44 protein-coding genes are annotated in these 50,189 nt (G+C 59.5%); 22 read left to right on the forward strand and 22 right to left on the reverse strand.

Annotation, left to right across the window (positions count from 1 at the left end):
* The first annotated feature begins 294 nt into the window (after positions 1-294).
* Together hexR and KGB20_RS28785 are read left to right on the forward strand one after the other, a co-directional pair.
* The gene (gene hexR / locus KGB20_RS28780; protein WP_007954250.1) at positions 295-1,161 is read left to right on the forward strand and encodes a transcriptional regulator HexR; all 867 of its coding nucleotides are present in this window, start codon (positions 295-297) and stop codon (positions 1,159-1,161) included.
* Between the two features lie 219 nt (positions 1,162-1,380).
* Positions 1,381-1,590 carry a PA3496 family putative envelope integrity protein gene (locus KGB20_RS28785; RefSeq protein ID WP_085723603.1) on the forward strand — a complete coding sequence of 70 codons (210 nt, stop codon included), beginning with the start codon at positions 1,381-1,383 and terminating at the stop codon, positions 1,588-1,590.
* On the opposite strand, the gene KGB20_RS28790 is transcribed toward KGB20_RS28785, so the two are convergent.
* On the reverse strand, positions 1,532-2,494 hold the full coding sequence (locus KGB20_RS28790; RefSeq protein WP_154909768.1) for a LysR family transcriptional regulator: 963 nt from the start codon (positions 2,492-2,494) through the stop codon (positions 1,532-1,534). The two genes, KGB20_RS28785 and KGB20_RS28790, sit on opposite strands and share 59 nt — an antisense overlap.
* A 191-nt stretch (positions 2,495-2,685) precedes the next feature.
* On the opposite strand from KGB20_RS28790, the gene KGB20_RS28795 reads away from it, so the two are divergent.
* Both KGB20_RS28795 and oadA read left to right on the forward strand, forming a co-directional pair.
* Positions 2,686-4,101, forward strand: coding sequence for an acetyl-CoA carboxylase biotin carboxylase subunit (locus tag KGB20_RS28795; RefSeq protein WP_150812699.1), 1,416 nt, complete (start codon positions 2,686-2,688; stop codon positions 4,099-4,101).
* An 11-nt stretch (positions 4,102-4,112) separates the two neighbouring features.
* Positions 4,113-5,921 carry a sodium-extruding oxaloacetate decarboxylase subunit alpha gene (oadA, locus tag KGB20_RS28800; protein WP_150812700.1) on the forward strand — a complete coding sequence of 603 codons (1,809 nt, stop codon included), beginning with the start codon at positions 4,113-4,115 and terminating at the stop codon, positions 5,919-5,921.
* A gap of 209 nt (positions 5,922-6,130) precedes the next feature.
* Here the strand turns inward: oadA and KGB20_RS28805 are convergent, their stop codons facing one another.
* The 3 genes from KGB20_RS28805 to KGB20_RS28815 are packed head-to-tail and all read right to left on the reverse strand — an operon-like array spanning position 6,131 to position 7,899.
* Positions 6,131-6,802 carry a GNAT family N-acetyltransferase gene (locus tag KGB20_RS28805; RefSeq protein ID WP_154860865.1) on the reverse strand — a complete coding sequence of 224 codons (672 nt, stop codon included), beginning with the start codon at positions 6,800-6,802 and terminating at the stop codon, positions 6,131-6,133.
* A gap of 16 nt (positions 6,803-6,818) precedes the next feature.
* Complete coding sequence (locus KGB20_RS28810; RefSeq protein WP_154860866.1) at positions 6,819-7,265, reverse strand: GNAT family N-acetyltransferase; 447 nt, start codon at positions 7,263-7,265, stop codon at positions 6,819-6,821.
* Between the two features lie 10 nt (positions 7,266-7,275).
* Complete coding sequence (locus KGB20_RS28815) at positions 7,276-7,899, reverse strand: FMN-binding negative transcriptional regulator (protein WP_154909770.1); 624 nt, start codon at positions 7,897-7,899, stop codon at positions 7,276-7,278.
* Positions 7,900-7,991: 92 nt separating this feature from the next.
* Between KGB20_RS28815 and KGB20_RS28820 the strand changes: the two genes are divergently transcribed.
* Positions 7,992-9,545, forward strand: a complete 1,554-nt coding sequence (locus KGB20_RS28820; RefSeq protein WP_154860868.1) for a PLP-dependent aminotransferase family protein — start codon at positions 7,992-7,994, stop codon at positions 9,543-9,545.
* 35 nt (positions 9,546-9,580) lie between these two features.
* On the opposite strand, the gene KGB20_RS28825 is transcribed toward KGB20_RS28820, so the two are convergent.
* The 8 genes from KGB20_RS28825 to KGB20_RS28860 all read right to left on the reverse strand — a co-directional run bounded on the left by KGB20_RS28825 (position 9,581) and on the right by KGB20_RS28860 (position 23,194).
* The gene (locus tag KGB20_RS28825; protein WP_150812703.1) at positions 9,581-10,264 is read right to left on the reverse strand and encodes a hypothetical protein; all 684 of its coding nucleotides are present in this window, start codon (positions 10,262-10,264) and stop codon (positions 9,581-9,583) included.
* Positions 10,265-10,291: 27 nt separating this feature from the next.
* Positions 10,292-14,875 (reverse strand): dermonecrotic toxin domain-containing protein, encoded by a 4,584-nt coding sequence (locus KGB20_RS28830; protein WP_154947935.1) that lies wholly within the window; start codon positions 14,873-14,875, stop codon positions 10,292-10,294.
* 157 nt (positions 14,876-15,032) lie between these two features.
* A complete protein-coding gene (locus KGB20_RS28835) occupies positions 15,033-16,133 on the reverse strand; it encodes a polyamine ABC transporter substrate-binding protein (RefSeq protein WP_154860871.1) in 1,101 nt (366 codons plus the stop codon).
* 11 nt (positions 16,134-16,144) lie between these two features.
* Positions 16,145-17,176 carry a histone deacetylase family protein gene (locus tag KGB20_RS28840; RefSeq protein WP_150812706.1) on the reverse strand — a complete coding sequence of 344 codons (1,032 nt, stop codon included), beginning with the start codon at positions 17,174-17,176 and terminating at the stop codon, positions 16,145-16,147.
* A gap of 269 nt (positions 17,177-17,445) precedes the next feature.
* A complete protein-coding gene (locus KGB20_RS28845) occupies positions 17,446-18,438 on the reverse strand; it encodes an AraC family transcriptional regulator (RefSeq protein ID WP_090452197.1) in 993 nt (330 codons plus the stop codon).
* A 175-nt stretch (positions 18,439-18,613) separates the two neighbouring features.
* Complete coding sequence (locus KGB20_RS28850) at positions 18,614-19,618, reverse strand: asparaginase (protein ID WP_150812707.1); 1,005 nt, start codon at positions 19,616-19,618, stop codon at positions 18,614-18,616.
* 167 nt (positions 19,619-19,785) lie between these two features.
* Entirely contained in the window at positions 19,786-21,237 is a 1,452-nt protein-coding gene (locus KGB20_RS28855; RefSeq protein ID WP_090452195.1) for an alanine/glycine:cation symporter family protein, read from the reverse strand.
* A gap of 532 nt (positions 21,238-21,769) precedes the next feature.
* Positions 21,770-23,194: an aspartate ammonia-lyase gene (locus KGB20_RS28860; protein ID WP_046038891.1), complete on the reverse strand. Its 1,425-nt coding sequence runs from the start codon at positions 23,192-23,194 to the stop codon at positions 21,770-21,772.
* A 180-nt stretch (positions 23,195-23,374) separates the two neighbouring features.
* On the opposite strand from KGB20_RS28860, the gene KGB20_RS28865 reads away from it, so the two are divergent.
* Entirely contained in the window at positions 23,375-24,286 is a 912-nt protein-coding gene (locus tag KGB20_RS28865; RefSeq protein WP_090452193.1) for a LysR substrate-binding domain-containing protein, read from the forward strand.
* A gap of 63 nt (positions 24,287-24,349) precedes the next feature.
* Here the strand turns inward: KGB20_RS28865 and KGB20_RS28870 are convergent, their stop codons facing one another.
* Together KGB20_RS28870 and KGB20_RS28875 are read right to left on the reverse strand one after the other, a co-directional pair.
* Positions 24,350-24,913, reverse strand: a complete 564-nt coding sequence (locus tag KGB20_RS28870; RefSeq protein WP_154909772.1) for a hypothetical protein — start codon at positions 24,911-24,913, stop codon at positions 24,350-24,352.
* A gap of 66 nt (positions 24,914-24,979) precedes the next feature.
* A complete protein-coding gene (locus KGB20_RS28875) occupies positions 24,980-25,654 on the reverse strand; it encodes a hypothetical protein (protein WP_154860874.1) in 675 nt (224 codons plus the stop codon).
* 430 nt (positions 25,655-26,084) lie between these two features.
* Here KGB20_RS28875 and purE point away from each other — a divergent pair, with 430 nt between their 5' ends.
* The 4 genes from purE to KGB20_RS28895 all read left to right on the forward strand — a co-directional run bounded on the left by purE (position 26,085) and on the right by KGB20_RS28895 (position 28,647).
* Positions 26,085-26,576 (forward strand): 5-(carboxyamino)imidazole ribonucleotide mutase, encoded by a 492-nt coding sequence (gene purE / locus KGB20_RS28880; RefSeq protein WP_046038893.1) that lies wholly within the window; start codon positions 26,085-26,087, stop codon positions 26,574-26,576.
* 11 nt (positions 26,577-26,587) lie between these two features.
* A complete protein-coding gene (locus KGB20_RS28885; protein WP_150812712.1) occupies positions 26,588-27,670 on the forward strand; it encodes a 5-(carboxyamino)imidazole ribonucleotide synthase in 1,083 nt (360 codons plus the stop codon).
* 107 nt (positions 27,671-27,777) lie between these two features.
* Positions 27,778-28,023: a GlsB/YeaQ/YmgE family stress response membrane protein gene (locus KGB20_RS28890; protein ID WP_150812713.1), complete on the forward strand. Its 246-nt coding sequence runs from the start codon at positions 27,778-27,780 to the stop codon at positions 28,021-28,023.
* Positions 28,024-28,110: 87 nt separating this feature from the next.
* The gene (locus KGB20_RS28895; RefSeq protein ID WP_090452186.1) at positions 28,111-28,647 is read left to right on the forward strand and encodes a DUF3299 domain-containing protein; all 537 of its coding nucleotides are present in this window, start codon (positions 28,111-28,113) and stop codon (positions 28,645-28,647) included.
* A gap of 132 nt (positions 28,648-28,779) precedes the next feature.
* Here the strand turns inward: KGB20_RS28895 and KGB20_RS28900 are convergent, their stop codons facing one another.
* A complete protein-coding gene (locus KGB20_RS28900; protein WP_154909774.1) occupies positions 28,780-29,679 on the reverse strand; it encodes a D-hexose-6-phosphate mutarotase in 900 nt (299 codons plus the stop codon).
* A gap of 69 nt (positions 29,680-29,748) precedes the next feature.
* Complete coding sequence (locus KGB20_RS28905) at positions 29,749-30,153, reverse strand: acyl-CoA thioesterase (RefSeq protein WP_007942704.1); 405 nt, start codon at positions 30,151-30,153, stop codon at positions 29,749-29,751.
* Positions 30,154-30,515: 362 nt separating this feature from the next.
* On the opposite strand from KGB20_RS28905, the gene KGB20_RS28910 reads away from it, so the two are divergent.
* From KGB20_RS28910 to KGB20_RS28945, 8 genes are all read left to right on the forward strand, one after another.
* Positions 30,516-31,814, forward strand: a complete 1,299-nt coding sequence (locus KGB20_RS28910) for an MFS transporter (protein ID WP_154860876.1) — start codon at positions 30,516-30,518, stop codon at positions 31,812-31,814.
* 243 nt (positions 31,815-32,057) lie between these two features.
* A complete protein-coding gene (locus KGB20_RS28915) occupies positions 32,058-33,059 on the forward strand; it encodes a phosphate ABC transporter substrate-binding protein PstS (RefSeq protein ID WP_057712721.1) in 1,002 nt (333 codons plus the stop codon).
* Positions 33,060-33,481: 422 nt separating this feature from the next.
* Positions 33,482-35,515, forward strand: coding sequence for an ABC transporter permease subunit (locus tag KGB20_RS28920; RefSeq protein ID WP_191626083.1), 2,034 nt, complete (start codon positions 33,482-33,484; stop codon positions 35,513-35,515).
* A 15-nt stretch (positions 35,516-35,530) separates the two neighbouring features.
* Complete coding sequence (gene pstA, locus KGB20_RS28925; protein ID WP_150812717.1) at positions 35,531-37,201, forward strand: phosphate ABC transporter permease PstA; 1,671 nt, start codon at positions 35,531-35,533, stop codon at positions 37,199-37,201.
* A 179-nt stretch (positions 37,202-37,380) separates the two neighbouring features.
* Positions 37,381-38,214 carry a phosphate ABC transporter ATP-binding protein PstB gene (pstB, locus tag KGB20_RS28930; RefSeq protein WP_007971742.1) on the forward strand — a complete coding sequence of 278 codons (834 nt, stop codon included), beginning with the start codon at positions 37,381-37,383 and terminating at the stop codon, positions 38,212-38,214.
* Positions 38,215-38,335: 121 nt separating this feature from the next.
* Positions 38,336-39,097, forward strand: a complete 762-nt coding sequence (gene phoU / locus KGB20_RS28935; RefSeq protein ID WP_057712724.1) for a phosphate signaling complex protein PhoU — start codon at positions 38,336-38,338, stop codon at positions 39,095-39,097.
* 168 nt (positions 39,098-39,265) lie between these two features.
* Positions 39,266-40,168 (forward strand): response regulator, encoded by a 903-nt coding sequence (locus tag KGB20_RS28940; RefSeq protein ID WP_154909776.1) that lies wholly within the window; start codon positions 39,266-39,268, stop codon positions 40,166-40,168.
* Between the two features lie 222 nt (positions 40,169-40,390).
* Entirely contained in the window at positions 40,391-41,287 is an 897-nt protein-coding gene (locus KGB20_RS28945) for a peptidoglycan DD-metalloendopeptidase family protein (RefSeq protein WP_090452177.1), read from the forward strand.
* A 182-nt stretch (positions 41,288-41,469) separates the two neighbouring features.
* Here KGB20_RS28945 and KGB20_RS28950 read toward each other — a convergent pair whose 3' ends face one another.
* The 3 genes from KGB20_RS28950 to phoB all read right to left on the reverse strand — a co-directional run bounded on the left by KGB20_RS28950 (position 41,470) and on the right by phoB (position 44,991).
* Positions 41,470-42,810 (reverse strand): hemolysin family protein, encoded by a 1,341-nt coding sequence (locus KGB20_RS28950; protein WP_007975205.1) that lies wholly within the window; start codon positions 42,808-42,810, stop codon positions 41,470-41,472.
* 124 nt (positions 42,811-42,934) lie between these two features.
* The gene (gene phoR / locus KGB20_RS28955; protein ID WP_259674430.1) at positions 42,935-44,221 is read right to left on the reverse strand and encodes a phosphate regulon sensor histidine kinase PhoR; all 1,287 of its coding nucleotides are present in this window, start codon (positions 44,219-44,221) and stop codon (positions 42,935-42,937) included.
* 80 nt (positions 44,222-44,301) lie between these two features.
* Complete coding sequence (gene phoB, locus KGB20_RS28960) at positions 44,302-44,991, reverse strand: phosphate regulon transcriptional regulator PhoB (RefSeq protein ID WP_003229608.1); 690 nt, start codon at positions 44,989-44,991, stop codon at positions 44,302-44,304.
* A 153-nt stretch (positions 44,992-45,144) separates the two neighbouring features.
* Here phoB and KGB20_RS28965 point away from each other — a divergent pair, with 153 nt between their 5' ends.
* Positions 45,145-45,531 (forward strand): hypothetical protein, encoded by a 387-nt coding sequence (locus KGB20_RS28965; RefSeq protein ID WP_090452175.1) that lies wholly within the window; start codon positions 45,145-45,147, stop codon positions 45,529-45,531.
* A gap of 121 nt (positions 45,532-45,652) precedes the next feature.
* Here the strand turns inward: KGB20_RS28965 and ubiA are convergent, their stop codons facing one another.
* Positions 45,653-46,543: a 4-hydroxybenzoate octaprenyltransferase gene (gene ubiA, locus KGB20_RS28970; RefSeq protein WP_154909778.1), complete on the reverse strand. Its 891-nt coding sequence runs from the start codon at positions 46,541-46,543 to the stop codon at positions 45,653-45,655.
* Positions 46,543-47,106, reverse strand: coding sequence for a chorismate--pyruvate lyase family protein (locus KGB20_RS28975; RefSeq protein ID WP_057712730.1), 564 nt, complete (start codon positions 47,104-47,106; stop codon positions 46,543-46,545). Before KGB20_RS28975 ends, ubiA begins: the two co-directional genes overlap by 1 nt.
* A 199-nt stretch (positions 47,107-47,305) precedes the next feature.
* Here KGB20_RS28975 and KGB20_RS28980 point away from each other — a divergent pair, with 199 nt between their 5' ends.
* The 3 genes from KGB20_RS28980 to KGB20_RS28990 all read left to right on the forward strand — a co-directional run bounded on the left by KGB20_RS28980 (position 47,306) and on the right by KGB20_RS28990 (position 49,113).
* On the forward strand, positions 47,306-47,476 hold the full coding sequence (locus tag KGB20_RS28980; protein ID WP_007995385.1) for a rubredoxin: 171 nt from the start codon (positions 47,306-47,308) through the stop codon (positions 47,474-47,476).
* 18 nt (positions 47,477-47,494) lie between these two features.
* Positions 47,495-48,643 carry an NAD(P)/FAD-dependent oxidoreductase gene (locus tag KGB20_RS28985; RefSeq protein ID WP_154909780.1) on the forward strand — a complete coding sequence of 383 codons (1,149 nt, stop codon included), beginning with the start codon at positions 47,495-47,497 and terminating at the stop codon, positions 48,641-48,643.
* Between the two features lie 194 nt (positions 48,644-48,837).
* Entirely contained in the window at positions 48,838-49,113 is a 276-nt protein-coding gene (locus KGB20_RS28990; RefSeq protein WP_003195589.1) for an HU family DNA-binding protein, read from the forward strand.
* Positions 49,114-49,202: 89 nt separating this feature from the next.
* Here the strand turns inward: KGB20_RS28990 and KGB20_RS28995 are convergent, their stop codons facing one another.
* Positions 49,203-49,598, reverse strand: a complete 396-nt coding sequence (locus KGB20_RS28995; protein ID WP_102669410.1) for a DUF6124 family protein — start codon at positions 49,596-49,598, stop codon at positions 49,203-49,205.
* Positions 49,599-50,189: the final 591 nt, after the last annotated feature.

Raw genomic sequence — 50,189 nt, forward strand, 5'->3', positions numbered from 1 at the left:
AGGTCAGCTTTGTTTTTGGTGATACTTGTTCTGGGACTATGTAAGTTTGTATGTTTGATTTTATTTGTTATTTAGTCGTTATCTGAACTTCCAGTGGCTCGATCGGAGGTTATCGTTTTCTTGTGGGCCTGATCGATCACTGGTTTACATCTGTCGACGAGGGCTACATGAGGTGTCCGCACCTGAAATCGAGGGATTCGGTAACGCATTGAGCAGGCAAAAAGCCGATTCATGTAGTATAACTACAAGCGTGCTACATCCCCGGCACCTGCCAATAACAAAGAGTCCAGCCCTTTGAATCTGCTGCAACACATCGCCCAGTCTCGCCACCTGTTACGCAAGTCGGAGCTCAAGGTCGCCGACCACGTGCTGCTTGATCCTGCGGCCGTGATGCACAGTTCCATGGCCGACCTGGCCCACAGCGTGGGCATCAGCGAACCGACCATCGTGCGTTTTTGCCGTGCCATCGGTTGTTCCGGCTTTCAGGACCTGAAGCTGAAGCTGGCCCAGAGCCTGGCGGCAGGTGCAAGTTTTGGCCAGTTTGCGATCCATGAGGATGATTCGGTCGCTGACTACAGCCTGAAAATTTTCGACACCACCCTGCATACGCTGATGGAGGTTCGCGAGAAACTCGATCCGCTGGAATTGCAGCGGGCGGTGACGCTGATGTCCCAGGCCCAGCGTGTCGAGTTCTATGGCTTTGGTGCCTCGGGTGCGGTCGCGGCGGACGCCCAGCACAAGTTCTTCCGCTTGCTGCTCACCGCTGCGGCGTATTCCGATCCGCACATGCAGGCGATGTCGGCCGTGACGCTCAAGCCAACCGACGTGGCGATCTGCATTTCCCAGTCCGGGCGCTCCAAGGACCTGCTGATCACTGCCAACCTGGTGCGTGAAAGCGGTGCCTCGTTGATCACCTTGTGCCCGAGCCAGACGCCGTTGGCCGAACTGTCTACGGTCAATCTGGCGATCGATGTGCATGAAGACACTGAAATCTATACGCCGCTGACTTCGCGTATCGCCCACCTGGTGGTGATCGACGTGCTGGCGATGGGCGTGGCCATGGCGCGTGGCCCGAGCCTGGTCAACCACCTCAAGAGCGTCAAGCGCAGCCTGCGCAGCTTGCGGTTGTCGCCCAAGTCGGTGAAAGCGCTGGACGATTGAGCCAGGCCTGAGATTGCATGAAGGTCGTTCCGACCTTATCGCGAGCAAGCTCGCTCCCACATTTGATCATGCGCGCCGCAGAACCAGTGGGAGTGAGCTCGCTCGCGATGGCGGCCTCGAATGCACCGCAATTTTCATCAGTTTGTAACGCCCGAGCCGCCAAATCGTCATCCCCGGTGCCTATCCTGAAACTCCCGTACTCGCCTTGGGAGACTCGAAATGGCCATGCCCTACGAAGAACGCAACAGCGCTGTCAAAACCCGTCGTCAGCAAGAAGATCAGCGCCGCATGGAATTCCGTCGCGCCATCGAAGATCGCTGCGAACGCCGTCAGCTTCTGGCCGAGATTGGCGATTTTCCAGAGCTGGAACTTAACTTTTGGCAGACATCTCCCGTAGCTTCCCGTCGAAACGCTCAACCAGCGCGCTGATCTGAATCCGTTCGCTACGGATAAACGCCAGGAAGGCGTGAGCCACCGGTGACAGGCGCTTTGCCTTGGCCTGCACCAGGCACCAGCTACGGAATAGCGGCAGTTCTTCGACCGGCAATTCGATCAGCCCACCGGTTGCCAGTTCAAGGCTCAGGGCGTGGCGCGTCAATAGCGCAACGCCCAGGCCCGCCAGTACACATTCACGCTGAGCTTCGGCAGACGAGACTTCCTGAGTCTGGTTGAAGTGCACGCGCTTCTCTTTGAAATATTCTTCGCACGCCAGCCGCGTCCCTGAGCCTGGCTCACGCAGCAGCAGTGTGTAGGGCTCGAGATCCTGCAAGCGCAGCGGCCCCATATGGCACAGCGGGTGATCCGGTGGCGCCACGGCGACGATCGGGTTGTTCAGGAACGGCAGGAATTCCAGGCCCATGTCCTGAGGCACCATGGACATGATCACCAGGTCATCGCGGTTGTCCGACAGGCGCCGAATGACCTGACCGCGATTGACCACCGTCAGTTGCAGGTTCACTTCCGGGTGCTGGCGTTTGAACGCGGCAAACAGATGCGGCACGAAGTATTTGGCGCTGGATTCAATCGCCAGCTTCAGTTGCCCCTGCAACGAGCCCTGCATGTCCGACAGTTGCATGTCGAGGTTTTCCAGGCGCCCGAAAATATCCCGACTGGCCCGCTGTAACGCTTCAGCCGCTTCGGTCATGTAGAGTTTTTTGCCGACGTAATCGAACAACGGCTGGCCAATCAGCTCTTCAAGTTGACGAATCTGTAGGCTGACGGCAGGTTGTGTGAGCGACATTTCCTCGGCCGCGCGGCTGTAGGAGCGCAAATCACAGACCTCGTTGAAGATCTGCAATTGCCGCAAAGTCATACGCATCAATGACTTACGCATTATCTGGTCGCTCTCGTCGCTGGCTGGTGAATCAACTATAAGTCTTTACTTATGCACGACCCAATTTTTATTCATTTTTGTTAATCCCTTGTGGACGCTAGTGTGGACCTGCGACCAAATTGAAACATTTGGTCACGCGTCGACCTGGGTTTAGCAGGTCGTGGGTACCACCGGCTCAAGGGAAACTCCAAGTGATAACAAAGATCCTGATCGCCAACCGTGGTGAGATTGCCGTACGAATCGTACGTGCCTGCGCCGAAATGGGCATTCGCTCGGTCGCGATCTACTCCGATGCCGACCGTCATGCCTTGCACGTCAAGCGAGCGGACGAGGCCCACAGCATTGGTGCCGAGCCACTGGCCGGTTACCTGAACCCGCGCAAGCTGGTGAACCTGGCTGTGGAAACCGGTTGCGATGCGCTGCACCCAGGCTACGGCTTCCTTTCGGAAAACGCCGAGCTGGCGGAGATCTGCGCCGAACGCGGGATCAAGTTCATTGGCCCGTCGGCTGAAGTGATTCGCCGCATGGGCGACAAGACCGAAGCCCGTCGCAGCATGATCAAGGCCGGTGTACCGGTGACCCCAGGCACCGAAGGCAACGTGTCGGGCATCGAAGAAGCTCTGACCGAAGGCGATCGCATCGGTTACCCGGTGATGCTCAAGGCCACTTCCGGTGGTGGCGGTCGCGGCATTCGTCGCTGCAACAGCCGTGAAGAACTCGAACAGGCTTTCCCACGTGTCATTTCCGAAGCCACCAAGGCTTTTGGTTCGGCGGAAGTGTTCCTGGAAAAATGTATCGTCAATCCGAAGCACATTGAAGCGCAAATTCTTGGCGACAGCTTCGGCAACGTGGTGCACTTGTTCGAACGTGACTGCTCGATCCAGCGCCGCAACCAGAAGCTGATCGAAATCGCCCCAAGCCCACAGTTGACCCCGGAACAGCGCGCCTATATCGGCGACCTGTCGGTGCGCGCAGCCAAGGCCGTGGGATACGAGAACGCCGGCACCGTGGAGTTCCTGCTCGCCGAGGGCGAGGTGTACTTCATGGAGATGAACACCCGGGTGCAGGTGGAACACACCATCACCGAAGAAATCACCGGCATCGACATTGTTCGCGAACAGATCCGCATTGCCTCCGGCCTGCCGCTTTCGGTGAAACAGGAAGACATCGTGCACCGCGGTTTCGCGCTGCAATTCCGGATCAACGCCGAAGACCCGAAAAACAACTTCCTGCCCAGCTTCGGCAAGATCACCCGTTACTACGCGCCCGGCGGTCCCGGCGTGCGCACCGATACGGCGATCTATACCGGCTACACCATTCCGCCGTTCTACGATTCGATGTGCCTGAAACTGGTGGTGTGGGCGCTGACCTGGGAAGAGGCGATGGACCGTGGCTTGCGCGCCCTGGATGACATGCGTCTGCAAGGGGTCAAGACCACCGCCGCGTACTACCAGGAAATCCTGCGTAACCCGGAATTCCGTAGCGGCCAGTTCAACACCAGCTTCGTTGAAAGCCACCCTGAACTGACCAACTACTCGATCAAGCGCAAACCCGAAGAGCTGGCCCTGGCCATCGCCGCCGCCATCGCCGCCCACGCAGGCCTGTGAGGAATAGAACAATGAGCAAACAAATCCACGTTACCGACACTATCCTGCGCGACGCCCACCAATCGCTGCTCGCCACCCGCATGCGCACCGAAGACATGCTGCCGATCTGCGACAAGCTCGACAAAGTCGGCTACTGGTCGCTGGAGTGCTGGGGCGGCGCGACGTTCGATGCCTGCGTACGTTTCCTGAAAGAAGATCCGTGGGAGCGTCTGCGCCAGTTGCGCGCCGCGCTGCCTAACACCCGCCTGCAAATGTTGTTGCGCGGCCAGAACCTGCTGGGCTACCGCCACTACAGCGACGACGTGGTCAAAGCCTTCGTGGCCAAGGCAGCGGTCAACGGCATCGACGTGTTCCGCATCTTCGACGCCATGAACGACGTGCGTAACCTGCGCGTGGCCATCGAAGCGGTGAAAGCCGCCGGCAAACACGCCCAGGGTACCATCGCCTACACCACCAGCCCGGTGCACACCATCGAGGCGTTCGTGAACCAGGCCAAGCAAATGGAGGCCATGGGTTGCGACTCGGTGGCGATCAAGGACATGGCCGGCCTGCTGACCCCGTACGCCACCGGCGAACTGGTCAAGGCTCTGAAAGCCGAGCAATCGCTGCCAGTGTTCATTCACTCCCACGACACTGCTGGCCTGGCCGCGATGTGCCAAATGAAGGCCATCGAAAACGGTGCCGATCACATCGACACCGCGATATCCAGCTTCGCATGGGGCACCAGCCACCCGGGTACCGAGTCGATGGTCGCCGCCCTTAAAGGCAGCGAGTTCGACACCGGCCTGAACCTGGAACTGCTGCAAGAGATCGGTCTGTACTTCTACGCGGTGCGCAAGAAGTACCACCAGTTCGAAAGCGAGTTCACCTCCGTCGACACTCGTGTTCAAGTCAACCAGGTACCGGGCGGGATGATTTCCAACCTGGCCAACCAGTTGAAAGAGCAGGGCGCGCTCAACCGCATGAGCGAAGTGCTGGCCGAAATCCCGCGCGTTCGTGAAGACCTCGGCTTCCCGCCGCTGGTGACCCCGACTTCGCAGATCGTCGGTACCCAGGCGTTCTTCAACGTGCTGGCCGGCGAGCGCTACAAGACCATCACCAACGAAGTGAAGCTGTACCTGCAAGGCGGCTACGGCAAGGCGCCGGGCACCGTGAACGAACAACTGCGTCGCCAGGCCATCGGCAGCGAAGAAGTGATCGACGTTCGCCCGGCCGACCTGCTCAAGCCGGAAATGGCCAAGCTGCGTGCCGACATCGGCGCTCTGGCCAAGTCTGAAGAAGACGTACTGACCTTCGCCATGTTCCCGGACATCGGTCGCAAGTTCCTCGAGGAACGCGCTGCTGGCACCCTCACGCCAGAGGTTCTGCTGCCGATTCCTGAAGCGGGTGGCGTGGCCTCTGCCGGTGGCGAAGGCGTGCCGACCGAGTTCGTCATCGACGTTCACGGTGAAACCTACCGCGTCGACATCACCGGCGTTGGCGTCAAGGCCGAAGGCAAGCGTCACTTCTACCTGTCCATCGACGGCATGCCGGAAGAAGTGGTGTTCGAGCCGCTCAACGAATTCGTCGGCGGCGGCAGCAGCAAGCGCAAGCAAGCCACTGCACCGGGTCACGTCAGCACCACCATGCCGGGCAACATCGTCGACGTGCTGGTCAAGGAGGGCGACACCGTCAAGGCAGGCCAGGCCGTGTTGATCACCGAAGCGATGAAGATGGAAACAGAAGTCCAGGCAGCCATCGCCGGTAAAGTCACCGCCATTCACGTGGCCAAGGGCGACCGGGTGAACCCGGGCGAGATCCTGATCGAGATCGAAGGCTGAGTTAACAGCCTCGATACAACGCTTTATACCTCGGGGGGGCATGTGCTCCCCTTTTTTTATGCCTGCAAATCCGTGCCTGAAAACCCTGTGGGAGCGCGCTTGCTCGCGATAGCGGAACATCAGTCTCAACAATTGCTGAATGTGATGCCGCCATCGCGAGCAAGCTCGCTCCCACAGGTACTGTGTCCCATCAGTGAAGTGGGTGTCGATTACCCGCGACACTCCACCAACGACTTCACCTGCCCCGAACCGGTCTGGTTCTCATCGCTCAGCCACTTTTCAAACCCCGCACCAATCGCCGGCCACTCCGAATCCAGGATCGAATACCACGCCGTATCCCGGTTCTGCCCCTTGACCACCATGTGCTGGCGGAACACACCCTCAAAACTGAAGCCCAAACGCTCGGCAGCATATTTGGAGCGAGCGTTGGCGTTGTTGCATTTCCATTCCAGGCGACGGTAACCCAGGGCAAAGGATTCCTTGGCCAGAAGGTAAACCGCCTCGGTGCTTTTCGGCGAACGCTGCATCGGGGCGCCGAAGGTGACGTGGCCGATTTCGATGCGGCCCTGGGCCGGGACGATGGACATCAGGCTGAGAATGCCCTGGACCTCGCCGCTGACGCGGTCGATCACGCTGAAGAAATACGGATCGCTGCTGGTCGCGTGGTTGTTCAGCCAGTCGTTGAAGACGCTGCGCTCCGGGAAGGGGCCGTAAGGCAGGTAGTCCCACAACTTCGGGTCAGCGCCCGGGCCTTGCAGGGCTTTGAACAGGTCGTCGCCGTGGCGCGCCGGGTCGAGTCTTTCCAGGCGGATGTAACGCCCTTCGAGCAGTTGAGTCGTGGGGGGCGGGACGCCTTTCCAGTCGGCGAGTGAAATCGACATGTTGTTCTCCTTGAACCTAGATGGCTTTGCGAAACTGGATGAAACCGGGGCGTTCGGCGATGCGCTCGTAGAGCTGGATCGCGGTGGCATTGGTTTCGTGGGTCAGCCAGTGGACCTTGTTGCAACCGTCGGCCTTGGCTGTGGTGTAGACGAACTCGATCAACTGGCGGCCGACGCCGGTACCACGGGTTTGCGGGACCACCAACAAGTCTTGCAGGTAGCAGGAGTTTTCGATTGCCCAGTTCGAACGATGGTAGATGAAGTGCACCATGCCCACCGCTTTGTCATCGGCCCAGGCGAGGGCGGCGTGGGTCGGTTCGCTCGGGTCGAGCATGCGCTGCCAGGTGCTTTGAGTGACGGTATCTGCAAGTTCGGTGTTGTAGAAGCGCAGGTAGGCTTGCCACAGCGGCAACCATGCCGCGTGATCACCGGCGGTGACTTGGCGAATGTCGATCTGACTCATGGTGATTTCCTTAGCGCATCAATTGGGCGAGGGTTTGGTCGTTGAGGTCGGGGCTGGCGGCCAGGCCTTTGCGCACGCCGGCGATGTCGGCGGGGCTGCGGTTCTGGCTGAGCTTGCGCTTGCCTTCCAGGCGGTCGATGGGAATGGCGAAACCGACGATGGCCTTGAGCATGCCGTCGATGTAATCGGCGGGGGCATCGGCCACTGACCACGGCTGGGCGCGGCCGGCCTCATGACGATCGGTGAGGGTGCTGACGATGTCGAGCAGCCGCCCGCCATCGCTGAATGTTTCGGCGCGACCATAGGCGTGGACGGCGACGTAATTCCAGGTTGGTACGACTTTGCCGTGTTCGGCCTTGCTCGGGTAGAAGCCAGGGCTGACGTAGGCGTCGGCACCGGCAAAAATCAGCAGGGCTTCGGCGCCGTCGCGCAGGTCTTTCCACTGTGGATTGGCTTTGGCCAGATGCCCGTACAACGTGCCGTTCGAGCCTTGCTCGCAATGCAGCAGCACTGGTACATGGCTGGCTTGCAGGCCGCTTTCACCGTGGGTCACCAATATGGCGAGACGGGTGGCGAGGATCAGTTCATGCAGTTGGGACAACTCGTCGATGGCAAAAGCACGTGGCGTGTACATGGAGATATTTCCCTTGGCGAATGTCTGCATCCTAGGCAGGCTATTGGTCTGTTGTAAGAGCCATTAATGACCAATTTCATAGGTCCATTGTGATGACTAGCGAACCACTGTCCCTGACCTTCAACCCGGCAGGTATCGAACTTGATCGCCGCCAGGGGCTGAGTCGTCAGCTCTACCAGGCATTGCGCACGCGTGTGTTGGACGGGCGACTGGCCAGCGGTACGCGTCTGCCTGCCAGTCGTGATCTGGCATCCGCGCTGGCGATTTCCCGCAACAGCGTAGTGCGCGCCTACGATCAGCTTTACGCTGAAGGGTTTATCGAAGGGCGGGTAGGCGATGGGACTTATGTCGCGCAACTGCCCCAGGCAACCGTGCCGGCAAAAAAACTATCCACAAAAGTATCCACAGGGTTTTCAACAGGGTTACCCACAACCTTATCCACAAATCGGCTCGATTTACCTGTGGATTCATCCAGCAAAGTTATCCACAGTGGTGCATTGACTCGCGTTGAAAAGAACCATTTACCCATGCCACCCAGTGGTCCGCCCAAGGCTTTTCGGGTTGGTGTTCCGGCGTTCGATCTGTTTCCGTTCGAGGTCTGGGCCAAGCTGAATGCGGCTTTCTGGCGTAAACCGGATTTCCAGCAGCTGTGCTACGGCGACCCTGCAGGTGATGCGCGCTTGCGGGGGATGATCGCGGCGTATCTACGCAGCTCGCGGGGCATGCAGTGCACGGCTGAACAAATTGTGATCACCAGTGGTGCGCAGCAGGGAATCAGCCTTTGTGCACAGCTACTGGTGGAGCCGGGCGATGGGGTGGCGATCGAAAATCCGGGCTACCGTGCGGCGGGTCATGCCTTCGCCGTGGCCGGGGCGCGCTTGCACGGGGTAGCGGTGGATAGCGAGGGAATCAACTGCGGTGAGCTGGCGGGGCTCAGTGATTGCCGCCTGACCTATGTCACGCCGTCACATCAATACCCGACTGGCGTGGTGATGAGCCTCGCTCGCCGTCTGGAGTTGCTGGCCTGGGCCGAGCGCACCCAAGGCTGGATCGTCGAGGATGATTACGATGGCGAGTACCGCTACAGCGGTGCGCCATTGGCGCCTTTGGCGGCACTCGATCGTCATGGGCGAGTGTTGTATGTCGGCACGTTCGGCAAGGTCGCGTTTCCGGCGTTGCGCCTGGGTTATCTGGTGTTGCCAATGGGGCTGGTGGACGCGTTTTCCCAGCGTCGTGCCGTGGATGTGCGCCACTCCGAGGTCAGCACGCAGGCAGTCATGGCCGAGTTCATGGCGGCCGGACACTTCCAGCGGCATATCCGCCGCATGCGCCGTGCGGCACTGAGTCGGCGCAATACGCTGCTCAGTGGTTGGCCGCTGGATATCCCCGGCGTTGGCCCGTTGCCCACAGTCGCTGCCGGGCTGCACATGACCGTGCCAGTCGAAAGCGTGGCGCGCGAACAGGAACTGATCGAATTGGCGCGCAGTGTCGATGTCGAGATCAACGGTTTGAGCAGCTATTGGCTGCCGGAATCCACCACGCCCTTCGATCAACGCGCCGGGTTGGTACTGGGCTTTGCGGCGGTGCCCGAAAAGTCGGTCGAGGCGGCGCTGGAGCGATTGCGAGAGGCGTGGCGCGCTCGATGAAGCGGGCGGACCAGCAGTCCGCCCGCAGTCGTTCATCAGGGTTGAGTTTCGAGTTTGAGGAACAGATTCGGGTCGCTGATACGTCGCAGCACGTAGTCGATTGGCGCCAGAGTCGTGAGTACCTGGCGGCGTTCGGTCGTGAACTGCTGCAGATGCGCTTCGGCGATTTTCAGGTGCGCCGCCGTGAACTGCTCCATCGGCGCATCAAGCGAATCGTAGTGAAAGTGCGCAAGCCGCAGAGGCTGATCCTTGTTGGTGGTGTCTAGCACCTGGTACTCCTGGAAATAATCCCTGCGCTTTTTGGTCTTGATTCGTCCCTGTTCGTTGCGGACGATACGGACCTGGTCGTTGTCCAGCAGCCACTGCAAGTACGCCTGTCGGGGCTGTCGATCCTTGATCAGGCTGGCGCGAATACCGATGCCTTGAGCGCGTAGCTGGACGGCGGCACCATTGAGCTCCGAGCTCGGACCAGCGCCTGGGTCAGCGACTCGAACTGTGTGGGCATGGCCACGAGCGTGCCGTCGCGGACCCGCCATTGAGGCGTGCCGATCATGGTTTGGTCGGGGGCCGATCTCGCGCTCGGGTTGCAGCACCTTCAGCGCTTGGCGCAGTAACAGCGCGGCGACGCTATCGACAGTGGGACCCCTGCAGGTCTGGTAATTCACTTGGCTCTTTTTTAGCAAGCCGGGGGTTTGGGTATTCTCTGGGTGGTCTGTCATCGTCATTTTCCTTTTTGACGTGGCGGCTTACGAAAAGAACAGTGAGCGCGCCAGTTGCGGGCTGATCGCGCTGCGATAGATGGCGATCACCTGGCTGCTGGAAGCGGAATTAAGGTCGCTCCCTCCGGCCATCATCCGTTGATCACGCAGTTTCAAATGGGCGGCGGTAAACGCCTCGACAGGCGTATCAGAAGCGGCGTAGTGAAAATGGGCGTACCACAACGGTTGCCCGGTGCCTCGCTCGCGAATTTCGTACTCCTGCAGGTAATCCTTGCGCGGGCCTTTGAGTCGGCGTCGTTCACCACTGCGCACGACGTCGATTTCATTTTTGCTTGATAGCCATTCGATGCGGGCGGCCGTGGGCGGCTGTTGCTTGATCATCTCGACCCGGATCCGGTAGCCCTCGGCATACAGTCGATCACGTGCCGCGTTCAAGTCAGCACCCAGTGTTGTCGTGGTGTCGGTCGTATTCGAAGCGGTCAGGGTCTGCTCGAGCGTCTTCGCGCTTTTGTCGAGCTGCTCGGCTTTGTGCTGGAACAACTCTTCGATTTCCACCGGGATACGGCCGGTTTTTTTCGCGCTCGCTTCGGTTTGCCGGATGAAGTTGTCCACACCGTCGAGCAGTGTCTGGCCTTGAGCGATTTGCGTGTCGAGGTCAGGCGCCTGGACGGTTGGGCGGCGACGTCGGGGTTGCACGCGCTCAATCCAGACGCCGGGTGTTTTTTCGTGAAAGGTGGCGATCACTTTGCCGGTCAAGGGGGATTTCACATCCAGCAGGATCGGTTCTCCCGATGCAGAGGGACGCACTTCGCCCACAACCGTACCCTTGAAGCGTGTCTTGACCACCCGTTTGCGCGATGCCGATGCGGGCTTTGATGGGCCGGGTCGGGGTTCTACCGGCCGTTGTTCGCGCAGCAGTTGCGCCAGATTGGCTTCGGTGTCCTGCTGGAATTCACTGATCCGTGTACGTACGTGTTTGAACGGTTGCTCCAGAACCGCGTCCTTGTGGGTGAGGCTGAAGTCTTCAAAGGCTTGGTCGATAGCGGCAAACTGTTCGAGCATGCCGTTGAGGCCTTCGATACGTTCGACTGCCGCCCAGGCACTGTTTTGCAGCATCAGTTCTTGCGAGGTCTGTATGACCAGGTTGGTGGTATCGAGCAAGCGCTCGAACGCGCCCCGGGCGTCGATCAGCGCGGCACTGTTACCTTCTTTCAGACAGACGTCGCGGGCCAGCGAAACCTGAAGCGCCTTGAGATCGTTAACGCTGAAAGCGGGCAGTTTTGCCCGGTAGGTACTGGCCACTTCCGCAGCATTTCTACCGAGTCGACTCAAGTCATGGAGCCGCGATTGGGCAAACTCTATTTTGCCGATCACACCCTCGGTCAGGTCGACCATTTTCCGGTAGGTTGCAGAATTACCGGTCCCGCCTGCCGTTTCCTCGGCATCGAGCAGCGCCAGGCTTTCCCTCAAGGTCTGCGCAAACGTTGCATTGTGCTGATCGAGCCACGTCTGGTTGAAGAACAATTGAGTGCCGAGCATCTCGACCATGGCGGTTCGGTAGTTGGGCACCGTTTCGAGCAGGTTCAGCGATTTCAACTGCTCGATAGGGGCGGCGTATTCCTGGGTACGGCGCTCGAGCTTCTCGAGGAACTGCGTTTGCGCGGCCGACAGTGCTTCGTCACCGACTGATTTTTTCATGGCGTTGTGGGCGTCCGTCAGCTCTGTACGTGCCCGCTCGCGTTCATTGTCAAACTCGGCCAGTTGCTTCTTGAGTTCGGCGATGCGTGCACGGTTTTGTTGCTTCAGTGCCTTGCGTCGGCTCGACAGACCGCCGCCGCGCAGGCGCAGGCGGGTGTCGACGAACCAGTCACCCCGTTGGTTGCTGATCAGCGCCGGACCGCTGCGAACGGGCTGCTGACGAGAGTCGATGATCGACACTTCGCCCGTGTCCTCGACGGCCACCTCGAACCAGCGCTCGCCCACCGGCGCATAAAAGGTGTTTTCCTTTCGATAGAGGTGGCGATAGACGCCGTTACCACTATCGGGCGGTGTGAGCTGTTCGGGTGGAGTGACCTTGAACTGATCCAGGGTTTTTGTCAGGTCCAAGGCCGCATCGGTTGCCACTGTCTGGCGATGTTGCACAGGAGGGGGCTCGCTGACGATGTCGGGTAATTGCACGACGGTCACAGGTTGTCGGGCCGGTTTTTCCGGTCGCTCGGTCGCTGTTGCAATGGGCTTTTCCTGGGCCCTGCGCGCAGGCGGATTACGCGTACTGGCGTGATGGGCAAGCACCATGGCCAGGGTCAGCAACAGGTCGGTCATGGCTGATTTCTGCTGCTGTTGGTCGCCACTGTCGGCAGCATCGAGGGTTTGCTGCAAGTCATCCAGTACTTGCCAGATCCAGGCGGCCGTCCCGACGGTTCGACCAAGAAAGGGCAGCGCCGCGTTAAGCAGCGTCCAGGCTGTCCGCTTGAAAATCGCCCAGCGATTTTGCGCGCTGGACAACGATTGCCGTTGCGCCAGTTCGACCAGTGCATTGACGTTGGCCTTGTACAGGACGGCCAGGTAATTGCCGCTGAGAACCCGCGAGCCGAGGGAAATCGGGCCGCTCATTTGCAGGGAGGTCAGCGGGTCGGCCAGCAGTTGAGAAATGCTCCAGACCGAAGGTCGGTCCCCGGTGAACGCATAGTTGGCGTAGTTGGCGCGGGCGTCGTCCGACAGCCAGGCGAGAACGGAATGGCGCAACGTCGGCGAGTGTTTGATGGCGTAGACCAAATTGGCCGGCGTTGGATACTGGCTCAGCGGTTGCTCAAGCATTGGCCGGTAAAGCAAGCACGGTCCCTTATCCGTCTGCCGGGGCCCGATCACGAACATGTTGGTCACTTCATCGGCGGCGCCACCGATGCGCCAGCCTGGCGCGAAGGCCAGTGGGCGAATCACGATTTCCTGGCCATCCACCCAGCGATTTGCGTCGAGCACTTGCACCACGGCGGCGACATAGCGATAACCGGTTTCGTCGATGCCATGCTGCTTGCGAATCTTCAGCTGCAAGGCCAGCAGCGGTAACTCGACGCGCAAATGGCTGGTGAACAGGTTTTGACGCCGCAGGTTTTCCACGGGGTCGGCGAGCAGTTTGCTTTTGATCAGCGCCGGGTAGTTCTGGCCGATGTCGACGCGTGTAATCAGTTCCTCCAGATAGCTCACCGTCATCCACTGCGGCAGCGCGGCGGCGCTGGAACTGCGTACGAACTTGTTGCCTTGCGGCAGGGCAATCAGGTTTTGCAGCGCTAGGTCGACCAGGCTCAGGGTGGTGCGCTCAGGGTCCACCGTTGGCACAAAGCTGCCCCAGACCACCAGGCTATCGACCACGATCTCGATGTCCGCCAGGTTCAGATGTGCGGCATCGGCATGTTGCTCGAGCATGACTTCGCGCAATCGATCCAGCGCAAATTCGCGGATCGGTTTGAGCCCGTCCAGAAAGGACTTCCCGGCGTTCTGATTGCGCACCGTCACCAGATCCATCAGATGACGGCTGTAAGCGGTGAGATCAGTGGATGACGCATCGGCCATCCAGTCTGGCAGCGATTGCTCGACCTGATTGAATCGCGAGGATGACTGTTTGTCCGTCGGGTCGAGTTCTTTGGTCGTACGGCTGACGTGGGGCGCCAGGTCCAGGTTTGCCGCCGCGGGTTCGTTGGCCAGCGCACCGATTGCATCGGCCTGCAGAGCTATCAGGTTGCACGCCAGGCGGTCGAAATAATTGCCCGGCGGTTCGATCAAGCGCCAATGCAGGACATTTCCCTGTACTTGCCCATCGGTGTCGGCCAGCAACGACGCGCCCAGTTCCTGCAAGGAGTCAAACGCCTGGAAGCCACGGGTGATGGTGTGAGTGAGAACCAGGGTACGGCTACCCAGCGTCCCGATCAGTACTGCCGTGTCGACGATGTTAATGTGCGTCGAAGCCGCGCCGCTTTGGCCGTCCAGGTCGATCAGGCAGGCGCGTGACTGATAAGGGTCATGCGCACGACGTGCGTTTTTGTCCGGGTAGGCGAAAAGCTTGCCGGCCATGGCGTGCTGGTCGCTGTCCCAGTCCGGGTTGGCTTCGATGTTCCACAGGTCGCGCAAGGATTTGGACAGTGCCTGCCAGCGTGGAGCCGATGCGCGGGTGAACTGGTTCCAGTAATCGACCTGCTGCTCTTGAAACGCGACAAACAGCAGCGGCGCCAACTCGTTGAGCAGACGCCCGATGGCATCGATGCTGACGGGCAGTTGCGCCGGTGTCTGCTCCTGGGGTTGCAGCGTGAGGTAGTGCTCGCCGTCGAGGTAGACCACGGGTGTTCGCGCTACGCCATGGCGCACCAGTGCGTCTGTCAGCGACTCGAAGTGCCTTGGCCCGGGCTCGACACTGCCATTGTGCAAGATCCAGGTCGGCGTCACCACCATGGCCAGGCGGGGATCGATTTGCAAATTCGGGTACAGCGCTTTCAGGGCTGGTTGCAGCGCATGTGTGGCGACTTCCCTGATCGAGGGGCCGGTTACCAATTGGGTGAGAAGGGCATCTTGATCAGAGGGGAGGCTGGTTTCAGACGAAGGGCTGGAGGTACTTGTCATGGTCACATCCTTTGTGAGGGTAGCAGGCACCGTGGAAGGTTCGGTGCGCGGTCCATTGCAAAGTAGCGACGGGTATAGCGGCGTTGGCGGTAAATAAATATCGCGGGCAAAAAAAAGACCTGCGCAAGCGCAGGTCAGGATAAACCCGCGTCGGTTATCAGGTGCCCGACTTGATCTTGGTCCAGGCCCGGGTCCGCGCGCGCTCGGCATCGCGCGGCAGCGGTTGCAGGGTGTAGAGCGTACCCATCGCCGCATCGGTCGGGTACAGGTTCGGGTTGTTGCGGATTGCGGGGTCGACCAGTTCCGTGGCGTCCTTGTTCGGGTTCGGGTAACCGACAAAGTCACTGACCGGTGCAATCACCTGCGGCTGTAGCAGGTAGTTGATGAAGGTGTAGGCGTCTTCGGGGTTTTTCGCCCCCTTCGGAATCGCCAGCATGTCGAACCAGATCGGCGCGCCTTCCTTCGGCAAACGCATGTCGACGACCACCCCATTCTTGGCTTCCTTGGCGCGATTGGCGGCTTGCGAGAAGCTGCCGGAATAGCCGACTGCGACACAGATGTCACCGTTGGCAATGTCGGCCATGTACTTGGACGAGTGGAAGTAGGTGATGTATGGACGGATCTTCATCAGCAGTGCTTCAGCCTTGTCATAGTCCGCAGGCTTCTTGCTGTTGGGGTCCAGGCCGAGGTGTTGCAGGGCCAGCGGCAGGATCTCCGAGGGCGAGTCGAGCAGGGCGACGCCGCACTGCTTGAGCTTGCTGATGTTTTCTTCCTTGAAGATCAGGTCCCAGCTGTCTACCGGCGCGTCGGCGCCCAGGGCTGCCTTGACCTTGTCCGGGTTGAAGCCGATCAGGATGGTCCCGTACATGTACGGCACGGCAAATTTGTTGTCCGGGTCGTTGGCTTCGATCAGCTTCATCAGCTTGGGATCGAGGTGGTTCCAGTTCGGCAGCTTGCTGCGGTCCAGGGGCTGGAATACGCCGGCTTCGATTTGCTTGGCAAGGAACACGTTGGACGGCACCACCACGTCGTAGCCGGAGTTGCCGGTCAGCAGCTTGGCTTCCAGTGCTTCGTTGGTGTCGAAGATGTCGTAGACCAGTTTGGTCTGGGCGTTCTGGGCCTTGAAGTCTTCCAGGGCCTTGGGGGTGATGTAGTCGAACCAGTTGTAGACGCGCAGCGTGCGTTCTTCAGCGTGCACGGCACCACCGAGCAGCGTGGCGCACAGCGCGGGAGCGATAAAGCGCTTGAGTCTGTTCATTGTTGTTTTCCTCACTGAGCGCTTTCAAAGCCTTCGAGTACGTTCACGGCGTTGATGCCGATTTCTTCCACCGCATAACCGCCTTCCATCACGAACAGCGTTGGCTTGCCGAGGCCGGCGATGCGCTTGCCCATGGCCAGGTAATCCGGGCTGTCGAGTTTGAATTGCGAGATCGGATCATCCTTGAAGGTATCGACGCCAAGGGACACCACGACGATGTCGGCGCCATAGCTTTCGATCTCTTTGCAGGCTTGTTCCAGCGCTGCGCTCCAGGTATCCCAGCCTGAACCGGCGGCCAACGGGTAGTTGAAGTTGAAGCCTTCACCGGCGCCTTCGCCCAGTTCGTCTTCATAGCCTAGGAAGAACGGGAACTCGGCTTCCGGGTGACCGTGGATCGAGGTGAACAGCACATCGCTTCGCTCGTAGAAAATCGACTGGGTGCCGTTGCCGTGGTGGTAATCGACGTCGAGGATCGCGACTTTTTTGTGGCCCTGATCGAGGAACGCCTGGGCAGCGATGGCGGCGTTGTTGAGGTAGCAATAACCACCCATCAAATCGCTGGCGGCGTGGTGTCCCGGTGGACGGCACAGGGCGAAAGCAGAACGGGCGCCGCGCTGGATTTCAGCTTGGGCGGTGAGCGCGACTTGTGCTGCACTGTACGCCGCTTGCCAGGTGCCGGCGGTGATCGGGGCGCCGCCGTCGAAGCTGTAATAGCCGAGTTGGCCGTGCAGGCTGGTCGGTTTGATCGCACGCAAGGTGCGTGCAGGCCAGGTGTAGGGCAGCAGGTCACCGTCGGTGTTGAACTCGGTCCAGCGTGCCCAGGCACCTTTGAAGAAGTCGAGGTAGTCGCGGCTGTGAATGCGCGCGATGGGCTCAAGACCGAAATCCTTTGGCGCTTCGACCGGGCCAAGGTTTTGGTTCTGCACGCGTTGCAGCACATGATCGGCGCGCGATGGCATCTCGAAGCACGGCTTGAGCTGGCCGTCGATGAGTTCGCAGCGGCCATGGTGCAGGTGGTGATCGTCAGAGTAGATCGTCAGCATTTGTTGTTCTCCGCAGGGCTGATTCGGTTGCCCCCAGTGTTGCGGCGCACGGCGAATCGGAGAACGGCAGGAAAGGCCAAAAGGGGATCAATACGGCCAAAACATTTGACCGAAATTCGCCCCTTGATAATGCGGAGCTCTCGCGGCCGCCATCGCGAGCAAGCTCGCTCCCACAGGTGAGCCTCAGTGCCCGCGATTTTTTTGTAAGACGCATACCCCTTGTGGGAGCGAGCTTGCTCGCGATGGCGGCACATCGGTCACTACAGCCCTCAGGGCCGGAACTGACTCGGCGCTACACCACTCCAGCGCACAAAGGCATGGCGAAAACTCGCGGTCTCGCTGAAGCCCAACGCTTCGGCAATCTGATAGATCGGCAATTGATCCTCGCAAAGCATTTGCTTGGCCTGCTCGAAGCGCAGTTCGTCGAGCAGCTCCTGGTAGCTGCAACCCATGTCCTTGAGATGCCGGCGCAAGGTCCGCGCCGAACAGTTCATTTGCTCGGCCAGCCCCTCCAGCCCGGGCGCGGCATTCAGTTGCGCGCTGAGCAATTGGCGGATCCGCCCGAGCCAGGCCTGGCGCCCGGTGAACTCGATGTTCTGTTTGCGACAACGTTCGGCCATGGCCTGATGGGTGATCACATCGGCCAGCGGCAACGGCTGGTCGAGCCAGCGCTTGTCAAAGGCGAAGGCATTGTTGCGCGCGCCGAAGTGCACAGGGCAATCGAAGTGTTCGGCGTAGCTTGTCTCGTAGTCGGGCGCGGCATGTTCGAAGCGTGCGCCGAGCAAGGGCAAAGGATGGCCGAGCAGGTCGTCGCAGGTGACTTTCAGCGACACCAGGCAGAACTCGGCGTTGAACACCGCCATGGTCGGGCTCTCGCGGTAATCGGCGGCGGCGAACCAGATGCGTTCTCCATCGTCTTCAAGGCTCAGTTCGAAAAGTGTTCCCAGCAGCGCCGGATAACGCATCGCCAGACGCAAAGCGTCACCGAAGGTGGCACTGGTGAGCAAGGCGTAACCGAGCATGCCGTAGCAGGAGACGTGCATCCGCCGGCCCAATTCCAGGCCGATGTCACGCTTGAGCGCGACAGCGTTGGCGCAGACCTGCATTTCCTGATTGGTGGTGATGCGTGTGTCGGCACGGTTCAGATCCGCCGCACTGATGCCGCTTCCGGCCAGCAGTGCTTCGCTGGACAAGCCTTGTGCCTTGAAGGCATCGAGTACCAGGGAGACGGCATTGAGGGTGGTGAGGTGGGAGTGGAGCATGGCAGCTTCCAGCCTTGGGATAGCTGGAGCGCAGCAAGTTGCATGCCGAGGCACAAAACTGTAGGAGCGAGCCTGCTCGCGATGGTCGTGAACGATAACGCTGGCAGCCTGACACCCCGCGGCGATCTCTTGTCCATCGCGAGCAGGCTCGCTCCTACAGGTGTGTTGTGTGGTGTCAGCTCAGTTCGCCGCAGAGGTCGAGTTCAACGAGACGGCGAACCTCGGCAGCTTCGAGTCCGGCTCCCAGCAAGCCATGCAACTTGCCAAACGCCGCCTCACGGGTCATGCCGCCACCGGACAGCACGCCAACGCCACGCAGGCGGCTGCCCGCCTCGTAGACATCCAGCTTCACACCGCCTTCATGGCATTGGGTAACGGCAACCACCACCACGCCATTGTCCCGTGCACGGCCGAGGCTGGCGAGAAACCCGGGGTTGTCGCTCGGCCCGGTGCCGCTGCCGTAGCACTCCAACACCAGGCCCTGAATGCCGCTGTCGAGCAATCCATCCAGCACCTCGGCGCTAATGCCGGGAAACAACGGCAGCACTGCGACGTTCGTCAATTGTTTGGGTTGGTTGTAGTTCAACTGTGTTGGTAGCGAAGGCGCTTTCACACCGCCGCCCTGACGCACCAGTCGCTTGAAGGGATGACGGCCAAAACTGCGCACCTTGGCGCAACGGGTCGGGTCCAGCAGTTCGCCATGGAAGTACAGATGCACGCCCGGCGCCAGGCCCTGGCCCAGCGCAACCAGCGCGCCGCCGAGGTTTTCCCAGGCGTCGCTGTCAGTTACACCTGCCGGCAGCATCGAGCCGGTGAAGCACACGCGGGCATGCAGGCCGAGCAACTGGAAACTCATCGCGGCCGCGCTGTAGGCCAGGGTGTCGGTGCCATGCAGGATCAGCACGCTGTCGCAGCCCTGAACATCCACCGCATCGACCACTGCTTCACGCAACTGCTGCCAGTACGTCGGGGTCATGTTGGCACTGTCGATCAGCGGCGACATTTCACGGAAACGCCATTGCGGTACCACCAGCTCAGGCTGGCTGTGCAGATAGTCACGCATCCGCGCTTCGAAGCCGGACGCCGGGGCCAGGCCGTTGGCGCTGGCCTGCATACCGATGGTGCCGCCGGTGTAGAGCACCATGACGTGCTGAGCGGCGGGATAGGTCGACGAATTCATGAAGATTCTCCGAAAGGAAGAGTTCCTGTGGGAGCGAGCTTGCTCGCGATAGCGGTATGTCAGACATCGCTCTATTGACTGACAGTGCGCCATCGCGAGCAAGCTCGCTCCCACAGTTTTTCGAACTTTAACTGACGGGCGCACGCGATGCGCCCGTCATTCACCTGTCAGCGTTGCGCTGCGGGTACGCCTTGCGGCTCAACTTCAGTCTTGCCGACAGCGGCAGGCGGGTTGGCCGGCCACGCCTGGCGATCCAGATCCAGATCCGGGAACTTGGCGGAGTCGAACACCGGAGTCTTGATCCCGGCGGCGCGTTGGTCATCGTAGTCACGCAGGATGCGCATGCCGACCTTGAACAGCAGGAAGAGCGCGATCAGGTTGACGAACGCGAGCATGGTCATGGTGATGTCGGCGAAAGCGAACACGGTGCCGAGGTTTTCAATGGCGCCCCAGAAAATCAGCACCAGTACCAGCGCGCGATAGCCCATCAGCGCTTTGCGGTTTTCACCGATCAAAAAGCGCAGGTTGTTCTCACCCAGGTAGTAGTTGTAGAGGATCGAGGTGAACACGAACAATGCCAGAGCTACGGAGATGAACATCCGGCCCCAGTCACCGACCACGGCGGCCAGCGAGTTCTGGGTCAGGGCAATACCGTCGCCTTCGAAGCCAGGGGTGTAGAAACCGGAGAGCAGAATCAGCAACGCGGTGCATGTGCAGATCACGAAGGTATCGAGGAACACGCTGAACGCCTGGACCACGCCTTGCGCCACCGGGTGTTCGACCGCTGCAACCGCCGCCACGTTAGGTGCACTGCCCAGACCTGCTTCGTTGGCGAACACGCCACGCTTCACGCCCATGATAATGGCGCTGCCGATCAGGCCGCCGAAAGCCTGGTCCAGACCGAAGGCGCTCTTGACGATGGTCATCAGCATGTCCGGAACCTGGTCGAACTGCAGCACGATCACGTAGATGGTCACGCCGATGTACGCCAGGGTTTTCACCGGCACCAACAGGTCGGCGACCTTGGCGATGCGCTTGATCCCGCCGATGAACACCAGGCCCAGCAGCACGGCCAGGCCGATGCCGGTGTAAGTGGTGTCGAGGCCGAACGCGTTGTTCAGCGAGTGCGTCACAGCGTGGGCTTGCAGGCCGTTGAAGGCGAAGCCGAACGTCACCAGCAACAGGAACGCCATCAGCATGCCCAACCAGCGTTTTTGCAAACCGTGCTGGATGTAATAGGACGGGCCACCGCGGAACTGGCCTTCGGAATCGCAGCGCTTGTAGAGCTGGCCGAGGGAGCATTCGAAGAAGCTGCTGGACATGCCGACCAGCGCGGTCACCCACATCCAGAACACCGCACCTGGGCCACCGAGGGTCACGGCAATGCCGACACCGGCGATGTTGCCCGCACCGACACGGCCGGCGAGGCTGAGCATCAGGGCCTGGAACGAGCTCAGTTGCCCGGCGCTGCTTTTGAGGCTGTCGCGGAACACCGCGAACATGTGGAAGAAGTGACGCAATTGAACGAAACGCGAGCGGATCGTGAAGTAGCTACCGAGCCCGACAATGAGCACGATCAGTACTTTCCCTGAGAGGAAGTCGTTAATGACTTCGAGCATGGATTATTCCTCGCTGTTTTTTGTGTAGGCAACAATGCTGGCCGGACAGACACATCGAGTTACACCCCTTGGCGCACGGCACAATGGGCGGTACGAAGTTCGTCCCGGTTTCATATCGCGGGTTTGTTATTAGTTCGGGTTTCGCATGGGTTGTGGCCTCGCTACCGACGACCGCTCATGCGAAGAGGGGCGGCACTATACCGATGACAGTGCCGTCCGTCTGCACGGTTGTGGTGCGTGCGGTGAAACGAAGCCTTTGAAACACCTGACATTTTTGCTGTCAGGCTATGTGGGAACTGCTCTTGGTGGGAGCGGGCTTGCTCGCGAAAGCGGTGTATCAGACACGTCATTGTTGAATGTGCCACCGCCTTCGCGAGCAAGCCCGCTCCCACATTGGTCAGTCCCCAGACATACGGTTTTCACTGGCAAATGGTTAAAAAAAAGGGCCTGGAGATTGATCTCCAAGCCCTCAAAAGGTGAGAGGTGTCTAGTCCCTCGACCTGGTGAGCGGTGCTACAAGTAATGCGTCGGGTTATGCCTTCAGAGGCACCAGACGCGGAGCAATCATGTTTTCCGGGCGCAGGATGTCGGCGAGCATGGCTTCGTCGAGCAGACCTTCTTCGCGCACCAGTTCCAGCACGCCACGGCCGCTTTCAAGGGCGAGGCCGGCGATGCGGGTGGCATTTTTGTAGCCGATGTACGGGTTCAGCGCGGTGACGAGGCCGATCGAGTGCTCGACCAGTTCACGGCAGCGTGCTTCGTTGGCAGTGATGCCGACGATGCAGTGCTCGCGCAGCATGTCCATGGCACGTTGCAGCAGGCGGATCGAGTCGAAGATCTTGAAGGCGATCAGCGGCTCCATCACGTTCAGTTGCAGTTGGCCGCCTTCGGCCGCGATGGTCAGGGCCAGGTCGTTACCGATGATCTGGAACGCTACCTGGTTGACCGCTTCCGGAATAACCGGGTTGACCTTGCCTGGCATGATCGAGCTGCCTGGCTGACGCGCCGGCAGGTTGATCTCGTTGATGCCGGTGCGTGGGCCGCTGGACAGCAGGCGCAGGTCGTTGCAGATCTTCGACAGCTTGACCGCGGTACGCTTGAGCATGCCGGAGAACAGCACGAAGGCGCCCATGTCGGAGGTGGCTTCGATCAGGTCGGCGGCCGGTACCAGCGGTTGACCGCTGATTACTGCCAGACGCTGAACAGCCAGGTGCTGGTAACGCGGGTCGGCGTTGATGCCGGTGCCGATCGCGGTGCCGCCCAGGTTAACTTCCGTCAGCACTTCCGGTGCCAGAGTCTTCAGGCGTGCGAGGTCTTCACCCAGGGTAGTGGCGAACGCACGGAATTCCTGACCCAGGGTCATCGGAACGGCGTCTTGCAGTTGGGTACGACCCATCTTCAGGACGTGGTTGAATTCTTCACCCTTGGCCGCGAACGCCTGAATCAGGCTGTCGAGGCTGGCGAGCAGAGCGTCGTGACCGAGCAACAGACCCAGACGGATCGCTGTCGGGTAGGCGTCGTTGGTCGACTGCGCCATGTTCACGTCGTCGTTCGGGTGCAGGTACTGATACTCGCCTTTCTGGTGACCCATGGCCTCCAGTGCGATGTTGGCGATGACTTCGTTGGCATTCATGTTGGTCGAAGTGCCAGCACCGCCTTGAATCATGTCCACCACGAACTCTTCGTGGAAGTCGCCGCGGATCAAACGTGCACAAGCTTCGCTGATGGCGGCGTGCTTGGCTTCGCTCAGGTGACCCAACTCACGGTTGGCGTCGGCAGCGGCCTGTTTAACCATGGCCAGACCGACAACCAGTTTCGGGTAGTGCGAAATCGGAACGCCCGAAAGGCGGAAGTTATTCACCGCTCGCAGGGTCTGGATACCGTAATACGCTTGAGCCGGTACTTCGAGGGCGCCAAGCAGGTCATTTTCTGTGCGGAATGATGCAGCGGAGGACATGATGGAAATCATCTCAATATGGACCCGGTCTGTGCCGGAACGCTGTGAATGCTAGGCTTGTGCAGAATTTTGGGCCAATGCTGTTAAGCACTAGCCTATGCACATTCGGCATAATGCCCGTGTGACGCCGGCCTGACGGCGAACGTGTGACCTAAATTGGTGCGTGTCCGGGAGGACGTGATGAATCTGGAAAGCAAATGGCTGGAGGACTTCAGTGCCCTGGCCGCCACCCGCAGTTTCTCCCAGGCCGCCGAGCGGCGTTTTGTGACGCAGCCGGCGTTCAGTCGGCGAATCCGCAGCCTTGAAGCCGCGTTGGGGCTGACCCTGGTCAACCGTTCGCGCACGCCGGTGGAGCTGACGGCGGCAGGGCAATTGTTTCTGGTCACCGCGCGCACCGTGGTCGAACAGCTGGGCGAAGTATTGCGCCATCTGCATCACCTGGAGGGCGGGCAGGGCGAAGTGATGCAGGTCGCTGCCGCGCACTCCCTGGCGCTCGGTTTCTTTCCGCGCTGGATCGCGCAGTTGCGCAACGAAGGTTTGAACATCGCCACTCGGCTGGTGGCGACCAACGTCGGCGACGCGGTGCATGCGCTGCGTGAAGGCGGCTGCGATCTGATGCTCGCGTTCTACGACCCGGACGCCGCGATGCAGATGGACCCGGAAATTTTCCCCTCGCTACACCTTGGTCACACCGAAATGCTGCCGGTGTGCGCCGCCGATGCCGAGGGCAAGCCGCTGTTCGATCTGGAAGGCGAAGGCAGCGTGCCGTTGCTGGCCTACAGCGCCGGTGCGTTCCTCGGTCGTTCGGTGAACATGTTGCTGCGCCAACGGGCACTGCGCTTCACCACTATCTATGAAACCGCCATGGCCGACAGCCTGAAAAGCATGGCCCTTGAAGGCCTGGGCATCGCCTGGGTGCCGCAACTCAGCGTGCGCGCCGAGCTGGCGCGCGGTGAGCTGGTGGTCTGTGGCGGCCCGCAATGGCATGTGCCGCTGGAGATTCGCCTGTATCGGTGTGCGTTGGTGCGCAAGGCCAATGTGCGGTTGTTGTGGCGCAAGTTGGAGGGCGGAGCGGCGGGCTCTGCCTCCTGAGGGTGAAGCGTGATCAAGGCCAATCGAGTTGGCCTTGATCTGTCGAAAACGGCGTCAATCAGATCAAGGGAGCTGATTGAGGTAATTGCGAATGTTCTCTTGGTTTTTCTTGCTGAAGACAAACGCCGACTTTCCTGTGGTTTCGTACATTATCGATTTGTAGGTTCCGTAGTAGGTGGAAACGTTTTCATCGCTATCTTCATGCTCGGCATCGAGCATATGCCCAACCTCATGGGATGCAGTTAATTTCGATGTGATCGAGGCAATTCCTAGCGCACCTTGGCTTTGAGCAATACCCAGCGTTTTTTTATTGATGTCGTCGCGCGTTAATAGCAAATACTTGTTGATAGTGGCATCGTTAGTGTCGCTCTCTTGATTTTTAAGATGGGTAAGGAGAGTGTCTTGAAGTTGACTTATCAAGAGCTCAAAATTTTCGGATTTATAGTTGAAGCTACTTAATGTTGGGGCATCTGAAGGTTGTATTAAAATAACGTCCATTGTACGGCCGGAGATACGTGAAATCGTATCTTCCAGCCAATCGAAATACTCTTGATGCAGCCAGTCTTCGTTAATATTGTTCAGGTCTTCGTGCAAGAAGACGGTAAGCTTGATCGGTCGTTTTGACATAATATAATCCATTGGTTTTTCAAGTCATAAATGGCTCGAGTTGAAATTGGGGGGGGCGTTGAAGTTTCAATACAGGCTGTCTACATAGTCCTTGATGCGCTTTCGATTTGCGTCGCTAAATACCATGCAATTCGACCTGAGTTGCAGGGGTGGGAGCATGAAGGTTTCGCACCACCAACCGTCATACAAAACTTCGCCATCTTCATGATCGGCGTTGAAGGTGTGCCCCAGTTCATGGCCGATCCCTTGCTTTAAATCAAGAGACGCAATGGCGGCTCTTCCCGGTTGTGCATCCGCGATACCTCCAACGCCTCCGAAAAAGGGATGGCCGTTAATCATATCGTTAGTGATCAAAAGCACTCTGTCGTTGCCAGACACTCGAAATTCCTTATCATCATTTCTTTTCTTTCTGTATTGCCAGGCAAGTTCACTCCACTCCTTTATTACTTTCTCTTGGTCGGAACTTCTGTATTTGAAGTTACTGTATGGGGCTATGTATTCATCAAAAACCACATGGGCCTTGCGCCCGGTGATGCTTTGAAACTCTTCAATGAAAGGATGAATGTAATCACCATATATGCTGTCTCTTTTTGATTTCGGTATGTCGTCATGGAAGATGAAGTAAATCCGAATTGGATCGAGGCGGTCATCTTTCAATGGCGGGCTGTCGTTAGCGTGAATATTGAGGCTCAAAAGTAATGCAGCTATAAAAGTCATGAATTTCATCAATGGGTTTTGCATTCCGATATCTCATTGTGAATCCGCCTTCAAACTATGTGAGGGGATTTGACGCATCTATAAATGGGTTGGTGCGATTATTAAAAATAACTGTCGTGCAGTTATATAACATCCGGCGCGTGGGTTTGCTTTTGATAGTGTTTTAAAAAGTATTGCGCAGGGCAGTGATCGAAGTTTATTGGTTTGAAGTTGTTAGTGATCTTCGAGGCTTCATTACTAACTAAAATTCTTGACCTTCAAATCAATAAAACCGCTGTTTGGCCCCAGATGACAGATGGTCGCGACAGGGGCTGTTTATCTGTCGTATTGCGGTATACTGCGCGGCCTTCGGCCGGTTACGACCGGCCATAATTCGTACAATCAAGCCACGCATCCTGCGTGGCTTGTTGTTTTTTGATGCGCCTGCGGGCGCCCAGAGAGAAGAGGCACGACGATGAGTGCATTGGTTGGCGTGATCATGGGCTCCAAGTCCGATTGGTCCACCCTTAGCCACACCGCCGATATGCTGGAAAAGCTCGGCATCCCTTACGAGGTGAAGGTGGTTTCTGCCCACCGCACCCCGGACCTGCTGTTCCAGTACGCTGAAGAAGCGGAAGCGCGTGGCATCGAGGTGATCATCGCCGGTGCTGGCGGCGCAGCCCACTTGCCAGGCATGTGTGCGGCCAAGACCCACCTGCCGGTGCTGGGCGTACCGGTGCAGTCGGCAATGCTTTCGGGGGTTGATTCGCTGCTTTCCATTGTGCAGATGCCGGCGGGCATTCCGGTCGCCACCCTGGCCATCGGCAAGGCGGGCGCGATCAACGCGGCGCTGCTGTCGGCGAGTATCCTTGGCGCCAAGCACCCGCAGTTCCACGCGGTGCTGAAAACCTTCCGTGCTGAGCAGACAGACAGCGTCCTGGACAATCCAGACCCACGCATCGCCTGAGGTTGTTGACGATGAAGATCGGTGTAATCGGTGGCGGCCAGTTGGGTCGCATGTTGGCGCTGGCGGGCACTCCGCTGGGCATGAACTTCGCTTTCCTGGACCCGGCTCCGGATGCTTGCGCAGCCGCGTTGGGCGAACACCTGCGAGCCGATTACGGCGATCAGGATCACCTGCGCCAGCTGGCCGATGAAGTCGATCTGGTGACCTTCGAGTTCGAAAGCGTTCCGGCCGAGACCGTGGCTTTCCTGTCGCAATTCGTCCCGGTCTATCCGAGCGCCGAAGCGCTGCGCATCGCCCGCGATCGTTGGTTCGAGAAGAGCATGTTCAAGGACCTGGGGATTCCTACCCCGGCGTTCGCCGACATTCAGTCCCAGGCTGATCTGGACGACGCCGTGGCTTCCATCGGCCTGCCGGCGGTGCTGAAGACCCGTACCTTGGGTTACGACGGCAAGGGTCAGAAAGTCCTGCGCACGCCAGAAGATGTGGTTGGCACCTTTGCCGAGCTGGGCAGCGTGGCCTGTCTGCTGGAAGGCTTCGTGCCGTTCACCGGTGAAGTCTCGCTGATCGCCGTGCGTGCCCGCGACGGTGAAACCCGCTTCTATCCGCTGGTACACAACACCCACGACAGCGGCATCCTCAAGCTGTCCGTGGCCAGCACCGATCACCCGCTGCAAGCCTTGGCCGAAGACTACTCCAGCCGTGTGCTCAAGCAACTGGATTACGTCGGCGTGATGGCGTTCGAGTTCTTTGAAGTCGACGGTGGCCTCAAGGCCAACGAAATCGCCCCGCGAGTGCACAACTCCGGGCACTGGACCACCGAAGGCGCCGAGTGCAGCCAGTTCGAAAACCACCTGCGGGCCGTTGCCGGTCTGCCGTTGGGTTCGACGGCCAAGGTCGGCGAAAGCGCGATGCTCAACTTCATCGGCAAAGTGCCTGAGACCGAGAAGGTCCTGAGCATCGCCGATTGCCATCTGCATCACTATGGCAAGGCGTTCAAGGTCGGTCGCAAGGTCGGTCACGCCAACCTGCGTTGTGCGGATCGCGAAACGCTGACCGCGCAGATCCTCAAGGTCGAAGCGCTAATCGCCGAATAGTTTCATGTGGCAGCGGCGGAACCATTCAGGGACCGCCGTTCTCTCATGGCAGGATGCCAAAGTCTGACTAGGCTTTGGCATGACCACTCCATATTGAGGGAAATGCCATGGGAATTATCGGAACCATCTTTATCGGCTTGATTGTCGGCCTGTTGGCGCGGTTCCTGAAACCGGGCGATGACAACATGGGCTGGATCATGACCATCCTGCTCGGTATCGGCGGTTCGCTGGCGGCCACTTACGGTGGCCAGGCTCTGGGCATTTATCAGGCTGGTCAAGGCGCAGGCTTCATCGGTGCGCTGGTGGGCGCCGTTGTGTTGCTGGTGATCTACGGACTGATCAAAAAGAACTGATCCAGGCGACAAAGTCCTCTCGGTCGCACAAGCCGGGAGGGCTAGAATGCTCGGCGTTTTCTGATCACTCCTATACCGAGCACTTTCATGCGCCGTCTTCTGCTGACTTTACTTTTATTGGGAACGGGCCTTGCCCATGCTGGCGAGCTGCCGGAAACCGACTGGCTCGAATTGATGCCCAAGTCGGACCAGAAGGCCCTCGAGGCCATGCCTGAAATCGACCACAACTCCCCTGAGGCCAATGGCACTTTCACCGACAAGGGTGGGATGAAGCAGGCCAAAGGCTTGCCGGCGGTGATGTACTCGACCAAGACCGTTGCGTCGATGAACGACAAGAACATCCGCATTGGCGGTTACCCCGTGCCGCTGGAGTCCGATGCCAAGGGCCGCAGTACGTTGTTCTTCCTGGTGCCGTACCCGGGCGCGTGCATCCACGTGCCGCCGCCGCCGCCCAACCAACTGGTGCTGGTGCGCTATCCAAAGGGCCTGAAACTGAACGATATCTACACGCCGCTGTGGGTCACCGGCACGCTGAAGGTCGAGAAGGTCAGCAATGACTTGGCGGATGCGGCGTATGCGCTGGATGCGGCGACGGTGCGGGTGGTGAAGGAATCGGATCTGTAACGCGCCACTCAAGCCAGCATAAACCCAATGTGGGAGCGGGCTTGCTCGCGAAGAGGCCGTAACATTCAACATCATCGTTGACTGGTACACCGCCTTCGCGAGCAAGCCCGCTCCCACATCAGTTTTGTGGTGTTAGAGCGATTTGCTGGCGATGCTCACGCCCAAGGTATGGCTGGCACCTGGTGCCAGGTTCACCACATCACCCATCACGTTCGCCGTCTCGATGCACAGCATGCGCTGCCAACCGTCGTCGGCCATGTCGCTGAATGCAGCGGCGCGGTCGATCCACGGGTTCCAGATCACCGCCGTACGCGATCCACAGCTGGTCAGTTCGATGCGTCGCTCCCAGGCCGGATCGACGATGCTCAGCAGTGGCGGGGCATCGAGATAGATGCGGTCGGTTTCGCCGGTAAAACGCAGATCACCGGTCTGGGTTACGGCTTTCCAGTTATCCAGGGTTTCGATGTACTTGAGACCGCCCACACCTTCGACATGCACCTCGCGCACATCGCTGACGGCAAAGTAACTGTGCAGCGCCTGGCTGATGCTGACGGTTTCAGCGCCCCGGTTATGGCTGGTCAGGTGGATGTGCAACTGCTCGTCGAGGCGAATGCTCAGCTTCAAGTCCACCTGGTGCGGCCAGCCAGGAAAGCCGCCGTCGGGGTAGGGCAGGAGGAATTCGACTTTCAGGCTTTCGCCTTCGGCTTCGATGCCGCCCAGCTCCCAATCCATCGCTCGCACGAAGCCGTGAGCCGACGGCGCTTCATTGCTGACGCGCATCGCCTGCACGCTTTGCGGGTTACGGTCGAAGACGCCGAACCACGGCCAGCACACCGGCACGCCGGCACGGATGCTCTTGCCGGTCTTGAACACGGCCTCGTCATTGAGCCAGATCAGTGGCGGCTGGCCGGCCAGTTGATAACTGAGGATGTGCGCGCCTTGCTGGGCCACCAGTAATTCAGCCTGACCGTGGCGAATACGCCAACAGTTCAGTTCATCCAGTTTTACGGCTTCAACATTGGGCGTGCTCATGGGACAGCTCTCGATCAGTAACGTGGACGACTATCGACCGCAAAACGGCTACCAGGTTTAGAAGTTCTTTCAGCGAGCCCGGGGTGGAACCGAACGGGTGCGACCGCTGCCGTCGATGGCAACGAACACAAACACCGCTTCGGTTACTTTACGCCACTCGCTGGACAGTGGGTCGTCGCTCCAGACCTCGACCATCATCTTGATCGAGCTGCGGCCGATTTCCAGGGCCTGGGTATAAAAGGAGAGCTGAGCGCCCACCGCCACCGGAACCAGAAACGCCATGCGGTCGATTGCAACGGTGGCAACGCGTCCGCCGGCGACCTTGCTGGCCATCGCGGTGCCTGCCAAATCCATCTGCGCCACCAGCCAGCCGCCGAAAATATCGCCAAAGCCGTTGGTTTCGCGTGGGAGCGCGGTGATTTGCAAGGCCAGGTCGCCTTGCGGGATCGGATCTTCTTGTTCGAGTTCTATCATGCCGGGGGGCCTCTGACCCGTGACTCTTCGTTGGTATTGCTGGTGGTAGCCGTCTTCGGGAAAAACGATTCAGCACCGAACATACTACGTTCGTCACGTTTTCCATCAGGCGCCTAAAGGGAAACTCTGCGAAATCGCCTATGAACCTGACAGGCGCTTTCGCACAGCAACCCCTCAAAAACCGGAGCAGGCTTTGAGTATATCGGTCGGTAGACTCCGCGACGACCGTCCGGTTCTCATTTTGACTGTCAAAAATGCACCTCTATGTGCTTTTTCGAACAATTTGCTATCGTGCCGGACCTGCCCAAACCTCAGCCAGCGTTGTTGAGGTTGCAGATCCGACTATAAGAGAAGCCCTTGCCATGACCACAGCGCCCTCGAGCATCGCGCAGCCAGATCAACCCGCACGTCCGCTGACGCGCAACGACTACAAGACTCTATCGCTGTCTGCCCTGGGCGGCGCGCTGGAGTTCTACGATTTCATCATCTTCGTGTTCTTCGCCACGGTGGTGGGCAAGTTGTTCTTCCCGGCGGACATGCCTGAGTGGCTACGCCTGATGCAGACCTTCGGCATCTTCGCCGCCGGCTACCTGGCTCGACCGCTGGGTGGCATCGTGATGGCGCACTTCGGTGACCTGCTGGGCCGCAAGAAAATGTTCACTCTGAGCATTTTCATGATGGCGGTGCCGACCTTGATCATGGGTTTGCTGCCGACTTATGCGCAGATCGGCATGTGGGCGCCGATCCTGTTGCTGTTGATGCGGGTGATCCAGGGCGCGGCCATTGGCGGTGAAGTGCCGGGGGCATGGGTCTTCGTTTCCGAACACGTGCCGCAACGGCATATCGGCTATGCCTGCGGGACCCTGACCAGCGGCCTGACGGCGGGCATCCTGCTTGGTTCGCTGGTCGCCACGGCGATCAACAGTATCTACACCCCGGTGGAAGTAGCGGATTACGCCTGGCGAATTCCGTTCCTGCTGGGTGGCGTGTTCGGTCTGTTCTCGGTGTACCTGCGTCGCTGGCTGCACGAAACCCCGGTGTTCGCCGAGCTGCAACAGCGCAAGGCCCTGGCCGAAGAAGTGCCGCTGCGTGCGGTGTTGCGTGACCATCGTGGCGCCATCGCCATTTCGATGCTGCTGACCTGGCTGCTGTCGGCCGCCATCGTGGTGTTGATCCTGATGACACCGACTGTGTTGCAGACGGTCTATCACTTCTCGCCAACCACGTCCCTGCAGGCGAACAGCGTGGCGATCGTGTTCCTGAGTTTTGGTTGCATCATTGCCGGCGCACTGGCCGATCGCTTCGGTGCGGGACGAGTCTTCGTGATCGGCTGTACCGCATTGCTGGCCAGTTCCTGGACCTTCTACCACAGCCTGGCCGATCATCCCGACTGGCTATTCCCGATGTATGCCCTGACCGGTCTGCTGGTCGGCACCATCGGCGCGGTGCCGTATGTGATGGTCAAGGCGTTCCCGCCGGTGGTGCGTTTCAGCGGCCTGTCGTTCTCCTACAACGTCGCCTACGCGATTTTCGGTGGTCTGACGCCGATGATCGTCAGCCTGTTGCTCAAGGAAAGTGCGATGGGGCCTGCTTATTATGTGGCCGTGTTGTGCGGGGTCGGGATTCTGGTGGGGGCCTGGCTCTGGAAGAGGGGGCGTTAAGCCAGCCCTTTGTATCGATATCACTGACGCCTTCGCGAGCAAGCCCGCTCCCACAGGGGATCTGTGTTCACCGCAGATCCCCTGTGGGAGCGGGCTTGCTCGCGAAGAACGATAACGCTGTATCCCTTCAAAACATCGAATAATGGCCTTTCATCCAATTGTCATATTTCAGCCATAGAGTGTTCACACGGCCTGCTGATACTTGGCCCCGACTTAACACACCCTATCTGCTAGGAGTAAGGCATGAAACTGAAGCGTTTGATGGCGGCAATGACTTTTGTCGCTGCTGGCGTTGCGACTGCCAACGCGGTTGCCGCTGTTGACCCTGCTATCCCGAGCTACACCAAGACCACTGGTGTGTCGGGCAACCTGTCCAGCGTCGGCTCCGATACCCTGGCCAACCTCATGACCCTCTGGGCTGAGAACTACAAAAAAGAATACCCGAACGTAAACATCCAGATTCAGGCCGCCGGTTCTTCTACCGCGCCACCTGCGTTGACCGAAGGCACCGCTAACCTGGGCCCGATGAGTCGCAAGATGAAGGACAACGAGCTGCAGGCCTTCGAAACCAAATACGGTTACAAGCCAACCGCTATTCCGGTTGCCGTGGATGCCTTGGCCGTATTCGTACACAAGGACAACCCGATCAAGCATATGACCATGGAACAGGTCGATGCGGTCTTCTCGTCCACCCGTCTGTGCGGCGGCAAAGCCGACGTCAAAACCTGGGGTGACCTGGGTGTGACCGGCGACCTGGCCAACAAGCCGGTTCAGCTGTTCGGTCGTAACTCGGTATCCGGCACTTATGGCTACTTCAAGGAAGAAGCCCTGTGCAAAGGTGACTTCAAGCCAAACGTCAACGAACAGCCAGGCTCGGCTTCGGTTGTGCAGTCGATCAGCTCCTCGCTGAACGGCATCGGTTACTCGGGTATCGGTTACAAGACTGCCAGCGTGAAGACGGTGGCCCTGGCCAAGAAAGGCAGCACCGAGTTTGTTGAAGACACTGAAGAAAACGCCCTGAACGGCAAGTACCCGCTGTCGCGCTTCCTGTACGTGTACGTCAACAAAGCCCCGAACAAGCCTTTGGCTCCGCTGGAAGCTGAGTTCGTGAAGCTGGTTCTGTCCAAACAGGGCCAGGAAGTTGTGGTGAAAGACGGCTACATCCCACTGCCAGCCAAGGTTGCTGCAAAAGCACTGGCTGACCTGGGTCTGGCGGAAGGCGGCACTGCAGTCGTAAAAAAGTAACAAATTGAGTCCGGGGTGAACCCTTCCGGACTCAAGTAAAAGGCCGGATCTGCTTGCAGGCCGGCCTTTTACACACCTCAAATTTTCGATCCTCTGCCAGTCCCGCTGGCGGTGGATTTGGTGCGTCACTGCATTGTCATCTTTCTGTCATACAGGATCGCTAGGGTGAGCGCATGAATGATCTGGCCAATTCCAACATGACTACTAATCCCCCCAAGCGAATTGACTTCAATACGCCTGAGCTGCAACGCAAGCGCCGCATTCGCGCGCTCAAAGATCGCTTCACCCGTTGGTACGTCCTCATCGGCGGCCTGGCGGTGCTGGCAGCCATCACCCTGATCTTCTTCTTCCTCGCCTATGTTGTTGCGCCGCTGTTCCAGGGTGCCGACCTGACCGCGAAAGAGTCCATTACCCCGGCCTGGATGCAGGACGCTGGCAAGCCACTGATGATCTCGCTCGAAGAGCAGAATCAGGTAGCCATGCGCGTTTCCGACAAGGGCCAGGCGTTGTTCTTCGATATCGACAGTGGCGCTGAATTGAAGCGCGTCGATCTGTCGATCCCGGCCGGCACCACCGTGACCTCCATCGGTGAAGACCAGCCAGGTCACCCGCTGGTGGCCGTAGGTCTGTCCAACGGTCAGGCCCTGGTGTTCCGTCACACCTATAAAGTCAGCTACCCGGAAGGCAAGAAAACCATCACCCCGGCCGTCGAGTACCCGTACGGCGAAACGCCAATCGCGGTCAACGAAGCCGGCGGTGCGCTGGAACACGTCAGCCTCAACGCCAATGATTCGACCCTGATGCTGGTCGGCTCCACCGGTTCGCAACTCAATGTTCTGTCGCTGACCAGCGAAGAGAACATGATGACCGGCGAAATCACCAACGAGCAGAAACGCATCGAACTGCCGCAAATGACCGAGCCGGTGAAGAATATTTTCGTCGACCCGCGTCAGCAGTGGCTTTACGTGGTCAACGGGCGTGCCCAGGCCGACGTGTTCAGCCTGCGCGACAAGAGCCTCAACGGTCGCTACAAACTGCTTGAAGACGGTGAGGCTCAAGTCACCGCCAGCACCCAACTGGTGGGCGGCATCTCGCTGATCATCGGTGACTCCAAAGGCGGCCTGGCCCAGTGGTTCATGGCGCGCGACCCCGATGGCGAGCAACGCCTGAAGCAGATCCGCACCTTCCAGATGGGCACCACGCCTATCGTTGAAATCACCGCCGAAGAGCGCCGCAAGGGCTTCGTTGCCCTCGACGCTTCCGGCAAGCTTGGCGTGTTCCACAGCACTGCCCACCGCACCTTGCTGGTGGAGCCGGTCGCAGAAGGCCAAGGCGTTTTCGGTCTGTCGCCGCGCGCCAACCGCGTGATCGTGGAAGCCGGTGGCAAGTTGCACCCGCTGCTGCTCGACAACCCGCACCCGGAAGTCTCGTGGAGCGCGCTGTGGAGCAAGGTCTGGTACGAGAACTACGACGAGCCTAAATACGTCTGGCAATCGACTGCCGCCAACACCGACTTCGAACCCAAGCTGAGCCTGTCGCCGCTGACCTTCGGTACCCTGAAAGCCGCGTTCTACGCCATGCTGCTGGCCGCTCCACTGGCCGTTGCCGCTGCGATCTACACCGCGTACTTCATGGCTCCTGGCATGCGCCGCAAGGTCAAACCGGTGATCGAGCTGATGGAAGCGATGCCGACGGTGATCCTCGGTTTCTTCGCCGGCCTGTTCCTCGCGCCCTATGTTGAAGGGCATTTGCCGGGCATCTTCAGCCTGCTGATGTTGCTGCCGATCGGCATCCTGGTCGCCGGTTTCACCTTCAGCCGCCTGCCTGAGTCGATCCGCCTGAAAGTCCCGGATGGCTGGGAAAGTGCGCTGCTGATTCCGGTGATCCTGTTCGTAGGCTGGTTGTCGTTGTACATGAGCCCGTTCATGGAGAACTGGTTCTTCGGTGGCGACATGCGCATGTGGATCTCCCACGACCTGGGCATCACCTACGACCAGCGCAACGCCCTGGTAGTGGGCCTGGCCATGGGCTTCGCGGTCATCCCGAACATCTACTCCATCGCCGAAGACGCCGTGTTCAGCGTGCCTCGCGGCCTGACCCTCGGCTCCCTGGCCCTCGGTGCCACGCCGTGGCAGACCATGACCCGCGTGGTGATCCTCACCGCGAGCCCGGGCATCTTCTCGGCGCTGATGATCGGCATGGGCCGTGCGGTCGGTGAAACCATGATCGTGTTGATGGCTACCGGTAACACCCCGGTCATGGAAATGAACCTGTTCGAAGGCCTGCGCACCCTGGCGGCCAACGTCGCAGTGGAAATGCCCGAATCGGAAGTCGGCGGCAGCCACTACCGCGTGCTGTTCCTCTCGGCGCTGGTGCTGCTGTTGTTCACCTTCGTCATGAACACCCTCGCAGAACTGATTCGTCAGCGTCTGCGCAAGAAATACTCGTCGCTTTAAGAAAGGTAGAAGTCTGTGAAACAGAACTCCCTGAAAGGATGGTTCAAGAGCGGCGCCCCCGGCGTCTGGATCAGCGGTGGCGCGGTGTCCATCGCGGTCATCATGACCATTGGCCTGCTGGCAGTGATTGCCGTGCGTGGCCTGGGTCACTTCTGGCCGGCGGATCTGATCCACGCCAGCTATGACGTGCCGGGCCAGGGCCAGCATCTGGTCGTCGGTGAGGTGGTGCAGAAAGAAGAAGTGCCGCGCGCCCGTCTGAAAAGTGCCGGTCTGCCGGTGCCTGATCAGGGCCCGGAATTCATGACCCGCGAGCTGATCAAGGTCGGCAACCGTGATCTGAACGGCAACGACTTCACCTGGGTCGTCGGCGAGTGGCTGACCAACCAGACCACCCCGGTCGAGTTGATGGCCATCGAGCGTCGCGAGTGGGGCAACTTTTACGGCTACCTCGTTAACGTCAAACAGGACGGCAAGGTTATCGCCGAGGGGGAAGCGGCATGGCCTGAGCTGCAAGCGCGGATCGACCGCGTGAACAAGCTTGCTGCGCAACTGAAGTCACTGGAAAAGAGTGATATTGGTGCGATCAACGCAGGTCTGGAGCGCATCCGTCTGCACGGCCGCAAGCTGGAGCTGGAAGGTAAACTCGACGCAACCGCACAAGCGGACATGGAATCCGAGCGCGCTGAGCTGAACGCCCGCTATCAGGATATCGAAGCGCGTCTGACTGACTTGCATGCACAGTTCAACCGCGACGCTTTGACAGCCCGCGACGCCAATGGCAAAGAAATCGAAATCGGTCTGGGCAAAGTGGTTCACGCCTACCAGCCGAACGCCATGAGCACCTTCACCAAGATCGGTTTCTATTTCAGCAAGATCTGGGAGTTCCTGTCCGACGACCCGCGTGAAGCAAACACCGAAGGCGGGATTTTCCCGGCGATTTTCGGCACCGTGATGATGACCCTGATCATGGCGATGATCGTGACTCCGTTCGGCGTGTTGGCAGCGGTTTACCTGCGTGAATACGCCAAGCAGAACGCACTGACCCGAATCATCCGCATCGCGGTGAACAACCTGGCGGGTGTTCCGGCGATCGTTTACGGCGTGTTCGGCCTGGGCTTCTTCGTCTATGTGCTGGGCGGCTCGCTCGACCGTCTGTTCTTCCCGGAAGCACTGCCAGCACCGACCTTCGGTACGCCGGGTCTGCTCTGGGCCTCGCTGACCCTGGCGCTGCTGGCGGTACCTGTGGTGATCGTGGCTACCGAAGAAGGCCTGGCGCGGATTCCTCGCACCGTGCGTGAAGGCTCGTTGGCCCTCGGCGCGACCAAGGCTGAAACCTTGTGGAAGATCGTGCTGCCGATGGCCAGCCCGGCGATGATGACCGGCATGATCCTCGCCGTGGCTCGCGCCGCGGGTGAAGTGGCGCCGCTGATGCTGGTGGGTGTAGTGAAACTGGCGCCGTCGCTGCCGGTGGACGGTAACTACCCGTACCTGCACCTGGACCAGAAGATCATGCACCTTGGCTTCCACATTTATGACGTCGGCTTCCAGAGCCCGAACGTCGAAGCCGCGCGACCGCTGGTGTACGCCACGGCGTTGCTGTTGGTGCTGGTGATCGCGACATTGAACCTGTCGGCGGTGTACATCCGTAACCACCTGCGCGAGAAGTACAAGGCGCTGGATAGCTGATTTCCAATGTGGGAGCGGGCTTGCTCGCGAAAGCGGTGGGTCAGGCAACATTGATGTTGAATGTGCCGGCCTCTTCGCGAGCAAGCCCGCTCCCACACTGGACCGCGTCCACCGGAATATTGATGGGAACTGCAATAAGCAGCGTTCCGAACCGAATTTGTTAGCACAGGGAGCCTCCCATGCAGCACGAAGCACATACCCACGGCATCAACATGTCGGCGCTGGGTCGCGACAAACAGAGCCTGAACCTCGAGCAGGAAACCGTAGCCATCGAAGTGCCGGGCCTGAGCCTGTTCTACGGCGAAAAACAAGCGCTGTACGACGTCAGCATGAACATCCCGAAACAGCGCGTGACCGCCTTCATCGGCCCGTCCGGCTGTGGCAAGTCCACGCTGCTGCGTACCTTCAACCGTATGAACGACCTGGTTGACGGCTGCCGCGTTGAAGGCGAGATCAACCTGTACGGCAACAACATCTATCGCAAGGGCGAAGACGTGGCCGAGCTGCGTCGTCGCGTCGGCATGGTGTTCCAGAAGCCGAACCCTTTCCCGAAAACCATCTACGAAAACGTGGTTTACGGCCTGCGCATCCAGGGCATCAACAAGAAGCGCGTCCTCGACGAAGCCGTCGAGTGGGCGTTGAAAGGCGCGGCACTGTGGGACGAGGTCAAGGACCGTCTGCACGAGTCGGCACTGGGTCTGTCCGGTGGTCAGCAGCAACGTCTGGTGATCGCCCGCACCATTGCTGTGGAACCGGAAGTACTGTTGCTCGACGAACCGTGCTCGGCACTCGACCCGATCTCCACGCTGAAAGTCGAAGAGCTGATCTACGAACTGAAATCCAAGTTCACCATCGTGATCGTGACCCACAACATGCAACAGGCCGCGCGGGTGTCCGACTACACCGCGTTCATGTACATGGGCAAGCTGGTCGAGTTTGGCGACACCGATACCCTGTTCACCAATCCGGCGAAGAAGCAGACCGAAGACTACATCACTGGTCGGTATGGCTAGTTGAGGCCGCCGCGAGCTACAAGCTGCATGCGGCAAGAAAGAAGCGGTGCGATTCCAGGACTTGTACATAACTGCTTGAAGCTTGCAGCTTGAAGCTTGCAACTTTCGCGGAGCGAAAAAGATGATTAGTAAAGAAGGCCTTACCCACCACATTTCCGCGCAATTCAACGCCGAGCTTGAAGAGGTGCGCAGCCACCTCCTGGCCATGGGCGGGCTGGTGGAAAAGCAAGTCAACGACGCGGTGACCGCGCTGATCGAGGCCGACTCCGGCCTGGCCCAGCAGGTGCGCGAGATCGACGACCAGATCAACCAGATGGAACGCAACATCGACGAAGAATGCCTGCGCATTCTGGCCCGTCGTCAGCCGGCTGCGTCCGACCTGCGCCTGATCATCAGCATTTCCAAATCGGTGATCGACCTGGAGCGCATCGGTGACGAAGCGACCAAGATCGCCCGTCGTGCCATCCAGCTGTGCGAAGAAGGCGAAGCGCCGCGCGGTTACGTCGAAGTGCGTCACATCGGCGACCAGGTGCGCAACATGGTCCGCGATGCACTGGACGCCTTTGCCCGTTTCGACGCCGAACTGGCCTTGTCGGTGGCGCAGTACGACAAGATCATCGACCGCGAATACAAGACTGCCCTGCGTGAGCTGGCTACCTACATGATGGAAGATCCGCGTTCCATTTCGCGGGTTCTGAGCATTATCTGGGTGCTGCGTTCGCTGGAGCGTATCGGCGACCACGCGCGCAATATCTCGGAGCTGGTGATCTACCTGGTACGCGGCACCGACGTGCGGCACCTGGGTCTCAAGCGCATGAAAGAAGAAGTCGAAGGAACAACCGGCGAAAGCGCTAATGTTCCGGGCAAAACTGACGATAAGTAAGGTTGCCCAAGTAAAGCGCCCGGCCTTTTGGCCGGGCGTTTTTGTTTGAGCTTCACGAATTCGAAAAGCAGCACCCCGCGAACGAAAAGTCCGGCGTGACTGAAGGTTTTTGGCAATGTGCCATCAGCAAGGCGGTATGCTGGCCGGGATTTTTTAAAGGGGTTTTGGATGAGTAAGGTCAATGTGTTGGTCGTGGACGACGCGTCGTTCATTCGTGACCTGGTCAAGAAGTGCCTGCGCAACTATTTCCCGGGCATGCGGATTGAAGACGCGATCAATGGCAGAAAGGCCCAGGCCATGCTGGCCAAGGAAGCCTTCGACCTGGTCCTGTGCGACTGGGAAATGCCGGAAATGTCCGGCCTGGAACTGCTGACCTGGTGCCGCGAGCAAGACACCCTCAAAACAATGCCCTTCGTGATGGTCACCAGCCGTGGCGACAAGGAGAACGTTGTCCAGGCGATCCAGGCCGGAGTTTCCGGTTACGTCAGCAAACCGTTCACCAACGAGCAACTGATCACCAAGGTCAAGCAGGCGCTGCACAAGGTCGGCAAACTCGACGCCTTGATCAACGTAGCCGCAACCAAAACCAGCCCTGCCTTCGGTAACGACTCCCTTGCCGCCTTGACCGCTGGCAAGGCACCCGTAGCGACACCAACGGCCGCACCCGCACCGTCCAAAGGCTTGCTCAACAGTCCACCGGTCAAGACGCCTGCGACCTCCTCGGCACCCACCAGTGGCCGTGGCCAGGGTCAACTGCGTTTGCCGAACGGCATCGCGCAATGTGTGATCAAGGCCTTGAGCCTCAAGGAAGCCCTGTTGGTGGTCAAACGCACCGAGACCCTGCCGCAGATCCTCGACAGCGCCGTGCTGGATCTTGAGCAGGGCGACAACGCCGAAATCGCCCGCCTCAACGGTTACCTGCACGCCGTCGTGGCCCACGAACCGAAGCCCGACAGCGACTGGCTGCAACTGACCTTCCGTTTTGTCGACCAGGATGCGCAGAAGCTCGATTACATCTCCCGCCTGATTGCACGGGGTACGGCGCAGAAGCACTTTATTCCTGGCGCTTGATATAGGGCCGCCTGACAGTCCGCTTTCGCGAGCAGGCTCGCTTCCACATTTGTAATGCGTTCTCTTGTGGGAGCGAGCTTGCTCCGGGCGGCGATCCGACGATGGGGTCATCACTTTTACCGCACATCTGCTGAACACCTTTTCTGAAACATCTGCCGGCTACCCGGGTCCATTGCAGCTGCTAGGCTCAATCCCAGATCTCACTCGACAGAATCCTTGCTCATGTTCACGCGCCTGCTGTTTTTATGTGGCTTGTTCATGGTCGCCACCTCGGCCGTGGCCATGACCATCTACAAGTCCAAGGACGCCTATGGCGTGGTTTCCTACAGCGACCGCCCCAGCAAAGGCGCCCATGTGTTCGTTTTTCGCGATGGCATGGTCGAGCACCTTGAGCGTCAGGTGCGCCTCATCATCATGAAGAAGAACGGCGTGCACAGCGTGTACGTGCGCAATGACCTGTATGCGCCAGTAGAAGTCGAATTGAGTTTTGCCGGGGTGAAGAACGCCAGCGGCGTGCCGGGCGGGACGATTCGGCGGGTGATACCGCTACGCAGCAGCGTTCGTCTGGCGCGGCTCACGGCGACTAAAGGCGGGAGGCCCCTCGCATACGTCCCGAAGTTCAAATACTCCCTGGGCGACCCCTCTGGGCCCACGGTGGGCTATCGGTACCCGTTGCCCTGGCGTGGTGGACCATTCCGGATCAGTCAGGGCGCCAATGGCCCCTACAGCCACTTCGGGCCCAAGAGCCGATATGCCATAGACATCGCAATGCCTGAGGGCACGCCGATCATTGCCGCGCGAGGCGGGGTGGTGGTGAAAACCGAGAACAGGCAGAGCGGGCGCGGCACCGACGCTTCCGGCAATTTCGTGCGGGTGCTGCACGATGACGGGACCATGGGTGTTTACCTGCACCTCAAGAAAGGTTCGGTCTGCGTTCGGGAAGGTCAGCGAGTAACGGTAGGTAGTGCGTTGGCGTTGTCCGGCAACACCGGCAACAGTACCGGGCCGCACTTGCACTTTGTGGTGCAGCGCAATACCGGGCTGGGGCTGGTCTCGATTCCGTACCAGTTCAACCAGCCGGTGGGTGCGCTGCCCAACTTTGCGTTGGGCGGGAAGTGAAGTTTTCGGTGATCAACTGTGGCGAGGGGGCTTGTCGGAACGCCGCACTGCCCCGTTCGGCTGCGCAGCAGTCGTAAACCCAACTGCGCGGTATATGGATAATCGAGCTGACTGAATTCAGGGCCGCTTCGCAGCCCAACGGGGGCAAGCCCCCTCGCCACAAAAGGCCCTTCAGCCGCAGATCAATCCAGCATCAACACCTTGGCCAGAACGATCTTCGGCCCTTTCATCTTCTTGATGATGATCCGCAGGCCTTCGACTTCCAGCACTTCTTCCTCTTCCGGAACGCGCTTGAGGCTCTCATAGACCAGCCCGGCAAGGGTTTCGGCTTCGACGTGGTCGAGGTCGATGCCCAGCAACCTTTCAACCTTGAAAAGTGGCGTATCGCCCCGCACCAGCAGCTTGCCCGGCTGATACGCGAGGATCCCGCGTTCGGCCTTGCGGTGTTCGTCCTGGATGTCGCCGACCAGCACTTCCAGCACGTCTTCCATGGTCAGGTAGCCGATGATGTTGCCGTCGGCCTCTTCGACCACGGCGAAGTGCGAGCCGCCCTTGCGGAACTGCTCCAGCAACTGCGACAGCGGCATGTGCCGCGACACGCGCTCCAGCGGGCGGGTCAGTTCGGCCAGGTTGAACGACTCGGGAATGTGGTCCAGCGCCGCCAGTTCCAGCAGCAGATCCTTGATGTGCAGCAGGCCGACGAACTCCTGGCGCTCGCTGTCGTACACCGGGTAGCGGCTGAACTTGTGGCGACGGAACATCGCCAGGATCTGCTTGAGTGGTGCGTTGAACTCCAGGGTCACCAGATCTTCGCGGGAGTTGGCCCAGTCGACCACTTCCAGTTCACCCATTTCCACTGCCGAGGCCAGCACGCGCATGCCTTGGTCGCTCGGGTCCTGGCCACGGCTGGAGTGCAGGATCAGTTTCAGTTCTTCCCGGCTGTAGTGGTGCTCGTGATGCGGGCCGGGTTCACCTTGCCCCGCAATGCGCAGGATAGTGTTGGCGCTGGCGTTGAGCAGGTAGATGGCCGGGTACATGGCCCAATAGAACAGGTACAGCGGCACGGCGGTCCACAGCGACAGCAACTCGGGTTTGCGGATGGCCCAGGATTTGGGGGCCAGTTCGCCGACCACGATGTGCAGGTACGAAATGATGAAGAAGGCGGTGAAGAACGAGATGCCTTTGACCACTTCGGCCGACTCGACGCCGACTGCGCTCAACACCGGCTCAAGAATGTGGGCAAACGCGGGTTCACCGACCCAACCCAGGCCCAGGGACGCGAGGGTGATACCCAATTGGCAAGCCGACAGGTAAGCATCGAGCTGACTGTGCACGGTGCGCAGGATGTGCCCGCGCCAGCCGTTTTTGTCAGCGATGGCCTCGACCCGGGTCGAGCGCAATTTGACCATGGCGAATTCCGCCGCAACGAAAAATCCGTTGAGCAAAACCAGGATCAGAGCAAAAAGAATCATGCCGAAGTCGGCGAAAATTGTAGCGAGGGTCAAGCCAGGGGAAGGGTCCATGATGGAGTTTTGCGGGTTCCGTATATTCGAGAGGGAAGTAAAAAACCGCGCCTGAAAGGCAGGCACAAGTCAGCCAATGTAGCGGCTGACCGGCCCGTTGCCTAGTGGCGCGTGCTGGCCGGTATCAGTCAGCGGTGCTGATAACCCGAGATTTGGTGACCTGGGCCGGGGCAAAGTGGCAGGTAAAGGTACTGCCGTGGCCCGGCACGCTGCTGATTTCCATGCGTGCCCGATGTCGTAACAAGACGTGTTTGACGATCGCCAGCCCCAGGCCGGTGCCCCCGGTGTTGGAGTTGCGGCTGGAGTCGACGCGATAGAAGCGTTCGGTCAGGCGCGGCAGATGTTTGGCATCGATGCCGATCCCGGAATCCTGCACGCTCAGGTGCGCCCCTTGGTCATCGCCCCACCAGCGAATGCGGATATTGCCTTCGGCCGGGGTGTACTTCACCGCGTTGAACACCAGGTTGGAAAACGCGCTGCGCAACTCCGCTTCGCTGCCCTTGAGCAGAATCGTCGGGTCGGCTTCCAGGGTGATTTTCTGGTTTTTCTGGCCAGACAACTGCTGCGCGTCACTCTTGATCGATTGCAGCAAGCCGTCGATCGGTACCGGCTGGTTGTCCGACGGATAATCGGTGGCTTCCAGCTTGGCCAGCAACAACAGGTCGTTGAGCAGGGTCTGCATGCGTCCGCCTTGTTGCTGCATCTGCTGCAAGGCACGACCCCAGCGCGGGTTCACCTCGTCGACGTTATCGAGCAAGGTTTCCAGGTAACCGCAGATCACCGTCAACGGCGTGCGCAGTTCATGGGAAACGTTGGCGATGAAGTCTTTGCGCATTTGCTCAAGCTGATGGATGCGCGTCACATCGCGCACCAGCATCAAGTGCTCGTTGTTGCCGTAACGGGTGATGTACAGCTGGATTCGTACACGGTCGTTGGTCGGCGAAGGGATTTCCAGCGGCTCAGCGTAGCTGTCTTGCTCGAAGTATTCCTTGAAGCGCGGATGACGCACCAGGTTGGTCACCGGTTGGCCGCTGTCCTGTGGCGTCTTGAGGCCCAACAGGGTTTCGGCGGCGCGGTTCCACCATTCCAGGTTGCCGTCGGTGTCGAGCATGATCACCGCGTCTTTCAGCGCGGCGGTGGACTCCTGAACCCGGTCGATCACCGCTTGCAGGCGCCCGCGTACCCGTTGGTCGCGGCGTTGCAGGTGGTAGATGCTGTCGAACACCTCGCCCCACAGGCCGTAGCCGTCGGGTGGTGCTTCATCGGGTTTGTGCAGGCGCAGCCACTCGTGCAGACGCAGCAATTGCTTGAGGGTCCAGGCCAGGTAAAGACCCAGGCCTGCGGCGAGGCTCCAGCCGTAATAGCCGGTGATCAGGCCGATCACCAGGCAGGCGGTGACCAGCAGCAGCATGTGGCGAATCAGGGTGCCATGCCAGTTTTGGTTCACTTGACGCGCGTCCTTGTCAGCTTGTCGGGCGGTAAAGGTCCGGGTCAGGCTTTGGTAGAAAAGCGGTAACCGGTGCCGCGCACGGTTTGTACCAGATTTTCGTAAGCATCGCCGAGGGCTTTGCGCAGGCGACGAATGTGCACGTCGACGGTACGCTCTTCAACGTAGACGTTGCCGCCCCAGACCTGATCCAGCAACTGGCCACGCGTGTAGGCGCGCTCCTGGTGGGTCATGAAAAATTGCAGCAGGCGGTATTCGGTCGGGCCCATCTCGGCAGGACGGCCGTCGATGGTCACGCGGTGGCTGATCGGGTCCAGCAGCAGGCCGCCGACTTCGATTGGCGCCTCGCCATCGGTCGGGCCGGCACGGCGCAGCACGGCCTTCAGGCGCGCTACCAGCTCACGGGGGGAAAACGGCTTGGTGATGTAGTCGTCGGCGCCGACTTCCAGGCCCTGGATCTTGTTGTCCTCTTCACCTTTGGCGGTGAGCATGATGATCGGGATGTCCCCGGTCAATTCATCACGCTTGAGACGACGGGCCAGCTCGATGCCGGACGTGCCGGGCAGCATCCAGTCGAGCAGGATCAGGTCCGGTTTGCGGTCGACGATAATGGCGTGGGCCTGCTGGGAGTTTTCAGCCTCCAGGCAGTCATAGCCGGCCATTTCCAACGCAACGGCGATCATTTCGCGAATAGGCGCTTCGTCGTCGACGATCAGAATGCTCCTGCCAACCATGCCCTTAATCCTCTTGTCATTTAACTGTCTTGCGCCGCATTAGATAACGGAATTATTGCAGTCGTGTGACAGTATTTTAGTCGGTCGGCGATTGGCTGGATCCTGGGCTAAGCTTTAAGTCCGAATCCTGACAACCACAAAAGGAAGGTTTCCATGAAGCAAATCTCGCAATCCTTCAAGGCTCTGCTACTGGTTGCGGCGTTTTCCTTGCCGACCATGGCCTTCGCAGCTGAGCCGGCGATGATGAAAGACGGCATGATGGTCGACCATAAGGGCATGACCTTGTACACGTTCGACAAGGACACTGGCGGCACGTCGGTATGCACCGGTGAGTGCGCAAAACACTGGCCGCCGCTCAAGGCTGAAGCGGGTGCCAAGGCTGAAGGTAAATGGACAGTCGTCCAGCGTGACGATGGCACGATGCAATGGGCCTACGACGGCAAGCCGCTGTACTACTACGACGACGACAAGAAACCCGGAGACAAGACGGGCGACATGAAGAACAAGGTCTGGCACGTCCTCCAAGGGCCGAAGATGTAAGACATCTCATGTAGGAGCGAGCTTGCTCGCGATGAGCGTGAACGATTATGCGGGCCGTCTGGATAACCGCGTCGTCTTCAAATTCATCGCGAGCGGGCTCGCCCCTACACACGATATGGCGTTAACGCACTGCGTAATCCAAAACAATCCCCACAAAAATCGCCAACCCTGCCCAATGGTTGTGTAAAAACGCCTTGAAGCAACGCATGCGGTCCCTGTCGCGGGTGTACCAGAACTCCCAGGCAAAGCAGCCCGCGGCCGCCAGTAATCCAAGGTGGAACCAGCCACCGAGGTCGAACTTCGAACCCGCCAGCAACAGGCAACCCAGCGCCAGCCCTTGCAGGGTCAGGACGATCGCCCGGTCCGCGTCGCCGAACAGAATCGCCGTGGATTTCACGCCGATCTTCAGGTCGTCATCGCGGTCGGTCATCGCGTAATACGTGTCGTAACCCACGGTCCACATCAGGTTGGCGATCCACAGCAGCCATGCGACAGCCGGCAATTCACCGGTTTCTGCGGTGAACGCCATCGGCATCCCCCACGAAAATGCAGCGCCCAGCACCACTTGCGGGTAATAGGTGTAGCGCTTCATGAATGGGTAACTGAACGCCAGTGCCAGGCCGCCCAACGACAACCAAATGGTCGCGGCATTGGTGCACAGCACCAGCAGGAAACTCACGCCCATCAGCAGTGCGAAGAATACCAGTGCCTCTTTGGAGCTGATCTTGCCGCTCACCAGCGGCCGCTGCTCGGTACGCTTCACATGACCATCGACCTTGCGGTCCGCCCAGTCGTTGATCACGCAGCCGCCAGCGCGAGTCAGTACCACGCCAAGGACGAAAATCACAATGTTGGCCAGGGAGGGCGAACCCTTGCCGGCAATCCATAGCGCCCACAGCGTAGGCCAGAGCAGCAGGTAAATGCCGATCGGCTTGTCCATGCGGGTCAGCTGAATGAAATCCCAGGCCCGAGGGTTCAAGCGGTTCAAGGACTTGAGCAGGCTTTGGTACATCAACGGTTCTCCGATTGGGCGCAGGCGGCGTCCCACAGGGAAGGCAGGAAAATTTCGGCCACCAAAACGCTCAAGGCGCCGCGGTCGAAGCGCGAGCGGCGGCCCCACAGTCCAGGCGATTGCACCTCGGCGGGCAGCCACGCTTGCGGATAATGGCAAACCTCGATGGCCCGGCGCTGGAAGGCCTGATCGCAAAACAGCAATTCGCCCAGCGAGCGGCTGCCCAGTTCGTCCATGTGCAAGCCGTCGCCTTGCAATGCACTGCGTGACGCCACGCTGCGCGCAAACACCCACGCCTGGCCATGACCACGCAAATACACCTCGCGGACCCAGCCCTCACTGCCATCGGCCAGGTCCAGTGCTGCGCATTCGTCGGCACGCAGGGGCTGCCAGCCTTCGAACATCGGCGAGACGCTGAAGGCGTCATTCGACAGATGAATCAGACGTCTGGTCAGCGAGCCTTCGTCGAACAGCCAGTCGAGGGTGGAGGCATCGGGGAGGGGCGCCAGTTCGCTGCGCGAGAGCCAGAGAGGAGCTGGAGAGGGGGATTCTGTGTGATGCACAATGAGTCATTATTGGCAGCAAATGAGGCGGCGAGCTTAACATGTCAGCCGCCGATATCGATTGAAATGGCCTGCCGTTGCGCCGAACAGGCTTGCATCCGATGGCTCCGATCAGTACAAAACGCGCTGAGTTGGACGGCAGTGCTACAACCATCGACCGTCCGGCCGGCAAAACGCCTGAACCCTGAGGAAGTACCTGATGAAAAAGTGGCAATGTATCGTCTGCGGCCTGATCTACAACGAAGCCGACGGTTGGCCGGATGACGGCATTGCGCCGGGCACCCGTTGGGAAGACGTCCCGGCAGACTGGCTGTGCCCGGACTGCGGTGTGGGCAAAATGGATTTTGAAATGATCGAAATCGCTGCCTGAATAATTGAGGAGTAAGGAATGAACGCACCTGTCGTAATCATTGGCACCGGCCTGGCTGGCTACAACGTGGCCCGCGAGTTTCGCAAACTCGATAGCGAAACCCCGCTGCTGCTGATTACCGCCGATGACGGGCGCTCCTACTCCAAGCCGATGCTCTCCACCGGCTTCGGCAAAAACAAGGATGCCGACGGCCTGAGCATGGCCGAACCCGGCGCCATGGCCGAACAGCTCAAGGCTGAAATACGCACCCACACGCGCATCAGCGGCATCGACCCGGGCCACAAGCGCTTGTGGATCGGTGAAGAAGCGGTGATCTACCGCGACCTGATCCTGGCCTGGGGCGCCGAAACCGTGCGTGTACCCATTGAAGGCGACGCGGCGGACTGCGTGTTCCCGATCAACGACCTGGAAGACTACGCACGCTTCCGTGCGGCGGCGGCTGGCAAGCGCCGCGTGCTGCTGCTCGGCGCCGGCCTGATCGGCTGCGAGTTCGCCAACGACCTGACCCTGGGTGGCTACGAAGTGCAGCTGGTTGCGCCGTGCGAACAGGTCATGCCGACCCTTTTGCACCCGGCCGCCGCCGCTGCGGTGCAGGCAGGCCTCGAAAGCCTTGGCGCTCGCTTCCACCTCGGGCCGGTGCTCAACCGCCTGCAGTGCGTGGCTGACGGCCTGGAAGCGCACCTGTCCGATGGCCAGGTGATCCCGTGCGACGTGGTGGTCTCGGCCATTGGCCTGCGACCGCGCGTCGACCTGGCGGCTGCGGCCGGTCTGCAGGTCAACCGCGGCATCATGGTCGACCGGCACCTGAAGACTTCCCACGCCAACATCTACGCCCTGGGCGACTGCGCCGAGGTCGACGGGCTGAACCTGCTGTACGTGATGCCCCTGATGAGCTGTGCGCGAGCGCTGGCGCAAACCCTGGCCGGCAACCCGACCGCCGTCACCTATGGCCCGATGCCGATCACCGTCAAGACCCCGGTCTGCCCGTTGGTGGTGTCCCCGCCGCCACGGGGCGCAGAGGGCATCTGGACAGTCGAAGGGCAGGGCGCCGACATCAAGGTTTTATGCCGCGATGCCGCGGGCAAGCTGCTCGGTTACGCCCTCACCGGTGCCGCCGTGATGGAAAAACTGGCCCTGAACAAAGAGCTTCCGGCCCTGTTGGCATAAATACCGGTCGTTCTGTCGGAATCACCCCCCTTTTGCCCTAACAATGGCCGCGCCGATACTGGCGCGGGGCCTCACTGCGTGCCATCCTCACTCCCGTCTGCCGCAGAGTAGAGCACCTGCGGCGCTTTGGGCGCTGCTCCATAGAGAGCAGCACGGACATAACAACAACAAACCGTCAAAGGGGCTTCACTCACATGCGTAAACCAGACCTCGCTGCAGCCATTGCTGAAAAAGCAGACCTCACCAAAGAACAAGCCAACCGCGTTCTCAACGCCGTTCTTGAAGAAATCACCGGTGCCCTGCACCGCAAAGACAGCGTGACGCTGGTGGGCTTCGGCACCTTCCTGCAACGCCATCGCGGTGCCCGCACCGGCAAAAACCCGCAAACCGGTGAACCCGTCAAAATCAAGGCCAGCAACACCGTTGCTTTCAAGCCTGGGAAATCGTTGAAAGACAGCGTTAATCCGTAATCCGTTTTCACCTCCCGCGTAGCGGGGGAGTGGAATAAAAAATGGGCACGCCAACCAGGGTTGGGTGCCCATTTTTTGTGGGTGACGAATCAGCCGAGCCCGCTTTGTTGCTTGGCGAGAATCGCCGCCATTTCCGGCTCATCCAGATGATCCAGTGCCCGCTCTACCAGCAAATGCGCCCCCTCAGCCACGCGACTGATCGCCAGGGCTACTGAGCGGCGTGAGCCGTCTACATCATCGGCCAGGTCAGCGGCGATGGCGCTGATGGACAGCAGATCTTCCGAGGCGTTGGCCAGGAGTGCTTCGGTGTTGATGTCCGGGCAGACGCTGAAGAGTTGGCCGCTGCGTTTCGTTGGTGTTTGTTTTGGTGGGGCGAGATAGTGATCTAGAGCGCGTTCGGCGGCTTCGTGGAGTTTTTTGGAATCGAGGGATTCGTAAGGTGATGCAGCCGGATCTTCTGGCGGATTAGGTGTTGGCTTAGTCATTGGTATATCCCGATATGTGTAGGTGAGGGACTGGCACCGTTTCGCTTGCATTCGAATGTGGTGGCAGCCGTACGCAGGTGTGCAAGACCGGGCATATCGGACCCCGGCAGACCCCAAAGGGACCTCCCACGCACAGCCGCCATATAGCGATCCAAAAAGCTTGTTTATGCTCAAAGGATTGCGAGGCAGTTGCGCGGCGATATGTACCGGACTTGCACGTCCGTGTCACCGTTTTTTGCGGTGGCTGGCAGAGGTTGGCGGTGGGTGTGGAGGGTGCCTAGTTCATGGAGGGCTCGGCATTTCGAAGGAAATGTCTGAGAAGGTTGAGGGGATTAAGGGCGAAGTCGCACTTTCCTTAAACACCCATCGCTGGGAATCAAATCGAGTTCGACCGTCATGCTCCGTATTCTTGATCGACAATGAACTTCACACTGCTGCAGTGATATAAACAGGCAGCAATCGGCCCAGAGTGTGTAAAAACGCATTAGGGCCTTGTCGGCGCGAAGAGCCGACGGCTGTTCGCTGAGTGAGTCCGCTTAAGGCACCATAGTTGATCAATATCGCATCGGTGCCCTTCAGCAAGGTTCTACA

The organism is Pseudomonas sp. BF-R-30 (genome assembly GCF_019956175.1).
Classification (GTDB): domain Bacteria; phylum Pseudomonadota; class Gammaproteobacteria; order Pseudomonadales; family Pseudomonadaceae; genus Aquipseudomonas; species Aquipseudomonas jessenii.

Bases quoted from the DNA above. Each gene is read 5' to 3' on its own strand.
- KGB20_RS28785 (WP_085723603.1), top strand. From the start codon at position 1,381: ATGGCCATGCCCTACGAAGAACGCAACAGCGCTGTCAAAACCCGTCGT.
- KGB20_RS28790 (WP_154909768.1), bottom strand. From the start codon at position 2,494: ATGCGTAAGTCATTGATGCGTATGACTTTGCGGCAATTGCAGATCTTC.
- oadA (WP_150812700.1), top strand. From the start codon at position 4,113: ATGAGCAAACAAATCCACGTTACCGACACTATCCTGCGCGACGCCCAC.
- KGB20_RS28805 (WP_154860865.1), bottom strand. From the start codon at position 6,802: ATGTCGATTTCACTCGCCGACTGGAAAGGCGTCCCGCCCCCCACGACT.
- KGB20_RS28810 (WP_154860866.1), bottom strand. From the start codon at position 7,265: ATGAGTCAGATCGACATTCGCCAAGTCACCGCCGGTGATCACGCGGCA.
- KGB20_RS28815 (WP_154909770.1), bottom strand. From the start codon at position 7,899: ATGTACACGCCACGTGCTTTTGCCATCGACGAGTTGTCCCAACTGCAT.
- KGB20_RS28820 (WP_154860868.1), top strand. From the start codon at position 7,992: ATGACTAGCGAACCACTGTCCCTGACCTTCAACCCGGCAGGTATCGAA.
- KGB20_RS28825 (WP_150812703.1), bottom strand. From the start codon at position 10,264: ATGACAGACCACCCAGAGAATACCCAAACCCCCGGCTTGCTAAAAAAG.
- KGB20_RS28830 (WP_154947935.1), bottom strand. From the start codon at position 14,875: ATGACAAGTACCTCCAGCCCTTCGTCTGAAACCAGCCTCCCCTCTGAT.
- KGB20_RS28835 (WP_154860871.1), bottom strand. From the start codon at position 16,133: ATGAACAGACTCAAGCGCTTTATCGCTCCCGCGCTGTGCGCCACGCTG.
- KGB20_RS28840 (WP_150812706.1), bottom strand. From the start codon at position 17,176: ATGCTGACGATCTACTCTGACGATCACCACCTGCACCATGGCCGCTGC.
- KGB20_RS28845 (WP_090452197.1), bottom strand. From the start codon at position 18,438: ATGCTCCACTCCCACCTCACCACCCTCAATGCCGTCTCCCTGGTACTC.
- KGB20_RS28850 (WP_150812707.1), bottom strand. From the start codon at position 19,618: ATGAATTCGTCGACCTATCCCGCCGCTCAGCACGTCATGGTGCTCTAC.
- KGB20_RS28855 (WP_090452195.1), bottom strand. From the start codon at position 21,237: ATGCTCGAAGTCATTAACGACTTCCTCTCAGGGAAAGTACTGATCGTG.
- KGB20_RS28860 (WP_046038891.1), bottom strand. From the start codon at position 23,194: ATGTCCTCCGCTGCATCATTCCGCACAGAAAATGACCTGCTTGGCGCC.
- KGB20_RS28865 (WP_090452193.1), top strand. From the start codon at position 23,375: ATGAATCTGGAAAGCAAATGGCTGGAGGACTTCAGTGCCCTGGCCGCC.
- KGB20_RS28870 (WP_154909772.1), bottom strand. From the start codon at position 24,913: ATGTCAAAACGACCGATCAAGCTTACCGTCTTCTTGCACGAAGACCTG.
- KGB20_RS28875 (WP_154860874.1), bottom strand. From the start codon at position 25,654: ATGCAAAACCCATTGATGAAATTCATGACTTTTATAGCTGCATTACTT.
- purE (WP_046038893.1), top strand. From the start codon at position 26,085: ATGAGTGCATTGGTTGGCGTGATCATGGGCTCCAAGTCCGATTGGTCC.
- KGB20_RS28885 (WP_150812712.1), top strand. From the start codon at position 26,588: ATGAAGATCGGTGTAATCGGTGGCGGCCAGTTGGGTCGCATGTTGGCG.
- KGB20_RS28890 (WP_150812713.1), top strand. From the start codon at position 27,778: ATGGGAATTATCGGAACCATCTTTATCGGCTTGATTGTCGGCCTGTTG.
- KGB20_RS28895 (WP_090452186.1), top strand. From the start codon at position 28,111: ATGCGCCGTCTTCTGCTGACTTTACTTTTATTGGGAACGGGCCTTGCC.
- KGB20_RS28900 (WP_154909774.1), bottom strand. From the start codon at position 29,679: ATGAGCACGCCCAATGTTGAAGCCGTAAAACTGGATGAACTGAACTGT.
- KGB20_RS28905 (WP_007942704.1), bottom strand. From the start codon at position 30,153: ATGATAGAACTCGAACAAGAAGATCCGATCCCGCAAGGCGACCTGGCC.
- KGB20_RS28910 (WP_154860876.1), top strand. From the start codon at position 30,516: ATGACCACAGCGCCCTCGAGCATCGCGCAGCCAGATCAACCCGCACGT.
- KGB20_RS28915 (WP_057712721.1), top strand. From the start codon at position 32,058: ATGAAACTGAAGCGTTTGATGGCGGCAATGACTTTTGTCGCTGCTGGC.
- KGB20_RS28920 (WP_191626083.1), top strand. From the start codon at position 33,482: ATGCAGGACGCTGGCAAGCCACTGATGATCTCGCTCGAAGAGCAGAAT.
- pstB (WP_007971742.1), top strand. From the start codon at position 37,381: ATGCAGCACGAAGCACATACCCACGGCATCAACATGTCGGCGCTGGGT.
- phoU (WP_057712724.1), top strand. From the start codon at position 38,336: ATGATTAGTAAAGAAGGCCTTACCCACCACATTTCCGCGCAATTCAAC.
- KGB20_RS28940 (WP_154909776.1), top strand. From the start codon at position 39,266: ATGAGTAAGGTCAATGTGTTGGTCGTGGACGACGCGTCGTTCATTCGT.
- KGB20_RS28945 (WP_090452177.1), top strand. From the start codon at position 40,391: ATGTTCACGCGCCTGCTGTTTTTATGTGGCTTGTTCATGGTCGCCACC.
- KGB20_RS28950 (WP_007975205.1), bottom strand. From the start codon at position 42,810: ATGGACCCTTCCCCTGGCTTGACCCTCGCTACAATTTTCGCCGACTTC.
- phoR (WP_259674430.1), bottom strand. From the start codon at position 44,221: ATGCTGCTGCTGGTCACCGCCTGCCTGGTGATCGGCCTGATCACCGGC.
- phoB (WP_003229608.1), bottom strand. From the start codon at position 44,991: ATGGTTGGCAGGAGCATTCTGATCGTCGACGACGAAGCGCCTATTCGC.
- KGB20_RS28965 (WP_090452175.1), top strand. From the start codon at position 45,145: ATGAAGCAAATCTCGCAATCCTTCAAGGCTCTGCTACTGGTTGCGGCG.
- ubiA (WP_154909778.1), bottom strand. From the start codon at position 46,543: ATGTACCAAAGCCTGCTCAAGTCCTTGAACCGCTTGAACCCTCGGGCC.
- KGB20_RS28980 (WP_007995385.1), top strand. From the start codon at position 47,306: ATGAAAAAGTGGCAATGTATCGTCTGCGGCCTGATCTACAACGAAGCC.
- KGB20_RS28985 (WP_154909780.1), top strand. From the start codon at position 47,495: ATGAACGCACCTGTCGTAATCATTGGCACCGGCCTGGCTGGCTACAAC.
- KGB20_RS28990 (WP_003195589.1), top strand. From the start codon at position 48,838: ATGCGTAAACCAGACCTCGCTGCAGCCATTGCTGAAAAAGCAGACCTC.
- KGB20_RS28995 (WP_102669410.1), bottom strand. From the start codon at position 49,598: ATGACTAAGCCAACACCTAATCCGCCAGAAGATCCGGCTGCATCACCT.